Source organism: Mesorhizobium sp. M0048, from assembly GCF_040323405.1.
Classification (GTDB): Bacteria; Pseudomonadota; Alphaproteobacteria; order Rhizobiales; family Rhizobiaceae; genus Mesorhizobium.
This window is the reverse complement of sequence record NZ_JAMYUV010000003.1, coordinates 167,187-224,150: the sequence shown is the minus strand read 5'-3', so window position 1 is coordinate 224,150 and position 56,964 is coordinate 167,187. Positions and strand designations below refer to the sequence as shown.

Here is a 56,964-nt window from a genome sequence, read left to right as displayed (position 1 = left end):
TGTAGAGGTCGATAATGTCCTGATTCATGAAGCGCACACAGCCGGAGGAAGCGTTCTTCCCGATGGAATCCCACTCCGGCGTGCCGTGCAGCCGGTACATCGTGTCCTTGCCGTCGCGGAAGAGATATAGCGCGCGTGCGCCCAGCGGGCTGTGCGGGCCGGGCGGCATGCCGTCCTTGTATTTCGCAAGTTCCGGCCGGCGCTGGATCATCTCCGGCGGCGGCGTCCAGACCGGCCACTTCTTCCTCGCCTGAACCACGGCGCTGCCGGTCCGAAACCGGCCTTGCCGAGGCTGACGCCATAGCGAATTGCCTTGCCGCCGTCGCGCACCAGATAGAGGAAGTGCTCGGAGGTATCGACGACGATCGTGCCGGGTTTTTCTCCGGTCGGATCGGACACGATTTGGCGCACGAATTTCGGATCGACCTTGGCTACCGGGATTGCCGGCAGTTGATAGCCCTCGTCGACGCGCGCCGCATACATACTTGCGGCATCGCCGAAAGCCGGATCGCTTGGCGCCGCGGTCACTGGCGGCGCCGCTACGTCCGTCGTGGTGCACGCCGAAAGAGCCACGGAGGCCGCGCCCAAAGCGGATGCACCAAGAAACGCACGCCGGTTCAGGCGCTCAAAAAACAGCGGAATATCGGACATGAACCCCCGGCTTGCCCATGAGATCTAGGAAAGATGCGGCCCCACGCGTGCAGGATCAATATACGATTCCGGAAGCTTTGAGAACATGATTGGATCAAGGCACGCCAGGCGGAATTCGCAACGCTGCGTCGACCTGTCTCGTTAAATCGGCAATCATTGCGGACCGGACTCAAGATAGCCTTCGCCGAGTTGCCTGCCATGGACGACAAGATGCCCGCACGCCGGCGGACCAGCGACCTCACCAGTGGACCTATCCCGCGTACATTGCTGCTGTTCGCCCTGCCGGTGCTCGGCTCCAATGTTCTGCAGTCGCTCAACGGCTCAATCAATGCCGTCTGGGTCGGTCGTTTCCTCGGCGAAGCGGCGCTGACCGCCACGTCCAATGCCAACCTCGTGCTGTTTCTCATCCTCGGCACCGTCTTCGGCATCGGCATGGCGGCGACCATCCTGGTCGCGCAATCGGTCGGCGCCCGCGATCTGCCCGAAGCCCGCCGCATCGTCGGCACCAGTGCCACCTTCTTCTTCCTTGTCTCGGTGGTGTTCGCGGTCTGCGGCTGGATCTGGGTCGATACAATCCTCAATGCGCTCGGCACGCCGGCCGATGCGTTGCCGCTGGCGCGTTCCTATCTGCGTATCATTTTTCTCGCCGTACCGATGATGAACCTGCTGTCCTTCGTCATGATGGTGCTGCGCGGCGCCGGCGATTCGCGCACGCCTTTCCTATTCATGGCGCTGGCCGTCGTGCTCGACGTCATTTTGAACCCGTTGCTTATTCTCGGCATCGGCCCGTTCCCCGAACTCGGCATCGCCGGCTCGGCCACCTCGACGCTGATCGGCCAGACGGTAAGCGTGCTTGCCATCCTGATCGTGCTTTATGCGCGCAAGCACCCGCTGCGGCTGGCCGGCGTCAATCTTGCTCTGCTGCGGCCGGACCCGGCGCTGCTGCGCATTGTCGTCTTCAAGGGCGTGCCGATGGGCCTGCAGATGATCGTCGTCTCGTCCGCGGCGCTGACTGTGATGGGCATGGTCAATGCCTACGGCTCGCAGGTCGCGGCTGCCTACGGCATAGCCGCCCAGCTCTGGACCTATATCCAGATGCCGGCGCTCGCCATCGGCGCCGCGGTCTCGTCCATGGCGGCGCAAAATGTCGGCGCCGGGCGCTGGGACCGGATCGGCCGCATCGCCGCGTCCGGCGTCGGCTTCAACCTTGTGCTTACCGGCGTGCTTGTCGCGCTGCTGTTCGTATTCGATCGCGCGGTGCTCAGCCTCTTCCTCAGCAGCGACAGTGCAGCGATCGACATCGCCACTCACATCAACAAGGTCGCATCCTGGTCCTTCATCCTGTTCGGCATCACCATCGTGCTCTTCGCCACTGTGCGTGCCACGGGCGCGGTGATGCCGCCGCTGATCATCCTGGTGATCTCGGTACTTCTGGTGCGCACCAGCTTCGCCTATTTCTTTCGAAGTGCGATCGGTGAGGAAGCGTTGTGGTGGAGCTTTCCGGCCGGCTCTATAACCTCGCTCGTGCTGGCCGCGGCCTATTATCGCTTCGGCCGCTGGCGCAGCCTGCACATGATCGAAAGCCGGCCGGCTGCCGGCGAACCGCCGGATACCGGCCTCGGCGTACCGCGCCAGCGCGCGCATCTTTCGCCCGAGACACCGAACGGCTGAAAGGTCGGCTCAGCGCGCGTATTTCGCGCCAAACCCGAGAGCGACCAGGGAAAAGACGACAATCATGCCGGCAAAGGCCAGGCTTGCCACGGTCGCACCTGCCACCGTCGACAGAACGCCGATGCCGATGACCGGCAGCGCGTTGCCGCAAAAACAGCAGATGAAGAAGGCCGAGACGACTTCGGCGCGCCGGGCCGCCGGCGCGATCTCGTTCACCACTTGCAAGCCGCCGCGATAGCCGAGCGCTGCCGCCACGCCGCACAAGGCGGTCCCGGCAATCATTATGGCCATCGAGGCGAAGACCTGCGCCGCAACAATCAGCGCGACGGTTGGGATCATCAGCGCAAGCGCCGCGAACATCGCGGCTCGGCTCGAAAGACGTGCCGTCACTACAATGGTGGCGGCCGTCACGATTGCCAATTCAAAGAACAGAGCGCCGGCTTCGGCATGGTTGGTTACCTGCAGCTGCTGCGCCAAAATGCTCGGTGCGAGTGCTGCATAAAAGCCGACCAGCGCCATTGCGCCAAAGCCGGTCACCGCCGGCGCAACGAAACTTGCGCGGATGTCATCGGGCACGGAAAGCCGCGGCCGCATCGAAACGTCAGCCAGTTTCCCCGGCCGCGAAACGGTTTCCCGCGTGCGCCAGACCAGCAGGGTTACAGTCGCGAGCATCGCCAGGTAGACGACGAATGTCAGCCTGAGCGGCCAGGTAGCGTATTCGGCGAGCAACCCGGCCCCCAGCGCACCGAGGCCGAGGCCGAGAAAATTGGTGCTGGTGGCAATCGTCGCCGCCTGTGACTTGTCGTCGGTCGGGAGCAATTCGGCGAGCCAGGCGGTGCCGGTGCCCGCGCCGACGCCGATTCCCAGTCCGCTCAGAATTCGGGCGATGTCGAGCCAGGCGACATTTTCGGCGAACAGGAAAACCACCGCGCTGACGACGGCCACCGCCATCCCGGCCAATGCCATTGGACGGCGCCCGATGACATCGGACACACGCCCTAACATCAGAAGCGCTGCCAGATTGCCGATGACATAGACGGCGTAGACCAGCGTCAAAGTGATCTGCGAGAAGCCGAAGACCTGCTTGTAGATGATGTAAAGTGGCGTCAGCGCCGTGCTGCCGGCGAAAAGGGCCGCAATCATGGCGGCCACGGCGGCCGCTGCAGCGCGGCCGCCGAGTTCGTGATCGCGCGTCATGACTTGAGCGTGAGCTGTCATTTTTTCGACCTTTTGCTGTTCGGGATCTGACATCCTAACGCCTTTTTCGCGTCAGCCGTTCCCCCTCCCCGGCTTGCTCCTGACAAGTTTGGCATCTTTGCCGATGGCGCTGAGCGAGATCCTCTTTTAACTTCAGCGGATTGTCAGGGGAGATTCATGGGCAAGGGACGAGTCGAGGCATTCACCGATGGCGTGGTCGCCATCATCATCACCATCATGGTGCTGGAATTGAAGGTGCCGCATGGCGAGGATTTTTCCGCGCTGGCACCAGTCTGGCCGATATTCCTCAGCTATGTGCTGTCCTTCATCAATGTCGGCATCTACTGGAATAATTTGCACAACATGTTCCATACCGTGCAGCGGGTCGACGGCCGCGTGCTGTGGGCGAACCTCAACCTGCTGTTCTGGCTATCGCTGATGCCGGCGACGACAGCCTTCATGGGTGAGAACCATTTCGCGCCGGTGCCGGTTGCCGTCTATGGCGTCGACCTGGCGCTCTGCGCCATCGGCTTCAACATCCTCACCCTGGCCCTGCATCGACTGCACGGCAACGAGACTCTCTTCGCCAGGGCGTTGGGCAATGACCTCAAGGGAAAGATCTCGCTGGTCCTCTATCTTTCCGCCATCGCGCTGACCTTCGTCAATCACTGGATCGGTGTCTCGATCTATGTCCTGGTGGCGATGATCTGGTTCGTGCCGGACAGGCGCTTCGAGCGGCTGATCGAGAAATAGGCCCCCTCTAGCCTCGCATTGCTTTCAGCTTTTCCGCTACCGAAGCGGCAAGGTCGGCGTAGCGCTCCTCCAGCCGCTCGGCCGCCTTGATCACTGAAGAATCATGGCCGAATTTTTCCAGCGCCATGCGCAGCTTTTCGACAAATTCGGCCTGTTTTTCGAGCGCCGAAAACAGCGTTTTCACTTGCGCTTCGCTGATGTCGGGATTGGCGAGCATCTGCGGCACCTCGCGGCTCATCTGGTCGCCGGTTGCGGTCTGTTCTTTCAGGATCTCGATCCAGTCGGTCAATCGTCAGGTCTCCTTTTTCGATATCAGCATGCGCAGCGCCCGCCGACGCGGTCAACCCGAAGATGCCGGCACCGGCTTGCGCGAGTCTCGTTCCGCGCTAAGTTCGCCGCGGCCAGAACAGGAGAAAATCATGACCACCGACGCCGAGATCCAGACCGCCCTGCCCGCACTTGCCTCAGGCAATGTCGCCGTCGTTACCGGCGCGGCCAGCGGCATCGGCCTTGCCGCCGCCAAAAGGCTGGCGGCGATGGGCATGAAGATCGTGCTGGCCGATATCGGCGGCGCACGCCTCGATGCGGCCGGGGGCGCGGTCCCCGCCATCCCGGGCGACAGCGCGGTTATTGACATTCCCACAGCCGTTTCTAACGCCGCCGAGCCCCCCCGCCTCGCCGAAAGGACGTCCGGCACTTTCGGCGACGTCTCGCTGCTGATGAACAATGCCGGCGTCGGCAACAATCCCGGCAAGCCGTGGGAAAGCCGCGACGCTTGGAAACGGCTGCTGGACATCAATTTCTGGGGCGTCGTCCATGGCGTCGAGGCGTTCGCGCCGCGCATGCTGGCGGCGGGAAAGCCCGGCCTGATCGTCAACACCGGCTCCAAGCAAGGCATTACCACGCCGCCCGGCAACCTCGCCTACAACGTTTCCAAGGCGGGCGTGAAGACCTATACCGAAGGCCTGGCGCACGCGCTGCGCAACGAGCCGGGCGCCAGTGTCGCGGCGCATCTGCTTATCCCCGGGTTCACTTTTACCGGCCTGACCGAAGGCGCCGCCGAAAAGCCGGCCGGAGCCTGGACCGGCGAGCAGGTCATCGACTTCATGCTGGCCTCGCTGTTGCGTGGCGATTTCTACATCCTGTGTCCCGATAACGAGGCGACCCGGTCCATGGACGAAAAGCGCATGGCCTGGGCGATTGGCGACATCATTGAGAACCGTCCTGCTCTGTCGCGCTGGCATCCGGACTACAAGGATGCTTTCGCGGCATTCATGACACGCAGCGCATGATCCCGAACCGAAGATCACCGTAGCAAAGAATCGGATCCGATGTTCGCAGGTATGCGCCGGACCTTTATATCACGCCGCCGCATGCTTCTTCGTGTTCCGCTTCTTCGCCATGGCTTTCTCGGCTGCCAACTCGGCAAGCTTCTGATCATGCCGCTTCGCTGCCTGTTCGCATTTCTTGCGGATCTCTTCGACTTCGGTCTCAGTCAGGTGTTCGATACCGATGAAGGTGTTCTGGGCTGTGCTGACCCGGATCAATTCGTCGAGCTTCGCCTGGATCGCGGCGCCATCGCGGTTCTGGGTGTTCTGAATGAGAAACACCATCAGGAAGGTGACGACCGTCGTGCCGGTGTTGATGACGAGCTGCCACGTGTCCGAAAAGCCGAACATCGGCCCGCTTGCAGCCCAGACGACGATGATCAGGAAACAGACGGCAAACGTCGGCGGCAGGCCGGCAAAATGGGCGACGTTGTTGGCGATCCTGGTGAAAAGCTTCTCAATCATTCAAACTCCCTCAGCAGCCGGGCGACGAACCCGGACGGAAGCCGAGTTCATTGTGTCTGCAGAAACAGTTGGCAGCCGCTCCTGGTTCCCTCGCGGCGGAAGGTCGCGGGTACATTGTTGGAGGAGCAGATCGCGCAGGCCGTCGGACCGCTTGCAGATAGCCCGAACTCAGGCGGCGTCGTTTTCCCAGCGGTCGAGGAAAGCCTCGATGGGCAAGGCCTGCATGTCGGGGACTGCCCTGGCCAGTTTCTCGACCGGCCAGTCCCACCAGGCAAGACGTTCGATCCGGGCCGCAGTTCCCGCGCTGAAGCGCTGCCGCAATGGCCTGGCCGGAACGCCGGCGACGATTGCATAGGCCGGCAGGTCTCGCGTCACCACCGCGTTGGCACCGACGATCGCGCCGTTGCCGATCACTATGCCAGGCATGATCACGGCGCTATGGCCGATCCAGACATCATGGCCGATGCTGACGGCTCTCGCCCGCCGCCGGTCGCGGAATGCCTGATCGACACCCAGCCAGCGGAAGTACTCGTTGGGCCGATAGCTGATTTTGTGCTGCGTCAGCCGCTCGACCGGATGCTCCAGCGCATTGATGCGGCTGTTGGCGGCGATCGAGCAGAATTTGCCGATCGTCGTATAGATCGCCTCGGCGTGGCGCTCGAAGTAGGAAAAGTCGCCGACCGTCACCTCGCGCAGGATGACCCGCTCGCCGATCGACGCGTAGCGTCCAAGCTTGCACGCCTTCAGCTCCGCCGTCGGATGGATGCGCGGCTCGGGATCTTTCAGGACAAGGTGTTCGGGACGGTCCATGCGCGCGCTTTACGCCCGCGCGCATAGTCTCGCAAGCCGAGTGCAGCGCCGCGCATCCGTTTGGACGCGCCAAGGACCCTGTAGCACCTTCAGTCTCTATTTCGGCTTGCCGCTGGTCCACACCACGTTCTGGCCGTAGAGCGGCACGGTGGTGACCGACATTTTTGCCGAGCCATCCTGCACCTGGCGTGAATGCGACAGGTAAATCAGCGTCTCGTTGGCCTTGTCGTAGATGCGGTTCACCACCTGCTTTTTCCAGATCAGGCTGATGCCTTGCTTGAACACCTCCTCGCCGGCCTCGCTCATGTCGATGTCGCCAATGGTGATCGGCCCGGTCTGGCGGCAGGAGATCGAGGAATCGGACGGGTCCTCGAACCAGTTGCCTTTCTGCAGGCGGTCGATCATGCCACGGTCGAAATAGGAGACGTGGCAGGTCACGCCCTCGACCTTCGGATCCTTGATCGCCTCGACGATGATATCGTTGCCGAGCCAATCGACGCCGACCTTGCCGACTTCCTCGGCGGCGGCCGCGCCGGCGCCAATGACAAGGCATGCGGCTAACGCGCCGCCAATCAGTTTTCGCAAAGAGGCCTCCTGCGGTTCAAATTTTGCCGACCTCAGGTGGGACGAACGGCAGCGCTTTGCAAGCAGATCGCCTCCCACAGGATTGCCGGTTGCGGCAACGCGACATCTTTGCGTCGGCGCGACCGAACCGCTAAGAGTGTTCGCCAAGCCAGGGCCTTCACGGCGCCAACCCGGCGCCCGATGGAATAACGACGGACTTTCACTGATGATGCGTTCAATTCTGGTCGGTATTCTCGTCCTGATGGCCGCCGGAATCGGCTGGCTCACCTTCGACTGGTACCGCGGACATTATGGCGGCGAGCCGTTCGGAGCACCGTTCACGCTGGTCGACCAGAAGGGCGCGCCGGTCACCGAAGCCGCGTTTCGCGGCCACCCCAGCGTCGTCTTCTTCGGCTTCACGCACTGTCCGGAAGTCTGCCCAACCACGCTTTTCGAGTTGGCCGGCTGGCTGAAGACGATGGGCGACGACGGCAAGAACCTGCGTGCCTATTTCGTTACGGTCGACCCGGAGCGCGATACGCCCGAAATCATGAACACCTATGTCAGCAATTTCTCCGATCGCATCCTCGGCATATCAGGCGATCCGGACAAGGTCCACGCCATGGCCAAGTCCTTCGGCATCTACTGGAAGAAAGTCGACACGAACGACGGCGACTACACGATGGACCACACCGCTTCGGTGCTGCTGCTCAACGGCAAGGGCGATTTCGCCGGCACCATTGCCTATGGCGAAAGCCCGGACGCCGCCATCGCCAAGCTCAAGCGGCTGGCGGCGGAAGGTTGACGTATCCGGGAATGACGCAGACGCGTTTGTATTTCACCGCGGGCAAGATCGAGGCTGATCGCATCTTCGCGGCGCTCGGTGCGGCGTTCGACGAAGAGGGCCTGCCGGTTGCGGTGCTCGAGGTCGACGAGGACCGCGATATCCACGAAGTATCGCTCTATGCCGACGACGACGTCGATGCGGTCGAGGCACGGCTTAGGGACATCCTGGCCGGACTGTCGCTGTCGAAACTGATAGAGCGAGAAGCGCTGCCCGACATCGACTGGGTGGCGCGCTCGCTGGAGGGATTGAAGCCGGTACGGGCCGGGCGCTTCTTCGTCCACGGCGCGCATGACCGCAGGAAGCGCCACAGCGGCGAACTCGCCATCGAGATCGAGGCCGGCCTTGCCTTCGGCACCGGCCATCACGGCACCACCGCCGGCTGCCTCGAAATGCTGGAGCAGGTCATACAGCGCGAGCATCCGCGCAACGCGCTCGACCTTGGCACTGGCAGCGCGGTGCTCGCCATCGCGGTGGCCAAGCTCGCGCATGTTCCGGTGCTGGCAACGGACATCGACCCGGTCGCCGTCAAGGTGGCCGCTGCCAATGCGCGGCTGAACCACGTCAAGGGGCTCATTGAAACGGTAGCGGCGCCCGGTTTTCATCATCCGATCTTTGCCGCGCGTGCGCCCTTCGACCTGATCGTCGCCAACATATTGGCGCGGCCGCTGATGCGTCTGGCGCCGCAAATGGCCGGGCATATCGCGCTCGGTGGCTCGATTGTTTTGTCGGGCATCCTCGAGCGCCAGCGCGATGCGGTAATCGCGGCCTATGTCCGCCAGAAATTCCGGCACGTCCGCACCTTGCACCGCGAGGGCTGGGTGACGATTCACCTCAAGCGCTGAGGCGCGACGCTTTCAACGCAAGCCGGAACCTGCTCGGACCTAGCGCGAGTTCGCCGCTTTCTTCAGCTGTTCGCGATCGTAGCCGTGAGCTTTCAGCGTTTCGTCATCAAAGCCAAGCAGAACGCCGCTCACATACCGGCTCGCTTCGCGCTGGCGAGCTTCGATCAGCGCTTTCACAGCGTTTCTGAAAAATCCGCGTCTGGCTGAAATCGAGGACATGACGGTCTCCTTTGCAGGGCAACAGGACTTTTCCTCCACGTTAAGAAGGTAAGCTCTGCTGACGCTTTTTGAAATCGCCGATTCTGCATGGCCTCCATGCACAAAAAGACACTGCGGCGACCAGGGATGATCGTTCCGAAAATCGATTCCGATTTTCGAAGTCATGCGCTACGGTCGCGCCATCATTCGAGGAGAGCCGACATGTTCCAGTCCTTCGATTCCGCCGGCGATCCGGCCGTTGGCAAGCCGCGCGTGGCAATGCTGCGCCAATGGTTGGCGTCGAACGGGCTGGATGGCTTCATCGTGCCCCGTGCCGACGAGCACCAGGGCGAATATGTCGCCGACCGCTCGGCACGGCTGAAATGGCTGACCGGCTTCAGCGGCTCGGCCGGTGTCGTCATTGTACTTGGCGAGCGCGCCGTCATGTTTGTCGACGGGCGCTACACGCTGCAGGTGCGCCAGGAGGTCGATCTCGACATCTTTTCGATCGAGAGCCTTGTCGACAACCCGCCGGCCAACTGGATCAAGGACAATCTCGGCAAGGGCGTGCGATTGGGCTTCGATCCGTGGCTGCATACGATCAGCGACGTCAAGGCGCTGAAAGCCTCGGCCGAGAAATCCGGCGCGACACTGGTGCCGCTCGAAGAGAATCCGATCGACGCGATCTGGCAGGACCAGCCTGGACCGCCACTGGCGCCGGTCGAGATCCACCCGATCGGCTTTGCCGGCGAACTGGCTAAGGACAAGCTGGTGCGGCTGGCAGCGGCCATCGAGAAGGATGGCGCCACCCATGCCGTGCTGACCGACCCCTCCTCGATTGCCTGGGCCTTCGACATCCGTGGCGGTGACGTACCGCACACACCGCTGGCGCTCGGCTTTGCCGTGCTGGCCGCCGACGGCTCGCATCTGCTTTTCATGGACCAGCGCAAGTTTTCGCGCACCGTTGCGGCCTACCTGACGCAGCTCGCCGAATTGCACGAACCAGGTGAATTCGGATCGGCAATCGTCACCCGGGCCAAGGGCGGCGCAAAAATCGCGCTGGACCCGGTTCTCGCGGCGGACAAGCTCAGAATGCTGGTCGAGGATAATGGCGGCACCGTCATTGCCACGGCCGATCCGGCCCGCATTCCACGCGCAACAAAGAACAAAGCTGAGATCGCCGGCGCCCGCGCCGCACATCGCCGCGACGGCGCCGCGGTCGCCAAGCTGCTGTGCTGGCTCGACCGCCAGAAGCCCGGCACGCTCGACGAAATCGCCGTTGTCACCAGGCTTGAGGAGACGCGCCGTCAGACCGGCGAAGAAACGCAGATGCCGCTGCGCGACGTATCGTTCGACACCATCTCCGGCGCCGGCCCTAACGGCGCCATCATGCACTACCGCGTCTCCCGCGCCACCAATCGCAAGCTGGGGGATGGCGAGCTGTTCCTGCTCGATTCCGGCGGGCAGTACCAGGACGGCACCACCGACATCACCCGCACCGTGCCGATCGGCGCGCCGACCGAAGAGATGCGCGAACGCTTCACGCTGGTGCTGAAAGGCATGATCGGCATCTCCATGCTGCGCTTTCCCCAGGGCACGCGCGGCTCCGAAATCGATGCGGTGGCGCGCCTGGCGCTATGGAGACACGGCTGCGATTTCGCCCATGGTACCGGGCACGGTGTCGGGTCCTATCTTGCCGTGCATGAGGGCCCGCAACGTATCGCCAAGACCGGCACCGAAAAGCTGCTAGCCGGCATGATCCTCTCCAACGAGCCCGGCTATTACAAGGAAGGTTCCTACGGCATCCGCATCGAGAACTTGATTCTGGTGACACCGGCCGAGGCAATCGAGGGCGGCGACATCGCCATGCACGGCTTCGAGACACTGACGCTGGCGCCGATCGACAAGCGGCTGGTCCGATCGGACCTTTTAACCCGCGACGAGTTGCATTGGCTTGACGAATACCATGCGCGCGTACTGGCCGAGATTGGACCGATGCTCGACGGCGAAACGCTGGCCTGGCTGGAAAAAGCAACCGCCCCTCTGCCGCACGACTTCAAGCAATAGCCGCGGCCGCAACGCCGAGTGACAGACTTTGCTCCGCAAGCAGTCCCTGCAAAGCCGTGACGTTGGGAGAATCGGCTCCCTTGCGCCAAAACAACACCGTGACGGCGTTGTCTTCGTCAGCGGGCAGTTCGTGCAGATTTAGCCAGTGGCTCTCTGGGAAACCCGAAAGCACACTTTTCGGCATCAGCGCTATGCCCATGCCAGCCACCACGCAACCAAGGATGGCATGGTATGAACCAAGCTCGATGGTTTTCTCGGCCATGAACCCTCTTCGCGCATACCATTGTTCCAGCCGCCGGCGGTGCGGGCAGCCGTGCTCGAAGGCTATCATTGTTTTGGGCATGTCCAGGCGGTCGTCGATCGAAACGCGCGATGCCGCCGAGACAATGACCAGCTGCTCGTGAAATGCGGGCAGCTTTTCGAACGGAGCGTCGGCGATCGGCTCGGCGGCGAACGCTGCATCGAGGTCGCCGGCAAGCATGGCCGTCGCGAGAACCTGCGGATTGCCGGTGCGCAACTGGATTTCCACGTCGGGATGACGTGCGTGATATTCGGCGAGCAGACTTGGAAGCCGTGCCGCGGCGGTGCTCTCCATGGCACCTAGGCGAAGCGTGCCGCGCGGGCGTGGATCAAGCATCGCCGTTCGCGCCTCCTCTGCAAGCGCCAGCAACCGATCCGCATACCCGACCAATTTGTGACCGGCGGGCGATACGTGCAGGCGCTTGCCCTCCCGGATAAACAGCTGCACGCCGAGATCCTCTTCGAGCTGCCGGATGCGTGTGGTCACGTTCGATTGCACGCGAAACAGTTTTTCCGCCGCCCTGGTGATTCCGCCCTCGCGCACCACCGTGCGGAAGATGCGCAGATCGGCCAAGTCCATACATCTCTCCTGGAGAACATAACGATCTTAATTATTCATTTTAGCTGATTATGCCTTTCCCGTAAATCGCCGGTGTAGCTGCCGATGAACACGGCAAACCTGGCGAGATGGAAATGTCGCGTGAGCCCTTCGGCATCCAGCCGACCGATCTAAGCGCATTGACGCCGAAGCAGCGCGAAGCGCTCTATAGCGACGCCGTCCGTCGCGCCCACCAGAAGAGATCGGAGGCGATCCGGCTGAGCCTGTCGCGGGTCAGCGCCGCAATAGTCGCTGCGGTAAAGCGCATGTGTGCTCTCGCCGCCAAGGCAAAAGTCGATCAGCCGACGACCTGCCGCGCGAGGATCAGCACGGCAGCACCCGCCAGGAACATCGCCATAAGGCCGCCGCGCAGCGAGACCAGGCCGGCGACGACCAAGGCCCCCCATTCCGCCGGTCCGGCGCTCAGCGCTGCCGGCGCCACAAGCGTGGTCAGCACCGCCGCCGGCACGGCGTTCAGCCCGGCCTCAACACGCGGATGGATATGGTCGAAGCGTGAGATCACCAGATGACCGCCAATGCGTGTCAAATAGGTCGCGATCGAAGCGGCGACGATGATCCACAACGTCGTGCTCATGGTCGTACCTCCACGCCGCTGTGGCGGGGCGGCAGGATGACGGCGAGCAGCACGCCGGCCAGCGCGCCGATGGAGACATGCCAGGGCGAGCCGACCGTCTTGGAGGCAATGATGGAGGCGGCAGCGCTTGCGACGACCACCGGCAGCCACAGCGGCCGCTTGCGGAAGCTCATGACCAGGCCGAGAAAATAGATCGGCAGCAGGAAGTCGATGCCCAGCGCGTGGGTGTCGGGAATAAGTTTGCCGAACACCGCCCCGAGCGCGCTTTCGATGACCCAGAACACGTAGACCGGCAGCCCGAGCCCCATATACCAGGCAAAGCCGACGGTCTCGCCGGCCTCCGCCTTGCGCTCGGCCACCGCGAACTGCGGATCGGTCAGCACGAAGTAGCCTATCGCCTGCTGCACCAGCGGCCAATGCGCGATTCGCCGGCCGATACCGGCCGAATAGAGCACATGCCGAAAATTCACGGCGAAGATCGACAGCACGATCAGCCACGGCGCGACATGCTGCCCGAACAGCTCGATGCCGACCATCTGGCTGGCGCCGCCGAACACCGTCGCGCTCATCAAGAACGCCTCGATCACGGAAAAGCCGTTGTCGACGGCGAGCGCCCCGAACAGCAATGCAAACGGTGCCGACGCCACCACGACGGGCATGCTCAGCCGCACGCCGTCCCAGAAATCGCTTCTCGCACCGTTTTCGGAGATTGCTTCCGCCGACATCGACCGCTCCTTGGGAAGGGCCGTATGTAGAGAGGGCGGTCCGGCTTGTCACACCAATTCGCTTGAGGCAAACGATCAGCGGAAATGATAGCTGAAGCATCGCGGCAAGTTCGCTTCCAGACTTGTGGACAAAATCAGAGGCTTGGTACCTGAGCGCATATTCGTTGGCGACGATCGGTCCTTGCCGAAGCGACGGCCATAGACCAACCTGCTGGGCCGGACAGGTGGTTCCAATGAGCGAATTTTTCATCGATCCAAAATTCGGCCGCCTGGCCTTCGGCGCCGATCCCGGCAGCTATCACGCGACGCGACCTGGGTATCCTGATTGGGTATTCGAAATTCTATGTGAGCGGTGCCGTCTCGCGCATGGCACGGCGACGTTCGAGATTGGCGCAGGTACAGGAACTGCAACGCGCCGCTTACTCGAACTGGGCGCGAGCCCGTTGCTCGCCATTGAGCCGGATTCCCGCCTCGCGACTTTCCTTTGCGAGACTATTCAGGACAAGGCGCTCTCGGTGAGCGTCTCTGCGTTTGAGGATGCCGTCCTTGAGAAGGCCGGTTTTGATCTCGGTGTCAGCGCCACTGCCTTTCATTGGCTGGATGAGGACACGGCGCTGATCAAGGTCGCAGAGCTGCTTCGGCCGGGCGGCTGGTGGGCAATGGTCTGGAATGTATTCGGCGACGACAGTCGCCCCGATCCCTTTCATGATGCGACCAAGGCGCTGCTTGACGGGCCTTCGAGCCCGTCGGCGGGCTCAAATGGTATTCCGTTCGCCCTTGATGCCGAGGCCCGCGTGGCGGCACTGGAGCGAACCGGCGCGTTCGATGCCATCGAACATCGGACAAGTGTCTGGTCGCTCGTCCTCGATCCTGACCAGACGGTCGCCCTCTATGCCACTTTTTCCAATATCAACATCCGCAGTGACCGCGAAGCAATCCTGGCGGAGCTGGGTCGCATCGTCCGCGACGAGTTCCAAGGCTCCATAACCCGCAACATGACCACCAGCCTCTACACTGCGCGGCGCAGCTGACCGTCTGACTTTTCCGCTAGCGCTGCGAAGCCTTGCCTTCGATCGCCCTGCCCCAGTCGAGCAGCGGTTTTGCCCGCATGACGAAGTCGACGAGTTCGTCGACCAATCCAGCTCCGTAGATATCCGCCGGCTCGATTGCGTGCCGGACGGCGAAATGCCGGTTGCGGATGGCGGCCACGAGATCGGGCTCGATAACGTGCTCGAAGCCGCGCGGCGTGCGCTTCATACAGCCGTCCGGGTCGAGCTCGAGATCATTCTTCTTCAGCGCCGCGACGAGCGTGCGGAACTCAGCGGGCCGCTTTGCGATGGCGTTGCGCAGCGCCAGCAATAGCTCCGGTCCGGGCTGCCACCAGGCAACAGCGGCAAAGCAGCGCTCGAGCCCGATGTGGATGTAAAACACGCCCTGTTCCATCTTGGTGCCGTCGGGCGAAAGGATCGCCGACAGATGCCGGTTGTAAGGCCGTTTGTCCTTGGCGAAACGCACGTCGCGATTAATCCGGAACAGCGACTTCTTGCGGTCGCCGCGCAGGCCGAGCCCCAATGCCGTGAAGCGCTCGGAGAGCGCCTCGACCAGATCGCCGAAGGGATTGCGCAGGTCCCGCTCGAAGAGCTCGCGGTTTTCCAAAAACCACTCCCGGCTCTGATGAAAATCCAGTGCCTTGAGGAAGGGAATGGCCTTGCCACCGAAACCATTGAATTCAGCCGGCATCACGAGCCCTTGCCGATCCGCTCGAGCCAGGCATCCTCATCGATGACTTCGATACCGTGTTCGGCAGCCAGCTTGAGCTTGGAGCCAGCACCGGGCCCGGCGACGACGAGGTCGGTCTTCGCGGAAACCGAGCCGGCGACCTTCGCGCCGAGACGTTCAGCCATCGCCTTGGCCTCGGGGCGCGTCATCTTTTCGAGCGTGCCTGTAAACACGATCGTCTTGCCGGCGACCGCACTATCGGCTGAGACGTTCACGATGTACGGCTTCGGGTGGACCTGTGTGAGCAGCGCTTCAAGCACGGCGTCGTTGCGTTCATTGCCGAAGAAATCGCGAAGAGCGCCTATCACGCTATCGCCGATGCCGTTGATCGAAGGAAAAACGCTGTGTGGATCGGCTGCCGCTGCTGTCTCCTTGCCAATGCGGATCAACTCCTCGACCGTCGAGAAGGTTCGGGCGAGCACAGCGGCCGTCGTTTCGCCGATATGGCGGATGCCCAGCGCAAAGATGAAGCGATCGAGTTCCGGTTCGCGGCGAGCGTCGATGGCAGCGAAGAGCTTGTCGAGACCTTCATAGTTGCGTTCTTCGACACCGCGTACATTCTTCCGCGTTTTGCCCGATGCGGCCTCACGCTGTCTGGCCTGCTCCTCCCGCCGCTCCGCCAATGCCTTGATGACGGCGGGACGGCGATCCCGGAGAGTGAAGATATCGGCTGCTGTCTTGACCAACCCGGCATTGAAGAACAGGTCAATGTTTTCAGCGCCCAGGCCTTCGATATCCATGGCGCCGCGTGACACGAAGTGACGCAATCCTTCCACGGCCTGGGCGGGGCAGATCAGCTCGCCGGTGCAACGTCGGCGGGAATCTTCCTTGCCGGTCTTCTCGTTGATCTCGCGCGTTGCCGGCGAGCCGCAGATCGGGCATTTGTGCGGGAATTCGTAGGGCACGGCGTCTGGCGGACGCTTGTCGACGACGACGCTGACGATCTGCGGAATGACGTCCCCCGCCCGCTGGATGACCACCGTGTCGCCGATACGTATGTCGTTGCCGTCGCGGATCGGCTGGCCGTTGCTGTCCAGACCCTTGATGTAGTCTTCGTTGTGAAGCGTGACATTTTCGACCACGACGCCGCCGACCGTGATGGGGGCAAGCCGGGCAACCGGCGCCAGCGTACCGGTACGGCCGACCTGAATGTCGATCCTGCGCACGGTCGTCATCGCCTGTTCGGCCGGAAATTTGTGAGCGATGGCCCAGCGTGGTTCGCCGGTGACGAAGCCCCATCTGCGCTGCAGCTCCAATTGATCGACCTTGTAGACCACGCCGTCGATGTCATAGCCAAGCGAGGAGCGCTGGGCCTCGATGAGGTGATAATGCGCGATCAGTTCGTCGACCGACTTTGCCCGGACCATCAGTGGACTGACCTTGAACCCCCATTCCGCGAATTTTTGCACGGAATCGTATTGGGTCGGAGCTGGATCCTTCGAAGTATAGCCCCAGGCGTAGGCAAAGAATTTGAGGTTGCGGCTGGCGGTAACGGACGGGTCCTTCTGACGGAGCGACCCGGCCGCCGTATTTCGCGGATTGACGTAATCCTGGCCGCCGATCGCCGCCGAGCGTTGCTTCAGCGCCTCGAATTCCGCGTAGGTCATATAGACCTCACCGCGTATTTCGATGACCTCGGGCCAGCCCGATCCCTTCAAGGTCTTGGGAATGTCGGCGATGGTCTTGAGATTGGCGGTGATGTCCTCGCCGACGACGCCGTCGCCGCGCGTTGCCCCCTGCACGAACACACCGCCTTCATACCGCAGGGAAGCCGATAGCCCGTCGATCTTCGGCTCTGCCGTGAAGGCGATGTTCAGATCCTTGTCGCGATCAAAGAATCGCCGGCCCCGTTCTATGAAGTCCGCGACGTCCTGGTCGGTATAGGCCTTGGCCAGGCTGAGCATCGGTACCGCGTGCCGCACCTTGGCAAAACCTTCCGCCGGCGGCGCGCCGACCCTGCGCGAGGGCGAATCCTCGCGCACAAGATGCGGGAACCGCTGTTCGATGGCGAGATTGCGCCGGGTCAGCGCGTCATATTCCGCATCCGTGATTATCGGCGCGTCCTCGCCATGGTAGCGCCGGTCGTGCTCGGCGATCTCCTGCGCCAACCGCATCAACTCGCTTGCCGCCTCGCTTTCGCTGAGCGAACCGACTGGTTTTTCGTCCATGCACTGCTCCCTCCACGGTGGCGCGACACAATAGAACAGGATTCTCTCGTCAGGGAGAGACCAGACGCCGAAAATCATTCCTGAACAGCAGGATGGCGCCATACCCTGACTCAGGTCGCGAGCGCCGGAAACGAACTCGTCTGGAGCAATTCCAGGAAAACTGTGAAACGGTTTTCCGTCCGGAATTGCGCAAAACAAAGAGGTAGAGCGGTTCGGCGTTTCCGGAAGGATGAACCGCTCTAGGCTGCCGCGGTGTTCTCCCGCAGCAGCCGCTCGGCCGCCGCGCGCGCCTCGTCTGTAATGGTGGCGCCGGCGAGCATGCGTGCGATCTCTTCCTGCCGTGCCGCCCGGTCCATCTCGGCGATGCCGGTCGAGACCCGGTCGGCACCGCCTGATTTGGAGATGAGGAAATGCGTCGCCGCGCGCGCGGCCACTTGCGGTGCATGCGTGACCGAAAGGACCTGCACGCGTTTTGCCAGCCGCGCCAGCCGCTGGCCGATGGCGTCGGCAACCGCGCCGCCGACGCCGGTGTCAATCTCATCAAAGACCAAAGTCGGCGCCGACCCGCGATCGGCCAGCGCGACTTTCAACGCCAGCAGGAAGCGCGAAAGCTCGCCGCCGGAAGCGACCTTCATCATTGGGCCGGGCCTGGTGCCGGGATTGGTGCGCACCCAGAACTCGACCTGGTCGATGCCTTCTTCCATGCGGCTCTCGGCATCGCTTGCGATCTCGACGATGAACTCGGCCCGTTCGAGCTTCAGCGCCGGCAGTTCGGCCATTACCGCCTTGGTCAGCCCGACGGCCGCCGCATGGCGAAACGACGACAGCTGGGCCGCCGTAATGTCGTAGGCCTGGCGCGCCGCTGCAGCCTGTTTCTCCAGCGCATGCAGGCGCTCCTCGCCGGCGTCGAGATCGGCAAGGTCGGCAGCCATGGTGTCACGCAATTGCGCCAGGTCATCCACGGCGACGCTGTGCTTGCGCGAGGCGGCACGCAGCGAAAACAGCCGCTCCTCAGCCTTCTCCAGCCGCTGCGGATCATATTCGGTCGCGCGAAGTGCTGCTTCGACGCCCGACTGCGCCGCGTCGAGCGACAGCATCGCTTCGTCGAGCGATTTGACGACGTCCTCGAGCAGCCCCGGCGCTTCGGTCGCCTTTCGCTGCAGCCGCCTGAGCAGGCTGGCCAGTTGCGGCAAGGGCGAGGACGGGCCCGAGAGCACATCCTGCGCATCGTGGATTTCCGAGGCGATCTTTTCGGCACGCATCATCGAGGCGCGCAGTTCGGCCAGTTCGGTCTCTTCGCCCGGTTGCGGATCGAGCCTGGTCAATTCGGCGACCGCAGCACGCAGATAATCGGCCTCACGGGCAGCTGCCTCGACTTTGGCCCGGTGCCGTGAAAATTCCTGCTCGCAGGTACGCCAATGCCGCCACGCCTCGCCGGTTGCCCGAGCAGCGCCGAGATGGCCGCCGAAACTGTCGAGCAACTCGCGATGGGCGCCGGGATCGACCAAAGCGCGCTCGTCATGCTGGCCGTGGATCTCGACCAGCGCACGGCCGATGTCGCGCATCAGCGTCACGCTGGACGGCTGGTCATTGACGAACACGCGCGTGCGGCCGTCAGCCGTCTGGACGCGGCGCAGGATGATGTCGCCGTCGTCCTCGATGGCATTCTCGGCAAGCAGCATGCGAGCCGCGTGGTTGCGCGGTACGTCGAACACGGCGATGATCTGGCCTTGTGCCGCGCCATGCCGCACCAGCGAAGCGTCGCCGCGGGCGCCAAGCGCCAGCGACAAAGCGTCGAGCAGGATAGATTTTCCGGCGCCGGTTTCGCCGGTAAGGACCGAAAGGCCGGACGAGAAGTCGATGTCCAGCTTTTCGATCAGAACGATATCGCGGATCGACAGTCTGGAGAGCATGGTGACGCGCCGCTCAGGCGCCGGTGATCAGCTTCCCGGCCTTGGAGATCCACGATCCGGCATTCTCGCGCGGCTCGAGCCCACCACTCTGCAGGAGCTTGTAGGAGTCCTTGTACCACTGGCTGTCGGGATAGTTGGTGCCGAGCACGGCCGCAGCGGTCTGTGCTTCCGACGTCAGCCCCATCGCATAGTAGCTCTCGGTAAGACGCGCCAGCGCTTCCTCGACATGGCGTGTGTTGGAATAGTTCTCCACGACGTTGCGGAACCGTTTGACGGCCGCGATGTATTCGCGGCGCTCGAGATAGTAGCGGCCGATCTGCATCTCCTTGCCTGCGAGCTGATCGTTGGCGAAGCGGATCTTCTCCTTGGCATCATCGACATATTCGGAAGTCGGCCAGCGCGTCACCAGGTCCTGCATCGTCTGCGCGGTAAGACGCGCTTCCTTCTGGTCCTGGGTGACGTCCTTGATCTGGCGGTAGTAGCTCAGCCCGATAATATATTGGGCATAGGCTGCATCGTCGGTCGACGGGTAGAGGGTCAGGTAGCGCTTGGCCGAACCGATCGCCTCATCGTAATTGCCCTGACGGTAGTCGGCAAAGGCACCCATCACCATCGATTTGCGGGCGAATTCGGAATATGGATGCTGGCGGTCGACGGCATCGAACTTGCGGCTTGCCTCCTGCAGTCGCCCGGCATTCAGATTGGCGAGACCCTGATTGTAGAGCACGTCGGCCGGCTCGGTCTGATCGACATAGGTCGACAGGTCGACGTCCTTCTCGGACGACATGCAGGCCGACAGAAACAGCGATGGAACGACCACCGAAAGCGCCAGGAAAACAGCCCGCCGCAGCGCCTTCGATTGACCAACTCGCTTGAAAAACATGTTTGGATTCCGCCCTTTCGGCGTCATTTCAGTCGACGGCAGCAGCCATAAACCATAATTGCCTTGCCCGGCAACGCTATCCCCGGCCAATCGCACATTTTTGTGGCGGTTTGGCGCCACCTGGAAAGCCGTGTAATTTGGCCGGCCAGTGATGCATCCATGCAACACAGCTTGACCGCAACGTGGGCCGTAAGACCTTAAGAATCAGATCATCCAGGGCGCATAGAGGGGTGCGTTGACGGCGCTCATCTCCGCGGTACGCCCGCGCTCGCGGCGCGTCGTCTCGACGATCTCGAAAGCCGAACGGTCCGACAATAGACGGCGCAGCGCAGCGGCGTTCAGCCTGTGGCCACCACGATAGGAGCGGAAGCAGCCGATGAACCGGGCGCCGGCGAGCGCCAGATCGCCCATCGCATCCATGGTCTTGTGGCGCGCGAACTCGTTCGGATAGCGCAGGCCTCCGATGTTGATCACGCGGTTGTCGTCGCCGATCACCAGGGAGTTTTCCAACGAGGAGCCGAGCGCATAGCCGGCCGCCCACAGCCGCTCGACGTCCTTCATGAAACCGAAAGTGCGGGCCCGCGCGACGTCACGCCGGAAAATGTCGGCGTTCATGTCGGATGCAAAAAGCTGGCGCCCGATCGCCGGGCTTTCGAAATCGATCTCGATCTCGAAGCGCGTGCCGTCATAGGGCCGGAACTCCGCCCAGCAGGCGCCGTTCTCGATACGAACCGGCTTGACCACCCTGATGTAGCGACGCTTGACCGGCAGCGTTTCGATGCCTGCCTGGTCAATGGCCTCGACGAACATCACTGCGCTGCCGTCGAGGATAGGCACCTCATGGCCATCGATTTCGATGACGAGATTGTCGATCCCAAGCCCGAAAAGCGTCGCCATCAGGTGCTCGACGGTGGCGATGTGCTCGCCTTGCGGATCGCCGAGCATGGTGCAGAGGTCGGTGGCACCGACCTCGGAAACGAGCGCGCGAAATTCGTGGCTTCCGTTTGCATTCGAAAGCTGGAAGACGACACCCGTATCGGCGTCTGCCGGCAGGAAATGGACAGTGACCGGATTGCCACTGTGAACGCCGATGCCGGTCAGCGTCGCACGCGATTTAAGTGTCGTCTGATAGTCGTGCAAAACAATCCCCATAGCCCGTACTGCCTAGGTCCGCTTCATCTGCCCTGAGGGCGCGGCTCTTAATTGATCGGCAGGCAGGGCCACTTCCCCGAGACTCCCAGCAAACCGACTTTGGTCGGTGGCGAAGATAATGGTCCCGCGGGGAGACTCCAAATCACGGTTTCTTACTCGTTGTAACCGCGGCCCAGCGCGGGATTGCCGCATAAGTCTTTGTTTTAAAAGTATTTTTAATATTAACAGGCGAACAGTTTCCTGCTCGCCTGTTAACAACTGTTACGAACCGTTAACAGATCAATTGGCCTGTCGGCGCAGGAAGGCGGGAATCTCCAACTGATCGTCTTCCTGGACAGCCCGGCTCTGCGGCGTCAGGCGGCCCTGCTCATCCAGCTGGCCGCGACGCGGTGCGTAAAGCTGCGGATCCTGGCTGGCTAGGCGGCGCACTTCCGCCGGCGCCTGGCGCAGTTTCGGTTCGCGAGGCTGCGCCGGCTGCAGTCTTGCAGGTTCCTCTTCGCGGCGGGTCAAGCCGTTGGTCAGGCGCTTGAGCAAGCCCATCGGGCCGCTGTTCTCGTGGTCGGCCGGGCGGGCCTTGGCTTCCACTTCGGCCTTCACCTGCGGCGGGAAATCCTCGACCCGCGGCATGCGCTGGGGTGCCGCGGCAACCGGCTGCGGCATTTCACGATGCGGAGCGGGCTGCATCGCTTGCTGAACTGCCGGCTGCATCATTGGCTGCGGCTGAGCGGGAGGCGCCTGGAAGATCTTGCTCTGCGGACGGAAGTCTTCCGCATGGGCGACCGGTGCCGGGCGGGCCTGCGCCATCGCTGCCGCATTCGCCTCGGCGAGCTGAATGGCCTCGGCGACCGGATCGGCAGCACGTGGTTCATAGATCGGTTGCTGGACAGGCGCCGGGCGCATTTCCGTGACCTGGGCCGCCGGGCGGCTGACCGGCTTCGGCGGAGCCGCGCGGATGGCGATCGGCGCGGCAGCGATTTCGGCCGCCGATTTGTCGATGCCGGTGGCGACCACCGACACGCGGATAACGCCTTCGAGTTCCTCGTCGAAGGTGGCACCCAGAATGATGTTGGCGTCCTGGTCGACCTCTTCGCGAATGCGGGTTGCGGCCTCATCGACTTCGAACAGGGTCAGGTCGCGGCCGCCGGTGATCGAGATCAGCAGGCCCTTGGCGCCCTTCATCGAGGTCTCGTCGAGCAGCGGGTTGGCGATGGCGGCTTCAGCCGCGGCCATTGCGCGGCCCTCGCCCGAAGCCTCGCCGGTTCCCATCATCGCCTTGCCCATTTCGCGCATGACCGAGCGGACGTCGGCGAAGTCGAGATTGATCAGGCCTTCCTTGACCATCAGGTCGGTAATGCAGGCAACGCCCGAATAGAGCACCTGGTCGGCCATGGCGAAGGCATCGGCGAAGGTGGTCTTGTCATTGGCCAGCCGGAACAGGTTCTGGTTGGGAATGACGATCAGGGTGTCGACGCATTTCTGTAGTTCCTCGATACCCATGTCGGCCGTCTTCATGCGGCGCTGGCCTTCGAAGTGGAACGGCTTGGTGACGACGCCGACGGTAAGGATACCCTTTTCGCGGGCAGCGCGGGCAACGACGGGAGCCGCCCCGGTGCCGGTGCCGCCGCCCATGCCGGCAGTGACGAAGCACATATGCGTGTTGGAGAGATGATCGATGATCTCATCGATGCACTCTTCCGCCGCCGCGCGCCCGACTTCAGGCTGCGATCCGGCGCCGAGACCCTCGGTGACATGCGCGCCGAGCTGGATCAGCCGCTCGGCCTTCGACATCGTCAGTGCCTGTGCGTCGGTGTTGGCCACCACGAATTCGACGCCGCGCAAGCCGGCGGTGATCATGTTGTTGACGGCATTGCCGCCGCCGCCGCCGACACCGAACACGGTGATGCGCGGCTTGAGCTCGGTGATGTCCGGCTTCTGCAGATTGATGGTCATTGTCTTCGTCCTTTGCCTTTCCCGCCGCTTCGCCGCCGCGGCCGCCTATGGGGCTGTCCCCGTCAAATTAAAAACTGTCTCTCAACCACTGACTCATTCGATGCAGTTTTCCGCCTGTTCCGGTCATCCGAAGACCGGAAATTCCCTTCGCCGGGCGGCTCTCGAAGCTCGCCATCTGCGGGTAGATCAGAAGCCCGACGGGCGTCGAAAAAGCCGGCCCCTTGGCCGCCTCGGGCAGGCCTGCCACGCCAAGCGGGCGTCCGATGCGCACATTGCGGCCGAGAATGCGGCGTGCTGCTTCGGGCAGGCCGGCAAGCTGGCTGGCGCCGCCGGTCAGCACCACACGCTTGCCGACGGCATTGCCGTAGCCGGACTTGTTCAGGCGGTCGCGCAGCAATTCCAGCGTCTCGTCGATGCGGGCGCGGATGATGCGTGTCATCACCGAGCGCGGGATCTGCAACGGCACCTCGCCGTCCTCGCCGATCGGATGGATGGAAACCAGGTCGCGGTCGTCGGCACTGCCAGGCAGCGCCGAGCCATGCATCACTTTCAGCCTTTCGGCGGCATCGAGCGAGGTCGACAGGCCCTTGGCCATATCCAGCGTGACGTGGTTGCCGCCGATCGCGATGGCGTCGCCGTGGACGAACTTGCCTTCCGAAAATACCGAGATCGTCGTCGTGCCGCCGCCCATGTCGATGCAGGCCGCGCCCATTTCGAGCTCGTCGTCGACCAGCGCGGCAAGCCCGCTGGCATAAGGCGTCGCCACCATGCGCTCGACCGACAGATGCGAGCGGTTGATGCAGAGCTCAAGATTGCGCAAAGGCGCCGCGTCGCCCGTCAGCACGTGCATGTCGACGCCAAGCTGGTCGCCAACCATGCCGCGCGGATCGCGCACACCGCGCTCGGCATCCAGAGAAAAGGCTACGGGAAGCGAATGGATCACCTCGCGCTCGGCCCGCAGAGCCTGCTTGGCGCCGGCGGCAAGCACGCGCTTGATGTCGGCCTCGTCGGCCTCATGGCCGCCGAGATTGATGGTGGCCGAAAAAGCCTCGCTCTTCAACCGGCCGGCAGTCATGTTGACGATCAGCGAATCGACCGTCAGTCCCGCCATGCGTTCGGCGGCGTCGACGGCAAGACGGATGGCGTGCTCGGCGCGGTCGAGATCGATGACGACGCCCGATTTCACGCCTTGCGATTTCTGGTGGCCGATGCCGATCACCTGGACGCGATGCGAGCGTCCGCGCAGCAGCTTGCCATCCTCGCGCGGCTTGAGCTTGGCCACCACGCAGCAGACCTTGCTGGAGCCGACATCCAGCACCGTCAAGATGCCGGACCGGCGCGCCGAAGCATCGCTATTGCCGCCAAGCCAGCTCATATTTTCGTCTCCGGCTTGCGCTTCAGCATCTTGGGCTTTTCGTTGAGCGCGGCCTCGCGCTGTGTCGCCGCCTCCGGCGTCAGCTGGACGACCAGACGATCGGAAAGGCGCATGTCGACGGCAGCGATGTCGCGCGTCAAAAGCCCGTTCTCGTGGTCCATCCTGACCAGGTCGGCAATCGCCTGATCCTCGCCGTCTTCGGGAAGTTTGATCGTGATGCCGTTTTCAAGCTTGAGATCCCAGCGCCGTTCGCCGATGCGGATATAGCCCTTGATCCGCGCGGCGAGCTCCGGATAATTCTTGATCTTCGCTAGGAAATCCGGCGCTTTGGCCGGTGCGCCGGTGCCGATGATCAGCGGCAGCAATATCTGCTTGCCGCCGGAGAACGGCGCAATGACGGCGCCGGATTTCTCGATGACCGAAAGCGCGCTGCCTTGCTGCCACAGCGCGAACGGCTCGCGCTCCTCGACGCGCACTTCCAGCGTATGCGGGTAGACCTTGCGCACTGCCGCGGCTTCGACCCAGGGTAGCGTGGTGATGCGTTCGCGCGCGGTTTCGGCGTCGAAGCCGATCAGCGAGGTCCAGCCGTCGAGTTCCAGCCTGTCGAGAATATCGATCTCGGATGTTTCGCGGTTGCCGACGACCTTGACCTGATCGACGGCAAAGCCGGTTCGGGCGGTGACACTCTGGACGATGGCGTCGGCATGTCCGCCGAGATAGGCGCCATAGGCACTGCTCGAAATAAGCAACGCCGCCGACAGCATGGCAGCGCAATAGGGCGGCGCTTCGAAGTCGCCCTCGCCGAGGCGCGCCAGCACGCGCACCGGCCGGCGGAGCAGGCGCGGCAGCACGAAATGGTCGAACGACAACGGCATGCCGAACAGCGCCGGCCCGGCCGCGCCCTTCCCCCTGCCCTGTCCCCACTTCAACGCAGACACGAAGCGTCCTCCACCATCCAACTCAACAAATCGCCGAACGAGTGTCCCGCTTGCGCGGCGATTTCCGGCACCAAAGACGTCGGCGTCATGCCCGGCTGGGTGTTGACCTCGAGCCAGACAATTTCGCCGTTTTCGGAGTGACGATCGTCATAACGGAAGTCCGATCGGGAAACGCCCCGACAGCCGATAGCTTGATGAGCCTTGAGTGCCAGTGTCTGTATTTTTTGGTAAATATTCGGTGAAAGTTTTGCCGGGCATTCGTGTTTTGATCCTCCCGCGACGTATTTTGAATCATAGTCGTAGAAGGAATGGCCGGTCGGGATGATCTCGCAGACACCGAGCGCCACATCGCCCATCACCGCGCAGGTCAATTCCCGCCCGTGCACATAACGCTCGACCATGACCGTATCGCCGTATCTCCACTCGGACGAGCCGATGATCTGCGGCGGATGCGACTGGCCTTCATGCACGATGACGACACCGAAGCTCGACCCTTCGTTGACCGGCTTGACCACATAGGGCGGCTTCATCGGGTGCTTGTTCTGGATGGCGAAGCGATTGGCCACCTTCGATTCCGCCACCGGAATGCCGGCCGCCTTGGCGACCTTCTTGGCCTGTTCCTTGTTCATCGCGAGCGCCGAGGCAAGCACGCCCGAATGCGTGTACGGAATGGCGAGGTACTCGAGGATGCCCTGGATGGTGCCGTCCTCGCCGAAAGGGCCGTGCAGTGCGTTGAAGACGACGTCAGGCTTGAGCGCGCTGAGCACCGAGCCGATGTCGCGCGAGACGTCGACGCGGGTGACCTGGTAGCCCTCTCCCTCGAGCGCATCGGCGCAGGCTTTGCCCGACGACAGGGACACGGGCCGCTCGGACGAGAATCCTCCCAGAAGGACGGCCACGTGCTTGCTTGTCATTCCCCGTCATTTCCTCTCGCAGCAGGCCTGCACTATCGTGCATGACCCGAAAAGCATCGCGCACACTCATACGCGCCGAGCAACTTCGCTCCGTGTTTCCGCAACATTGAGTCCGAGTCTCCCGGCAGGTTGCCCCCCAGACGGAAACGCGAGCAACGCGTCGAAACGACTCAAATCAGGAAACGCTTCAGGGCAGAGAATCAGAGAGTTGATTCGCTGGCAAGTGCTTACGATTCCGATGGATTCACTTTCCGCAAAAACGGCAGCAAAATGTGAATTCATGAGTCCGAAAAGCAACGGCGGTCGACTTGCCTAAAGCAACTGCCCGAGAAATTCCTGGACCGCATGGCCCGGCCGAAAATTACCGATGCGCTTGATCTCCCACTGCAGCCGGATGCCCGATTTTTCGAGCACGCGCGCACGCACCGTCTCACCGAGATATTCAAGCTCGTAGCCGGTGGCGGTTCCGGTGTTGATCATGAAGTTGCAATGCATCGGCGACATCTGCGCCCCGCCGACCATCAGGCCGCGGCAGCCGGCCTTGTCGATTTCCTTCCAGGCCGAGGTGCCCTCGGGATTCTTGAAGGTCGAGCCCCCGGTTTTTTCGCGGATCGGCTGCACGGTCTCGCGATGGTTCTGGACAGCATCCATCGCGGCCTTGATCGCCGCCTTGTCCTCGGGAACGCCTTCGAGCAGCGCCGATGTGAAGATCAGCCCCGACGGCGCCGCTGAATGGCGATAGGCATAGCCCATGTCGGCATTGCTCAGCGTATGAACATTGCCCTTGCGGTCGAGTGCCCGCACCTCGACCACACGCTCGCGTGTCTCGACGCCATTGGCGCCGGCGTTCATCCTCAGCGCTCCGCCAATGGCGCCGGGAATGCCGTGGTAGAAGTGAAAGCCACCAATGCCGGCCTCGTAGGCAACGGCCGCAAGACGCTTGTCGGGCGTTGCGGCGCCCGCCTTGATCATGGTCGGCGCAATTACTTCGGTCTCGCCAAAGCCTTTGGCCGAAAGCCGGATGACGAAGCCCGCAATGCCGCCGTCACGGACAAGCAGGTTCGAGCCGACGCCGACGATGGTCAGTGGTATTTCCTCGGGCACCGCCTTCAGGAACGCGGCAAGATCGTCCTCGTCGGCCGGCTGGAACAATGCGTCCGCGAGCCCGCCGGCTCGAAACCAGGTGATCTTGTCCATCTCGGCATTGGGCGTGATGCGGCCGCGCAGTCCGGCAAGCCGGTCGCCAAGCTTCTCGATCAACGCCTGGCCGCGCATCATGAGATGGTCCCGCCGAGTTCCTTGGGCAGCGCATAGGCCCATTGAGTGATGTTGCCGGCGCCGAGGAAAACGACGAAATCGCCCGGCTTCGCCACCTCGCGAACGATCGGCCCGATCGCCGCCGGACCTTCGATGTAGCGTGCGTCGCGATGGCCGCCGGAGCGGATGCGCGACACCAGTGCGTCGGACGTAACGCCGTCGATCGGTTCCTCGCCGGCCGCATAGACGGGCGCCACCATTACCGTATCGGCGTCGTTGAAGCAGACGGAAAACTCGTCAAACAGATCGCGCAGCCGGGTGAAGCGGTGCGGTTGGGTAACGGCGATGATGCGGCCCTTGGTGGCGCTGCGCGCAGCCTTCAGTACCGCCGTGATCTCGACCGGATGATGACCGTAATCGTCGAACACATCGACACCGTTCCACGAACCGGTATGGGTGAAGCGCCGCTTGACGCCGGCGAAGGACGACAGGCCCTTCTTAATTGCCTCAGCCGGAAGGCCGAGCTCATGCGCGACGGCAATCGCCGCCGTCGCATTGGAGACATTGTGACGTCCGGGCATGGGTAGCCGCAGACCTGATATCGTTATCTGGCCGTGCGTCTTGCGATCGCGGATCACCACGTCGAATTCCGAGGTCGGGCCGTCCATGCGGTGATTGGTGAAGCGCACGTCGGCCTGCGCATTTTCGCCATAGGTGATGACGCGCCGGTCCTCGATGCGGGCGACCAGCGCCTGCACCTCGGGATGGTCGGTGCACATCACGCCGAAGCCGTAGAACGGCACATTCTCGACGAACTGACGAAACGCCTCGCGCACTTTGTCGAAGGAGCCGTAATGATCGAGATGCTCGGGGTCGATATTGGTGACGACGGCAATCTCGGCCGGCAGCCTGAGGAAGGTGCCGTCGCTCTCGTCGGCCTCGACCACCATCCATTCGCCGTCGCCCATGCGGGCATTGGTGCCATAGGCATTGATGATGCCGCCATTGATCACCGTCGGGTCGAGCCCGCCGGCTTCGAGTAGCGTCGCCACCATCGAAGTCGTCGTCGTCTTGCCATGCGTGCCGCCGATCGCGACCGCTTGGCGGAACCGCATCAACTCGGCTAGCATTTCGGCGCGCCGCACGATCGGCAGCAACTTCTCTCTCGCCGCCTTCAGTTCCGGATTGGATTTCTTGATTGCGGTGGAGACGACGACCACCTCGGCCTCGCCGAGGTTTTCGGCCTGGTGGCCGACGAAGCATTCGATGCCCTTGTCGCGCAGCCGCTGCACATTGGCGCTGTCGGCCTGGTCGGACCCTTGCACCTTGTAGCCGAGATTGTGCAGCACCTCGGCGATGCCGCTCATGCCGATGCCGCCAATGCCGATGAAATGCACGAGGCCGATCGTCTGTGGCATCTTCATTCGTGCGTCTCCTTCCTGAATTCCGAAACGGATTTCCTGGACGCAATAGCCTCTGTCAGATCGGCGAGCAACCGCGCGGCATCCGGTTTTCCGGATGATTTCGCCGCCGCGGCCATTGTCGCCGCCCTGCCCGGATCATCCATCAAGGCCCCGATCAACGCAGCAATGTGCTCGGGCGAAAGCGTGGATTGCGGATGCACCTCGGCGCCGCCCGCTGCCGCAAGGGCCGCCGCATTCGCCGCCTGGTCGTGGTCGAGCGCGTGCGGATAGGGCACCAGCAGCGCCGGCCGGCCGATCACCGCGATTTCCGATACGGTCGATGCGCCGGAGCGCGACATCACCAGATGCGCCGCCGCCAGCCGCTTTGCCATGTCGGTGAAGAACGGCGACACCTCGGCCCCAATGCCAAGTGCGGCATAGGCGGCTTTCACCCGCGTCACATCGTCGGCGCGCGCCTGCTGTGTGATCGCCAGCCGCCTGCGCTGTGCGTCGGAAAGCCGGGCGATTGCCGCCGGCACCGCGTCGGAAAAGAACTGCGCGCCTTGGCTGCCGCCAAACACCAGCAATCGGAACGGCTCTTCGCCGGCCGATGCGGCATAAGGTGTCTTCGCCGCCTCCAGCACTTGCGGTCTGACCGGATTGCCGGTGGTCACCGTCTTGGCGCCTGCGGCACTGCTGTCTTCAGGCAGGAACCCACCGGCAATGGCGTCGACGCGGCCGGCAAGCGCGCGGTTGGCGCGGCCCATCACCGCATTCTGCTCGTGGATCAGCGTCGGCACCTTGCGCCGGGTCGCCGCGTAAAGCGGCGGCAGTGTCGGATAACCGCCGAAGCCGACCACGATGGCGGGCTTGATGCTGGCGATGACGGCCGATGCCTGCCGCACGCCGCGCCAGATTTTCCAAAACGCGGCGAGCACGGCAAAAGGATTTTTCGACCCCATCGTCGCCGACTGGATCGGATGGATGGCGGCTGCCGGGAACTGTCCGGTAAAGCGCTCGGCGCGCTCGTCCGTCGCCAGATGCACCGTCCAGCCGCGCCTGGTCAGTTCGTGCGCCAACGCCTCGGCCGGGAACAGGTGTCCGCCCGTGCCGCCTGCCGCCAGCAGGATGACCCCCTTCGCCATCTCACTCCGCCGGCATCGCACGCGGCGACGGCATGAAGCCCAGCTGCTTGCGCTTTTCCGGGCGCTTGCGCGTCAGCGCCAGCACCATGCCCATCGAGATGGCGATCGCGATCTGCGAAGAGCCGCCGTAGGAGATGAACGGCAGTGTCATGCCCTTGGCCGGCATCAGCTGCAGATTGACGGCCATGTTGATGACCGACTGCAGGCCGAAGACCGTGACCAGGCCGCCAACCGCATAGCGGGTGAAATCGTCCTGCTCCTTGAGCGCCGTGTTGAGACCGCGCAGCACGATGAAGCCGAAGATGGACATGATGAAGAAACACATGATCAACCCGAATTCCTCGCCGGCGACGGAGAAGACGAAGTCGGCGTGGCTGTCGGGGATGACCCGCTTGACGGTACCCTCGCCCGGCCCGACGCCGAACCAGCCGCCATTGATCAGCGCCTCGCGGCCCATGTCGACCTGGAACGTGTCGCCCTCGCCGGTCATGAAGCGGTCGATGCGGCCGGCAACGTGCGGGAACACCGCATAGGCGGCGAACACGCCGCCGACGCCGGCAGCACCCAGCGCGACGATCCACAGCCACGGCAACCCGGCCATGAAGAACATCACCCCCCAGGTGCCGAGCACCAGCATGGTCTGCCCCAGGTCAGGCTGCGCCACCAGCAGCGAGATAACCAGTGCAAGCAGCAACATGGCGAACAGATTGCCGGGAATGTCGGGCTGCCGCTTGTGCTCGGCGAACAGCCAGGCGCAGATGATGACGAAGGCCGGTTTCAGGAACTCGGATGGCTGGATCGACAGACCGGCAAGCGACACCCAGCGCCGCGCGCCCTTCACCTCGACGCCGATGTAGAGCACTGCCACCATCAGAAACAGCATGATGCACAGCATGACCAGCGCCATGCGCCGGATCTGCCTGGATTCAAGGAACGAGACAGCCAGCATCACCCCAAGTGCCGGAATGGTGAAGATAATCTGGCGCGTCGCGAAGTGGAAACTGTCGAGCCCGATGCGCTCGGCCACCGCCGGGCTTGCGGCGAAGGACAAAACGATGCCGAGCCCCATCAGCGACAGGAACGCCGCCAGGAACCAGCGATCGATCGTCCACCACCAGGTCGCAACCGGGCTTTTGTCGAGACGGCTTTGCATTATCGTGTCCCTCCGATGGGCATCACGCCATCAATGGCGGTTACGGCCTGCCTGAACGCCTCGCCGCGCACTTCGAAATTCTTGAACTGGTCGAAACTGGCGCAGGCCGGCGACAGCAGCACCACCGCCTCGCCGCTACTATCCCTGGCCGCATCACGGGCGGCGTGTTCGACTGCCGCGGCCAACGTGCCTGAGATCTCGTAAGGCACCGCCTCGCCCAGCGTCGCCGAAAAGGCCGGTGCAGCTTCGCCGATCAGATAGGCCTTGGCGATGCGCGGGAAGAAGCCGCGCAACTGCTCGATGCCGCCCTCCTTCGGCAGGCCGCCGGCAATCCAATGGATACGCGCAAAGCTCGACAGCGCCGGTGCAGCGGCATCGGCATTGGTCGCCTTGGAATCGTTGACGAACAGCACATGCCCTTTGCGGCCGACCTGCTCCATGCGGTGCGCCAGCCCGGGGAAACTCTCCAGTCCGGATTGGATCTCGCCGAGTTCGAGCCCGACCTTGAGGCAGGCGGCGGCGGCGGCCAGTGCATTCTGCGCATTGTGCTGGCCGCGCAAGGAGCCGATGCCTTCGAGGAAGGCGACCCGGCTGTAGCGGCCGTGCACGGCTTCCATTAAATTCGTGCCGTCGGCGAAATAACCGTCGGTCAGGGGCAGGCGCTTGGAAATCCGAATGACCTGCCGGCCTGCCCGCTCCAGCCGGTCGGCGATCTGGGCGCACCAGGAATCGTCGACGCCGATGATTGCCGTCTCGCTGCCGGCCACCAGCCGCTCCTTGATCGAGGCGTAGTGTTGCATCGTGCCATGGCGGTCGAGATGGTCCGGCGTCAGATTGAGCAGGACGCCGGCCGTCGGATTGATCGAGGGGGCAAGGTCGATCTGGTAGGAAGAGCACTCAACCACATAGTGCCGCTCGGGCTGCGGCGGATCGAGCGTCATCACCGCACGGCCGATATTGCCGCCCATCTGCGTGTCGCGCCCGGCCGACTTGAGTATGTGCGCCGTCAATGCCGTGGTCGTCGACTTGCCGTTGGTGCCGGTGATCGCAATGAAAGGTGCTTCCGGCGCCCGCGCCGTCCGCTCGCGGCAGAAAAGCTCGATATCGCCTATGATCTCGACGCCGGAGCCCCGCGCGAGCTCGACAGTCCAGTGCGGCTTCGGGTGCGTCAGCGGCACGCCGGGCGACAGCACGAAGGCGGAAAACCTCGCCCAGTCCGCGCCGCGCAGGTCCGCGGTTGCAATACCGACCGCGCCAGCCTTGGCGACGCTGTCGGGATTGTCGTCCCAGGCCAGCACATCTGCGCCGCCTTCGATCAGCGCGCGCGCCGTGGCGATCCCCGAGCCGCCGAGCCCGAAGAGCGAAACGCGCTTGCCTGAAAAGGATGCGGCGGGGATCAAGCGGCCTCCTATCTGAGCTTCAGGGTCGACAGGCCGACCAGCGCCAGGATGACGGCGATGATCCAGAAGCGGATCACCACCTGGCTTTCGGTCCAGCCGAGCTTTTCGAAATGATGGTGGATCGGCGCCATCAGGAAGACGCGCTTGCCGGTCATCTTGAAATAGCCGACCTGGATGATGACCGAGAATATCTCGACAACGAACAGGCCTCCGACGATGACCAGCACGATCTCGTGCTTGGTCGCCACCGCGACCGTGCCGATCAGCCCGCCCAGCGCCAGCGAGCCGGTATCGCCCATGAAGATGGCCGCCGGCGGCGCATTGAACCACAGGAAGCCGAGCCCGGCGCCGATCACCGCTCCAAGGACCACCGCCAGTTCGCCGGTACCGGGCACGAAATGGATCTGAAGATATTCGGCGAATACCGCGTTGCCGGAGAGATAGGCGATGACGCCGAAGGACGCCGCCGCGATCATGATCGGCACAATCGCCAGTCCGTCGAGGCCGTCGGTCAGGTTCACCGCATTGCCGGCGCCGACGATGACGAAGCACGAGAACGGGATGAAGAACCAGCCGAGATTGACGAGAAACTCCTTGGCGAAAGGGAATGTCAACGATGACGAGAACGGCGCCTGGCCGTTATGCATGATCACCCAGGCGGCGATGCCTGCGATGGCAAATTCGAGCCCCAGCCGCGCTTTGCCGGAAAAGCCGAGATGCGATTGCTTCGTCACCTTGAGGTAGTCGTCGTAAAAGCCGATTGAGCCGAACCCCAGCGTCACCAGCATCACCACCCAGACGTAGATGCTCGACAGGTTCGCCCACAGCAGTGACGAACCGATGATGCCGGACAGGATCATCAGCCCGCCCATGGTCGGCGTTCCCGCCTTCTTGAAATGCGTCTGCGGCCCATCGGCGCGGATCGGCTGTCCCTTGCCTTGCCGCAGCCTCAGCGAATTGATGATGGTCGGTCCGAAGATGAACACGATCAGCGCCGCTGTGATCAGCGCCCCGCCGGTGCGGAAAGTTATGTAGCGGAAGACATTGAAGACCGAGATCTTGTCCGCAAATTCGACGAGCAGTGTTAACATGCGCTTGCGTCCCCCGGACCGATCCTAGGTCTGTCTACTGGTTGTGGCTTCCGCCGGAAACTTGCCGAGCAATGCCTCGACCAGCTTTGAAAAGCCTATGCCTTTCGACGATTTGATCATAACCACGTCACCCGGCCTCAACTCCGACAGAAGCACCGGTTTCAGATCTTCCGCGCCGGCGCGGTACTCCGTCCTGATCTCGCCGGGCAAAACGTCGGCCAGCGCCCGCATTTCCGGGCCGCCGAGAAAAACCGTGCGCGTGTCGGTGCCGACGATCAGGTCGGCAAGGGCGGCATGCAATTTCGCCGAATGGCTGCCGAGCTCGAGCATATCGCCGAGCACGGCAATGCGCCTGCCCTCGCCCGACACCGGCGTCGTGTTGAGCAGCGCCATTGCAGCGCTCATCGACGCCGGATTGGCGTTGTAGCTCTCGTCGATCAGCGTGATCGGCCCCTTGGGGTGGCGCAACATATAGCGTTTGCCGCGTCCGCGTTCGGGCGACAGATCGGCCAGCGCCTGCGCAACCCTGGTGACGTCGGCTCCGACCAGATGCGCTGCACCCAGCACCGCCAGCACATTCTGCACCATATGGCGGCCCGGCGCGCCGATCCTGGCGACGATCTCGTGCCCGCCAATCTTGGCGGTTATCACGGAATGGTCGGCATCGAGTTCGCATTTGATCAGTTTGAAGGTCGCCCGGGCATTCTCGCCGAATCCGTAAACATGCTCGACGCCGGCCTCTTTCGCCATCTTCTCCAGCAGCTTCCAGCGCGCATCGTCGCGGTTGAGAAGGGCGGCGCCGCCGGGTTCCAGTCCCTCGAAAATCTCTGCCTTGGCCTTGGCGATCTCATCCAGGTTGCGGAAGAAGCCGAGGTGAGCGGCCGCGATCAGCGTAATGATGGCGACATGCGGCCGGACCATCTTGACCAGAGGCCGGATCTCGTCCGGATGGTTCATGCCGATCTCGAAGACGGCAAAATCGCAATCCTGCGGCATGCGCGCCAGCGTCAGCGGCACACCCCAGTGATTGTTAAACGACTGGACCGATGCATGCACGGTACCGACCGCGGAGAGAGCGTGGCGCAGTGCTTCCTTGGTGGTGGTCTTGCCCACCGATCCGGTCACGGCAATCACCCTCGCCTTTGAGCGTGCGCGCGCCGCAACGCCGAGCTTTTCCAGCGCGACGAGCACATCCTCCACGACGATCATCGGTGCCGTCAGCCGCCCCAGCGACGGCAGCTTGCCCTCTGCGACGACCAGCACGCCGGCGCCCGCCTTGATGGCGGCGGTGACGAAATCATGGCCGTCCATGGCCTCGCCCTTGATGGCGAAGAAGGCGTCTCCAGGCTGCAGGCTGCGGCTGTCGATGGAAATGCCGGCGATGCCTTCCGGCATCGGACCGAGCGGCCGGCCATCCATGGCGGCAACCAGCGCCTCGGAGGTCCACAGATGGCTCACGCCGTTTGCTCCCGCAGCGCCGAGCGAACTTCCTCATGATCGGAAAAATGCAGCGTCTCGGCGCCGATGGTCTGGCCTTCCTCATGGCCCTTGCCGGCCACGATCAGCGTATCGCCGGCGTGAAGCATCCCGACTGCCTGGTGGATGGCCTTGCGCCGGTCGCCGATCTCGATCGCCCCCGGTGCAGCCGCCAGGATCGCGGCGCGGATCGTCTCGGGGACTTCCGAGCGGGGATTGTCGTCGGTGACGATGACGACATCGGCCAGCCTTGTGGCGATCTCGCCCATGATCGGCCGCTTGCCCCGGTCGCGGTCGCCGCCGCAACCGAATACGACGATGACGCGGCCAGTGGTAAAGGGGCGCACCGAAGCTAGCACGTTTTCCAGTGCATCTGGCTTGTGAGCGTAGTCGACATAGACGGGCGCCCCGTTGGCGGCCGTCCCGACAAGGTCGAGCCGTCCCGGCGCGCCCTTCAATTTCTCCAGCGCCATCAACGCTTTGGCAACAGATGTTCCAGTCGAAATGGCGAGGCCGGCCGACACCAGCGCATTTGCAATCTGGAAGTCGCCAGCCAGCGGCAAGTCGACTTCATGGAGAACGCCGTCCGCTTCAACCTCGGCGCGCTGGCGGTGGCGCTCGTGCTCGACCCGCTTCAGCCGCAGGAAATCGCCGTGGCGTCCGACCGTCAGCACATTCAGTCCCGCTGCATGCGCCGCCTTGATTGTCGGCTCCGACCACGGGTCGTCGGCAAAGATAACGGCCGGCGCGCCCTTCGGCAGCAGCGCGTCGAACAGACGCAATTTGGCGCGATGATAGTCCTCGACCGTCGGATGATAGTCCATATGGTCGCGGCCGAGATTGGTGAAGCCGCCGGCCGTAAGCTTGACGCCGTCGACCCGGCGCTGGTCGAGGCCATGGCTGGACGCTTCCATCGAGGCGTGGGTGACGCCGGCCTCCGCCAGCTCCTTGAGCAGCCTGTGCAATGCCACCGGATCCGGCGTGGTCAGCGAGCCATATTCGTTGCGGCCCGGCGCCACCACGCCGGTCGTGCCGATCGAGGCGGCGGCGAAACCCGCCTGCTCCCATATCTGCCGGGTGAATGCGGCGACCGAGGTCTTGCCGCTGGTTCCGGTCACCGCGACCATGGTTTGTGGTTGCTTGCCGAAATAACGGGCCGCACTCTGCGCCAGCGCAAGGCGCGGATCGTCTACGACAAGAACCGGCACTGGCAGCCCGGCGACCGCACTGCCCTTGCCGACCACGATCGCTGCGGCGCCGCGGCTCGCGGCGTCGGCTGCATAGGCTGCGCCATCCGCCTTGGAGCCGGTGAGCGCGAAAAAGACGACGCCCTCTGTTACCTGGCGGGAATCCGACGAAATCCCTGTAACCTCCATGTCGAAGGGAGCTGTCCCATCGACAGGCAGGATACCGGCTAGATTTTTCAGCTTCATCGAACCCCGTTCATCGCAACAAAATAACGCGCAGTTGCCGGCGCGCCCGAAGAATCACTGATAGGAAACCAGCGTTGCACCATTTTCATGGCTGAAATCTGGCTTCACGCCAAGCATGGAAGCCGCACGTCGGATGATGTTTGCAGCCATGATGCCCGCGTTCGAGGCGGCCGTAGCACCCATGCCGGGCTTTTCCGGCTTCGGTTCGTCGGCGATCGTAAGCACTATGTATTGCGGATCGTCCATCGGGAAAGCTGCAACGAAGGCGTTGAAATTCTTTTCCTTCGAGTAGCGGCCGTTGACGACCTTCTCCGCCGTTCCCGTCTTGCCGCCCACCCGGTATCCTGGCACCCGTGCATTGCGACCGGATCCCTTTTCGGCATTGAGTGCATAGAGATAGCGCATACCCTCGACCGTTTTGTCGCTGACCACTTTCTTGGCGACCGCCATCGCCTGCTCCTGCGTGCGAGGCAGGAAGGTTGGGTCCATCAGATAGCCACCATTCATCAGCGCGGCGCAGCCGACCGCTGTCTGTAGCGGAGTCGTCGACACGCCGTGGCCGAAGGCGATGGTGATCGAATTGACCTGCTTCCAGACCTTGGGCTCGGTCGGACGAGCGACTTCCGGCAGTTCGGTCTGCATCTTCTCGAGGATTCCCAGGCGATGCAGGAATTCGCGGTGTCCGTCGATGCCAACCGCTTCGGCTTCCTTGGCAGAACCGATATTGGACGAATAGATGAACACTTCCGGAACTGACAGTATCCGGCCCTTGGCATGGAAATCATGGATGGTTTGATGGCCGATCCTGATCGGGCGCGACGCGTCGAAGCGGCTTTGCAGCGTTATCTTGCCGGAATCGAGCGCCATGGCGGTGGTGAAGCTCTTGAAGGTCGACCCCATTTCGTAGAGGCCTGCGGACATTCGGTTGAGCCGGTCCTTGTCCTGCGCATTATAGGGGTTGTTCGGATCGAAATCCGGAACGGAGGCCATCGCCAGCACCTCGCCCGTCTTGACGTTGAGCACGACGGCACCCGCCGCGATCGCGTGGTACTTTTCCATGCCGGTGGCGACCTCGTCGCGCACGATATGCTGGACGCGCAGGTCGATCGAGAGCTGCACCGGTTTCAAATCCTTGGCCACCGCCAGGCCCGACGCCTGAAGGTCGCTCAAGCCTTGTTCGTCTATGTATTTCTCCATGCCGGAGATGCCCTGATTGTCGATGTTGGTGAGGCCGACAATGTAGGACGAGGTTTCGCCGGCCGGATAGAACCGGCGCTTTTCGGTGCGGAAGCCGAAGCCGGGGATGCCGAGCTGCATGATGTCGGCCTGCTGCTTCGGCGTCAGTTGCCGCTGCAGCCAGACGAAGCCGGCGCCGCTCTTCAGCTTGTTGTATGTCTGCTCGTAGTCGATCTCGGGAAGCACCGTCGACAGTTTTTCGATCGCCTCGTCGGCATCGACGATGCGGCGCGGCTCAGCAAACAGCGACGCCGTCTTGATGTCGGTCGCCAGCACTTCGCCGTTACGGTCGACGATGTCGGGTCGCGATGCCGTCACCCGGCTCTGCGGGCCGCCCGACAGGTCGGGATTCTGGAAACCCAGATAGACCAACCGCCCGGCAATGGTCGAATAGATGCCGAAGAACACCGCCATCGTCATGACGATGCGGGTCCTGCCCTTGCCACCGGTCGCCTTGCGGGCTCCTTCGACGACGATCGATCCGCCCCCACCGGGCTTCGAACCGCGCTTCAGCAGCTTCCCAACCTTTGGAAATCTGGCGGCGATTGGAAATCCGCTGGTCATTGGATGATGCCTCCGGTCACCACGGGATCCTTTCCGCCGACATCGGCCATGCCGCCCAGCCGCTGCGATGAAAGGTCCTCGATGTTGACGGGTTTCGCCGGCAGATCGTCCAGCCCGACGATCTGCCGCGCATTGACCGGCTCGAGTCCGAGTTGCGATTTGTAGATTTCGGTGAGCTTTTGCAGGCGCGACGGCTGGGTAAGCAGGCTCCAGTCCGCCTTGAGCAGGTCGATCGTGTCCTCTTCATAACGGATCTGCGCCTGGATCTTGTGCACTGCCGCCAGTTGCTCCTCGGCCTCGCGCTTGGTCTTGTAGGTCAGGGCAGCCGCCGAAACCATGACGGCGATCAGGACTATGTCGCTGGTACGAAACACGTGCTCACCTCTCTCCCGGTCGATCGGCGCCGGGAAGCTTTGGGCCAGGCAGTTTTGGCAGGCCGAAAATCGAAAAATCGCCGGCACGCGCCGGCGCCTCTGTACGGATCGCAGCGCGCAGCCTTGCCGAACGCGCCCGCGGATTTGCCGATATCTCGGCATCGCCAGGCGTCACGCCGCCGCCCTTCTTGCTGAAGGTGGCGGTGCGCGCCTGGGCCTCGGGCAGATGCCGCGATCCGGTCGCTGAATCGGCTCTGTCGGCGATGAAGCGCTTGACAATGCGGTCCTCCAGGGAATGGAAGGTCACCACGGCAAGCCGCCCGCCCGGTTTCAGCGCGCGCTCGGCGGCAAACAGTGCCTTGGCCAGTTCGCCGAGCTCGTCATTGACGAAGATGCGCAGCGCCTGGAAAACGCGGGTGGCCGGATGGATCTTGTCTTTTGGCGCGCGACCGATATGCGTCTCGATGGCATCGGCAAGGTCGAGCGTGCGCTCGAAGGGGCGTTTTTCACGACGGCTTTCAATCATGCGGGCGATGCGCCCGGCATGGCGTTCCTCGCCAAGAAAACCGAAGATGCGGGCAAGATCGCCCACCTTGAAGGTGTTGACGACGTCGGCGGCGCTCAGGCCCGCCTGCGCCATGCGCATGTCGAGCGGTCCATCGGCCTGGAACGAAAAGCCGCGCTCCGGCTGGTCGATCTGCATGGAGGAGATGCCGATGTCGAGCACGACGCCATCGGCACTTTCAACCTGTTCGTCGAGCGTCGAGAACGGTGCCTGGACAAGCCTGAGCTTGCCGCCGGACTGCTGTTCAAGGGCCCGCCCCGCCGCGATCGCATCCGGATCGCGGTCGATTGCGACGACCGAGGCTCCGCTTGCCAGAATGGCCTTGGTGTAGCCGCCGGCACCGAACGTGCCGTCGACGATCACCTCGCCTTTTGTCGGGGCCAGCGCCTCCAGAACTTCGGCAAGGAGGACCGGAATGTGGCGGGCTGGTCCGCCAGCGGCATGAACTTCATCGCCGTCGCCCGCCATCATTCCGGCCGCTCCCCGGGCTTCGTCCCCTGCCGAAGCTGCAAAAGCCGGGCGCGTGCTTCCGTCCCATAGGCGCTGAGCCGTCCGGGCTCCCAGATCTGAAAGAAATTGCCGCGGCCAACGAAGGCCACTTCCGCTGAAATGCCGGTATGCTCGCGAATGAAATCGCTCATCGTGATACGGCCGTCCTGGTCGAGCTTCAGAAACGTTCCATCGCCGTGGCAGAAGAACGACATGTCGTCCGCCGTCTGCAGGAACGGGTCTTCCTGGGCGATGCGCTGCTCGTAGCGATCGAGCAGGTCGAGCCCACCGACATCCATCGCCGGGCGATCCAGGCAGCGTAGCGCATAAAGTTCCGAATAGCCGCGTTTCTGCACAACGGCACGGAAATGCGCCGGCACGGACACCCGTCCCTTCGCATCGATCCTGTTCACCGCGTTCGACAGAAACCGGTCCATTGCGCGTTACGGCCGCTTGCGCCGCCGCACCCCTCTGCATCTTCCTGTCCGCGCCGCCCCAGCCCGGTCGGCGTCCAAAACCCACTTCGTTATGACGGGCGAACGCAGGCAAACGCGCAGCCGCCGCGGCTGCCCGATTGGCGTACGCTTCACCCTGACACGGAACGAAGGCTTGAGTATCGGAATGGGATATCATGGGGTGCTATGGGCGTCAACGGGAACAGTCTTCAAAACGCGCCTGCCACAACTGGGGAGAGCAGCTTTGACGGCACTCCCGTCTTTATCCTCTATTAAGCCTAACGAAGCGTTTAGAGCCGTGTGGCCCAACCGGAGCCGACTTGCTGCGGATCGCTGCCGCGCATAGCCTCGGCATCTCCTTTTCCGGTCAGTAACGAGGTTTGAAATCATGTCCGAAACAGCCAAGTCACGCGCCGCAGCACTTCCTCATCTGCGCCGCGGCGGGCTGGCCAAGGGCGACCCGATCCCCTTGCCCCTGACCATGGCCGCCATCTTTCATGCGCCCGGCGACGCCACCGGCTTCGATCAATATGGCCGCTTCAGCAATCCGACGTGGGATGCGGTCGAGCACATGCTGGCGCATTTGGAAGACGCCCCATGCGTTGCCTTTCCCTCGGGAATGGCTGCCATCTCGGCGATATTTTTCGGCCTGCTCAAAGCCGGCGACCGTATCCTGCTGCCGTCCGACGGTTATCATACGACGCGAGCGCTGGCAGACCGTTTTCTGAAATCCTTCGGCGTTGCCTACGATGTCCGGCCGACGTCGAGCTTCCTCGACGGCGGCTTCGACGGTTATCGGCTTGCCTTCGTCGAAACACCCGCCAACCCAGGACTGGAAATATGTGACATCGCAGCCGTCGCCGAAGCCGTGCATAGAGCGGGTGCGGTGCTTGTGGTCGACAACACGACGATGACACCTTTCGGCCAGCGCCCGCTCGATCTCGGCGCCGATATCGTCATTGCTGCCGACACCAAGGCGCCAAACGGCCATTCCGATGTGCTGTTCGGCCATGTTGCCAGCCGCGACGCGGACATTATCTCGAGGGTGACCGACTGGCGCGAGACGTCGGGCGCCATCCCCGGGCCGTTCGAGGCATGGCTGGTGCATCGCGGTCTCGAAACGCTGGACGTGCGCTTCGACCGCATGTGCACTTCCGCCGAAATGATAGCGCGACGGCTGAAGACCCATCGCGCGATCAGCGGCTTGCGCTTTCCGGGACTGGAGAGCGACCCATCGCACAATCTTGCCCGCGCGCAGATGGAGCGCTTCGGCTTTCTCATCTCGTTCGTGCTCGCCTCGGAGGACAAGGCCGAGGATTTCATCAACAACTGCGCGTTGATGCAGGCAGCGACATCGTTCGGCGGCGTACACACCTCGGCCGAACGGCGATCAAGAAGGGGAGATGCCGTACCGCCCGGCTTCGTTCGCCTGTCGGTCGGCTGCGAGCCGGTGGAAGAGCTTTGGCAGGCGATCGAGGCGTCGCTGGACGCAATCGGTGGCTGAGCCGGCGTCGATCTTGCGCCGGCCGTGCAGCACGCGAATGATTTTCGATCGCCTCTTCGCGGACATGATACAAGGTGAGGTATTCGCCGACGATCAGGTGACGGATTCCGGTTGCGATGTCTTCGCGCGGCTCACCTGAGAAGGGATAAGTGGCCACTTGCTGCCAGCGGGCTTCGATTTGATCGAGCAACCGATCGGCCGCAGCCTCGCTGTCTTGCGCGACATGGGTAGAAAACTGCCAGCTGGCCTGTAAGCCGGGTTCTGTATGGCCCTCGCCCCTTGCGGTGCGAGAACGCGGCGGCCATTCATCTTGGGCGCATGTTGCCATGCGCCTCACGCAACCTACCCGGACGGTGAGCCGGAAACAGCCCCCGAGGGTTTCCCCTCGCACCGTCCCTATTCGGTCTTGCTCCCGGTGGGGTTTACCGTGCCGCTCCTGTTGCCAGTCGCGCGGTGGGCTCTTACCCCACCCTTTCACCCTTGCCACGATTGGATCGTGGCGGTTTGCTTTCTGTGGCACTTTCCCTGGGGTCGCCCCCGCCGGCCATTAACCGGCACCGTGTCTCCATGGAGCCCGGACTTTCCTCACCCGCAGCCTTTCGGCTTCGCGGGTGCGGCCGCCCGGCCAGCTGGCAAGGCGTATAAAGGGGTTCGGGCCCGAAAACGCAAACGAAAAAGCAAGTTATCCCTTGTCAGGCGGGCGCTCCAAGCGCTGCCAGCTGCACCTTGACCTTGCCGCAATAGGCTGCGGACACCGGGTTCATCCGTGTGGCGGCGTGGCCGGCATTGTATTTCAGGATCGTGCCGCAGGTCGTGCCGCCGCCGAGATCCCGCGCCATGGCTAGGTACTTCATGCCGTATTTGATGTTGGTATCGGGATCGTAGAGACCCTGAACCGGACCGCTATAGCCCATCATTCTTGCCGTCGCCGGCTTGATCTGCATCAGGCCGATCTCGCCGGCGCTGCCGACCTGGTTCGGCTGGTAGTTGCTTTCGATCTTGATGACGGCATTGGCGAGCGACACCGGCACGCCATAGCTGGCGGCATAACGCGCAATGATCGCCGAATACTGTCCGCCGCCGTCGACAACCGCCGCCTGGGGCGCTGGCCTGCTCTTCGGAGCGACTGACGCCGTTGCCATGCGGTCGATGCGTTTGCGGTTACGCTTCAAATGCTGTTTGGCGATTGTCTTTCTCGCAGCGGTTGGCCCTTTCGCGGAGACTGGCTTTTTCGTCCTTACCGCGGCCGCTTTTTCCACTTTCGCGGTGGCGGTCTTCTCTACTTTTGCACCACCCTTCGGCATGGCGGTTTTGCCGGCTGCGGCACTGAAGCCCTGATCGGCCCGCTGGCTCAGCGGTGCGCTGTTTGCCGCACTGAAGGCAAAAGTCATTACGCCGGCAGCAATGGCTGCCGTTAAAACGGTCAATTTCTGCATGTGATCCTGTTCTGTTTGATCCGCACAAAGAACTTCGCGCAGATACCCTCAATCAACATCGGAACATCTGGGGGGATAGACGTCCGACAATCTGTACGGATCGCCTTTGACAATGGAATTGGCGCCAAACAAGGCGACGCAAGTCACTTTGAGTAACAGATTGTAACTTTTAATCTGGCAAAAGGTTATTTGAGAGAGGCTATCCTTACGGAAGCGAGCAGCCTTTCCAGCGTGCGGATCGTCGATCCGTCAGCCACGCCGTCGACCAGGCGCTGCCGGAAATGCCGTTGAAATGCCTCGACCACGATTTCGGTCTGCCGGTCGAAAGCGCCGGTGATCTCGACGCCATAACCATAAAGCGCCAGCATCGACTGCAGTGCCTCAATATCGGCGCCGGTATCGCCTGGCCTCAGCACGGCGCCGCGCCGGATCGGTGCTGCCGGCACAACATGGCCGATGCCGGCGGCAAACAAGGTCTTCCATGGAAATTTCTCGCCCGGATCGACCTTGCGCCCGGGTGCCACGTCGGAATGGGCGAGCACCCGCTGGGCCGGAATGGAATGGCGCTCGACGATGCCGGCACACAGGCCGATCACCGCGTCGATCTGCGGTTTTGGAAAGTTGCGATAGCCGAGCGTATGCCCCGGATTGACGATCTCGATGCCGATCGAGCAGGAGTTGATGTCGCTCTGTCCGAACCACGAGCTCTTGCCGGCATGCCAGGCGCGGTCGCTTTCCCTCACCATCTGAACAATGCGGCCGTCCTCATGGACCAGATAGTGCGACGACACCTCGCTGGCCGGATCGCACAGCCATGCCTCGGCAGCGGCCCCGGTTGCCATGCCGGTGTAGTGCAGCACGATCATATCGGGTCCGGGCATCCCGCGTCTTGGTCCGAAATTCGGCGATACCCTGACCTCGGCGCTCGGCTCGTCGGGCGGAAAGCCGCTCATGCGTGCCGCAGGCCTCGCTCGATCATTTCATAGGCCGCGTTGATCGCCGCCAGCCTGGTCGTCGCGATCTTGATGAATTCCTGCGGCAGGCCGCGTGCGATCAGCCGGTCCGGATGATTGTCGGAAACCAGCTTGCGGTAGCGCCTGCGGACCTCCTCGAACGGCTTCCCACGCTCGATGCCGAGCACGACATAGGGGTCGGCGGCACCCAGATTGACATGCCGCGCCAGGATGCTCTGGTAATGCGCCTCATCGATGCGGAAGATCTCGGCGATCCGGTGCAGGAATTGGCCCTCGCGCTCATGCACCAGCCCGTCGGCCTTGGCGATGTGGAACAGCCCGTCGAGTATATCCTCCAGCATCAGGCAGTTGGTATGGCCCGAACCGCAAAGCTGCGCCATCCGCTCGGCATAGGTTTCGAAACCGGCAATGTCGCGTTTGGCCAAATCGTAGAGCCGCGCCACATTGCGCCTCTGTTCCTTCGGCACCTCGAATATTTCCTGGAAGGCGCGCACCTCGTCTTGCGTGACGATGCCGTCGGCCTTGGCCATCTTGGCCGAAAGCGCGATCATCGCCACCGAGAAGGCGACACGCCGGCGCAAATCGGCATCGCCGGAGAAAACCGTACGCACGGCTTCGACCACTTCGGCGACGCCTGACGACGCTGAAGATGAAACGCGTGTGACGAAGTCGCCGAGGCGGTCCCAAATCGACATGGGGGCTTCATAGGACCAACCACCCATCGCTATCAAGCCAAGACAGTGCCGCAGGGCTGGCCCAATCGATTTGGCGGAATGCCTGAGACGGCTAGCGCTAGTGCTTGCCCATGGAAATCGGCAGACGGAAACCGCTGCACGCAAACCCGCGTCGTCGCACTCGGCCACAATGCGCGGGTATCGTAAGCAGCAGAAAGGCCGGCGTGTGAGGCCGGCCTTTCTTGGTTGTCACGTTGACTACTGCGCCGGGGCAGCCGGCGCAGGTGCCGGAGCCGGAGCCGGCTCGGCAGGCTTGTTGGCGTCAGGAGCAGCCGGCTTCATCGTCTGGTCGGATGCCGGCGGGTTGGTGCTCTGCGTCGTGGTGTTGTCGGTGCCGCTGTCGCTGCAGGCCGCAACGCCAAGCAAGGCAAGCGCCGAGACCGACGCAAGAATGAGTTTCTTCATGATTATCTCTCCTCTAATCACGCCACCGTTGCCGGCGACGATCGAGGGCACAATGCATCAGCGCATGATGAGTTTCGTAACGTTGCGTTTCCGCGTGTAACATCAAGCGCTTGGCAGTACAAAGCGTTGAGCACTAACAGGATGCCTAAATGAAAATGCCCGGAGGCGCTGCCATGACCGCAAAATGGGATTTCTGGATCGACCGCGGCGGTACCTTCACCGACGTCATCGGCCGGGACCCGCAAGGCGGGCTGCATCCAAGGAAACTCCTTTCGGAAAATCCCGAAGCCTATGCCGATGCAGCCATCCAGGGCATTCGCGAACTGCTCGGCGTCCAGCCCGGCGCCCCGATCCCCTCCGCGCTGATCGGCGATGTCAAGATGGGCACCACGGTCGCCACCAATGCGCTTCTCGAGCGCAAAGGCGACCGCGTGCTGCTGCTCATCACCAAAGGCTTCCGCGATGCGCTGAGGATCGCCTATCAGGCCAGGCCCGATATCTTTGCCAAGCAGATCATCCTTCCCGAACAGCTCTATGAGCGTGTCGTCGAAATCGACGAACGGGTTCGCGCCGACGGCAGTATCGAGCGCCTGCTCGACATTGCTTCCGTACGCCCGGCTATTGAGCAAGCCAAGGCGGACGGCATCGATGCGGTCGCGATCGTCTTCATGCATGCCTGGAAACACCCCGAGCACGAAAAGGCCGTCGCCAAAGTCTGTCGAAAGCTCGGATTCTCCCAGGTCTCGGTCAGCCACGAGGTCTCGCCGCTGATCAAGCTGGTCGGCCGCGGCGACACCACGGTGGTCGACGCCTACCTGTCGCCCATTCTGTCAAGATATGTGCAGAAGGTGGCGAAGGAGCTCGGCGTCCTCTCCCCCCTCGAGGGGGAGATGGCCGCGCAGCGGCCAGAGGGGGTCATCTCAGAAGGCACCGCCAGAACGTTGAGCACTGCCGCAACGACCCCACCCGGCGGCTTCGCCGCCACCCTCCCCTCGGGGGGGAGGGAAAGCCCTCGCCTCATGTTCATGATGTCGTCGGGCGGCCTCACCGCCGCCGACATGTTCCAAGGCAAGGACGCGCTGTTATCCGGCCCGGCCGGCGGCGTCGTCGGCATGGTCGAGACGGCAAAACTCGCCGGTTTCGGCAAGGTCATCGGCTTCGACATGGGCGGCACCTCCACCGATGTCGCCCACTATGATGGCGACTACGAGCGCGCCTTCGACACCGAGGTCGCCGGCGTGCGCATCCGTGCGCCGATGATGCGCATCCACACCGTCGCCGCCGGCGGCGGCTCGATCCTGCATTACGAGGCCGGCCGCTTTCGCGCCGGGCCGGATTCGGCCGGCGCCAACCCCGGCCCGGCCGCCTATAGGCGCGGGGGCCCGTTGGCCGTCACTGACGCCAATGTCATGCTGGGCAAGCTGCAGCCCGAGTTCTTCCCGGCTATTTTTGGACCAGGGCAGGACGAACCGCTCGACGTGCAGACGGTTCGCGAAAAATTCACCGCGCTTGCCGCCGAGATCGGCGACGGCCGCTCGCCGGAAGCCGTCGCGGAGGGGTTCGTCACCGTCGCCGTCGAAAACATGGCCAACGCCATCAAGAAGATTTCCGTGCAGCGCGGCTACGACGTCACCGAATACCTCCTGAACTGTTTCGGCGGCGCCGGCGGCCAGCACGCTTGCCTGGTTGCCGATGCGCTGGGCATGGAGGCGGTGCTGATCCATCCGTTCTCCGGCCTGCTATCGGCATACGGCATCGGCCTGTCCTCTGTATTTGCGTCACGCCAGCAGGCGCTGCTGAAGCCGCTGGTGGAGGACTCCGGGGCGGCGATCGATGAACTCATCGCAACGCTGCGCAAAGCCGTCATCGACGAACTCGCCGCACAAGGCATCGCCGAAGACGCGGTCGCCTCGAAGCCGGTGCTGCAGGTCCGCTATGACGGCACCGATACCGCGCTGCCTGTGAACTTTGGTCACGGCTCGATCGCGCAAGCCAAGACGGACTTCGAATCGGCGCACAAGGCGCAGTTCGGCTTTGTCTACGACGACAAGCCGATGATCGTCGAATCGATCGGCGTCGAAGGTACCGATACCGGCGGCACCGGCCGCGATGAAAGCGATTCAGTTGTTGCAGATATGGCCGCAAGTCCTTCCGGGAACCGGAAAATCTTTGTCGACGGCGTCTGGCGCGACGCTGGCATCTTCCCTCGCGAAACGCTGAAGCCTGGTAACAAGATCGCCGGCCCTGCTTTGATCATCGAGCCGAACCAGACCATTGTCGTCGAGCCGGGCTGGCAGGCCGAGATCACCGCCAAGGACCACGTATTGATGCGGCGCGTCGAGAAGAAGCGCCGGCACGCCGCACTCGGCACCGAAGCCGATCCAGTGATGCTGGAGGTCTTCAACAACCTGTTCATGTCGATCGCCGAACAGATGGGCGTAACGCTGCAAAACACTGCCTATTCCGTCAACATCAAGGAGCGGCTTGATTTCTCCTGCGCCGTCTTCGACCGGAACGGCGCGCTGGTCGCCAATGCACCGCACATGCCGGTGCATCTCGGTTCCATGGATCGCTCGGTGGAGACCATCATCCGGCTCAATGCCGGCGACATTCACCCCGGCGACGTCTTTGCGCTGAACGCGCCTTACAATGGCGGCACGCATCTGCCTGATATCACCGTGGTGACGCCTGTTTTTTCCCTCCCGCTTGAGGGGAGGATGGCCGCGGAGCGGCCCGGTGGGGTCATCTCAGGAGGCACCACAAGAGTGTCGAGCACTGCCGCGGCGACCTCCTCCGCCGCCTTCGGCGGCACCTCCCCCTCAAAGGGGGAGGAACCCCTCATCCTCTTCTACGTCGCCTCGCGTGGCCACCACGCCGACATCGGGGGCACCGCGCCCGGGTCGATGACGCCGCTTGCCACCACCGCCGACGAGGAAGGCGTGCTGTTTGACAATTTCCGCATCGTCGATCGCGGCCGGTTCCGCGAGAAGGACCTGGAGACGCTGCTCACCGACCACCCCTACCCGGCGCGCAATCCGCACCAGAACATCGCCGACCTCAAGGCGCAGATCGCCGCGAACGAAAAGGGCGTCGCCGAGCTGCGCAAGATGGTCGCGCATTTCGGCCTCGATGTGGTCGAAGCCTACATGGGCCATGTTCAGGACAATGCCGCCGAAAGCGTGCGCCGCGTGCTGGAGCGGCTGCCCGACAGTTCCGAATACGAATATCCGACCGACACCGGGCAAAAGATCACAGTGAAGATCACTATCGACCGGCGGAAGCGCGAAGCCACCGTCGACTTCACCGGCACGTCGCCGGTCATGAAGAACAATTTCAATGCGCCAGAGCCGGTCGCCCGAGCCGCGGTGCTTTATGCCTTCCGCGTCATGGTCGAAGACAACATCCCGATGAATGCCGGATGTCTGCGGCCGATCAACATCATCATTCCCGACGGCTCGATGCTTAGGCCCACCTATCCCGCGGCAGTCGTGGCCGGTAATGTCGAGACCTCGCAACATGTCACCAACGCGCTGTTCGGCGCCATGAAGGCGATGGCCAATGCGCAAGGCACGATGAACAATCTCACCTTCGGCAACAAGCAGTACCAGTATTACGAGACGATCTGCTCGGGCTCGCCGGCCGGCCGGATGAACGACGGACGCGGCTTTGCCGGCACCTCCGGCGTCCACACCCATATGACCAATTCGCGCCTGACCGATCCGGAAGTGCTGGAACTGCGTTTCCCGGTATTGCTCGAGGATTTCCATATCCGCGAAGGCTCCGGCGGCAAAGGCAAATGGAATGCCGGCGACGGCACCAAGCGCATCATCCGCTTCCTCGAAAAGATGGAATGCGCGATCCTGTCCTCGCATCGCAGCCACCCGCCGCGGGGGCTGGACGGCGGCGGTGATGGCGAGACCGGTTCGACCAAGGTCCGCCGCAAGACCGGCGCGATCGAGACGCTGAAAGCCTGCGATCAAACAGTGCTCGACGCCGGCGAGGCAGTCATTGTGACGACACCCACCGCAGGCGGATTTGGCGAGGCCTGAACTCGCTTCAACAGGTTGTCACCGGCCTGTCATCCACCTGCGTTACCCGCTTGCGGCAAAGCAAACGGGGAATCGCGTTGCCATGACGGACATTTCTGGGGAACTGGTTTTTCGCCGCGGCAAGGAGGTCGGCAAGGCCGTCTACCAGAACCGCCCGCTGTCGAAAGCTGGCATCTCCGAGCGCTTGTTCGCCTTCCTGTTCTCCGGCCTTGTCTACCCGCAGATCTGGGAAGACCCCGAAATCGACATGGACGCGATGCAACTCGGCAAGGGCCACCGCATCGTCACCATTGCCTCCGGCGGCTGTAACATCCTCTCCTATCTCACCCGGTCGCCAGAAAGGATCGATGCCGTCGACCTCAACGCCGCGCATATTGCGCTGAACCGCATGAAGCTCGCAGCGGTGCGTCACCTGCCGTCGCAGGGCGACCTGTTCCGTTTCTTCGGTGCGGCTGGGACCGGGCACAATTCGCAGGCCTATGATCGCTTCATCGCACCGCATCTCGACCCCGTCAGCCGCCATTATTGGGAGCGCCGCAACTGGCGCGGTCGTCGCCGCATCGCTGTCTTCGACCGCAATTTCTACCAGACCGGCCTGCTTGGCCTGTTCATCGCCATGGGCCACCGCACCGCAAAATTCTTCGGCGTCGACCCGGCCGGCATCATGGACGCCAAGAGCATCGCCGATCAGCGCCGCTTCTTCGACGAAGAGCTGGCGCCGGTCTTCGAAAAACCGCTGCTGAAATGGGCGACCTCGCGAAAAGCCTCGCTGTTCGGCCTCGGCATTCCGCCGGCCCAGTACGATTCGCTGATCACCTCGGGTGACGGCACCATGGCCAGCGTGCTGAAGGCACGACTGGAAAAGCTCGCCTGCGATTTTCCGCTGAAGACCAATTATTTCGCCTGGCAGGCTTTCGCCCGCCGCTACCCTAATCCGGGCGAAGCCGCCCTGCCCACCTACCTCGAAAAGCGCAACTACAAGACGATCCGCAACAATGTCGATCGCGTTGCCATCCACCACGCCAATCTGATCGAGTTCCTTGCCGGCAAGGATGCCGGCTCGGTCGACCGCTTCGTGCTGCTCGATGCACAGGACTGGATGACCGACGGCCAGCTCAACGGGTTGTGGGCCGAGATCACCCGAACCGCCTCGACAGGCGCCCGCGTCATCTTCCGCACCGCAGCGGAACCCAGCCTGCTGCCCGGCCGCGTCTCGAATTCGCTGCTCGACCAGTGGCGCTACGAGAACGACGCCTCGCGCGAGTTTTCGGCCTGCGATCGCTCGGCCATCTATGGCGGCTTCCATCTCTATGTGAAGCGGTCCGCATGAGCACGACCGAATTGCCGGCCAGCCATGCCGAACTGATGGACGGTGTCTACCGCTGGCAGCGTCATATCTACGACCTGACCCGCAAATATTATCTGCTTGGCCGCGACCGGCTTATCGCCGGACTGGATGTGCCGGCCGGCAGCACGGTGCTCGAGCTTGGCTGCGGCACCGGCCGCAACATTGTCCTCGCTGCCCGCCGCTATCCCGGCGCGCGCTTCTTCGGCCTCGATATTTCGGCCGAGATGCTGGAGACGGCCACCGCCGCCCTCGCGCGCGAAGGCCTCTCCGGCCGCGTCACCCTGGCGCGCGGCGACGCCACTGATTTCGACGCAAAGGCGCTGTTCGGCGTCAAAAGTTTCGACCGCGTCTTTATCTCGTATTCGCTGTCGATGATTCCCGGCTGGGAGAAGACGGTGTCTGCGGCACTTGCTGCCCTGTCACCGGGTGGCTCGCTGCACGTCGTCGATTTTGGCCAGCAGGAAACCTTGCCCAGCTGGTTCCGCACGCTGTTGCGCGGCTGGCTGAAAAAATTCCACGTCGAGCCGCGTGAATCGTTGCGCGCGGTTCTGGATTCGGAATCTGGAAGAACCGGCGCAAGCTTCCGTTTCCAAACGCTTTGTCGCGGCTATGCGTGGCTCGCCGTGATCGGCCCAGGTCGATAGCCAGGATGTGTTGAGATTCAGGTCAGGCCAAGTCGAAAACGGGGGTTCCGAGAACCGGAGCGGAGCGTCCTTTTGGGTACGTGAGCACCGGCCTACGCCGGCCGTAGCCTTAACTGCCACGACCGCTCATGAGTGCTTTGGCCGGCGAAGGCCGCAAGCGCAGGAAACCGCCGTTTTCGACTTGGCCTGACCTGAATATCGATACAGCCTAATGCAGCGCCTTGACCAGCGCCGCCACCATTGCCTGCGGCCGGTAGCCGAGCCTGGCCGGCGTCAGGCCGAGCCGCACCACAACCAACTGCTCCGAGGGGACGATGGCGACCGTTTGCCCGTCATGCCCCTCCATCCAATAGGTGTCCTTGGGCAGGCCGGCGGCAATGCCGGCGCCGGGGTTTTCTTCGTCGCCCGGTCCTTCGATCCATAATTGCCCCTTGCCGTAGACCTTCGAGGCAGTTGCCGGTTCCCGCATCCAGTCGACGAAGCCGGCGGGCAGTATCTCTTTGCCGTTCCAGACGCCGCCCTGCAGCAGGAACTGGCCGAAGCGCGCCCAATCGCGTGCCGTGGCATAGAGATAGGACGAGCCGACGAAGGTGCCGTGCTCGTCGGCTTCAAGCACCGCGCTGTGCATGCCGAGCGGATCGAACAGCGCGGCCCTCGGCCAGGCCAGCGCCTTGTCCTTGTCGCCGATCGCGTCCTGCCACAATCGGGACAGCATCACCGCCGTGCCGCTCGAATAGGAAAACACCCTGCCGACCTCGCCGGTCAGCGGCTTGGATCCGGCAAAGCCCGCCATGTCCGGTTCGAGATAGAGCATACGCGTCACATCGGCGACGTCGCCATAATCCTCGTTGAATTCCAGCCCGCTCGACATCGCCATCATGTCGGCGAGGCTGATCATGGCGCGGCCATCTCCCTTCCAGGGACCGAACAGGCCCTGGTTGGTCATCGCCAGCTTGCCGCCCTTCACCAGCGTGCCGACGATCGCCGCATTCACCGTCTTGGTCATCGACCAGCCCAATAGTGGCGTCTTCTCGGAAAAGCCGTCGCCATAGCGCTCAGCGACGATGCGGCCGCTCTTGACCACCACCACCGCCCGCATCCCGGCGCCGGTCATTGCTGGATCGTCGAGGACCTTCACGACCTCGAGATCCTGGGAGGCACCGACATCGTCGCCTTCCGGCCACATCGCATCGGGCAGCGGCGCCGGCGTCGGTGGAGCGCCGGCGATAGCCTTGGCGGCGGCAATATCCCCGTCGGGAACCGAGGCGCAGCCGAGCCCCTCGCGAGCGACCGCGACACTTTTGCCGAGCGCGCCGAACAGGCCCGCCGAAACCGTTCCCTTCTCCTTGTCCACCGACACCCTCATCAGCTTCAGCAGCGGATGACCCGGCGCCTGCACATCGACGGCGAGCACGTCGTTGGCGTCGCGCCCGGCGATGAAGACGTTCGAGCAGACGATCTTGGCCGCATAGCCGGAACCGACGCGGATCAGTTCCGGCGGCGCGAAATACAGCCAGCCGGCGAGTATCGCGGCGGCCAGCATAGCCAGGCCGAGCAGCCATTTGATGAACTTCAAAAGGATCTGCATTTTGAGTTCCCCCGGCGCGCTCGATCTATGTCATCGATTTGCCGCCATTGTTTCGGCAAAATCGCGGCTCCTGTCGAGCGCCGTCAACCGAATATCAACCATGATCGGCGATCACAGGTGCATGTCGCCCAAAAGCGCGCAGCGGTTTTGGGACCACGACATGCACAGACAAAAGAGCCAAGCGCGTCGAAGCGACGCGCTTGGACAGACCGGGCGATCCTGTGGGGTGACCGTCCGGCGGGGCTTGAATGCATGCGTCCCAAAACTGCGCAAGGGTTTGGGAAATGCATGAAACGAAGATCCAGGCGCGTCGCGTAAGTCGGTTTCAGACACGCTGCGCCCGGTCGAGGGGCCACCCGCGGAAAGACCCATCAGCGGCCGGCTGAAACCGGCTCGGGAAGTAGCGATGCGCCGTTTCGCGGTCCTCATCACGCTGATGCTGCTTGGTGCCTGCTCGACGGTCGAGGATCTGACGCCATCGTCGTCCAGTGCCCCGACGGTTGCGGTACGCGCGCCGCGTTTTGCCGATTCCGACCCGCATGAATGGGACAGCGGCGCACCGTGGAGCTATGCCGTCCACGGCACCGACGTCTCCAAATACCAGACCTCGATCGACTGGCCGGCGGCCAGGGCCGGCGGCATCTCCTTCGCCTTCATCAAGGCAACCGAGGGCGGAGACCGGTTCGATGAAGCTTTCAACGAGCATTGGAGCCGCACCAAGGCCTCGGGCATCCCCCGCTCCGCCTATCACTTCTTCTACTTTTGCACGCCGGCCGCGACCCAGGCGCGCTGGTTTATCCAGAACGTGCCCAAAGACAGCTCGGCGATGCCGCCAGTTCTCGACATGGAATGGAACCCGAAATCGCCGACCTGCAAGCTGCGGCCCGATCCTGCCACGGTACGCAGCGAGATGAGCACGTTCCTCGAAATCGTCGAAAAACACTACGGCAAGAAGCCGATCATCTACACGTCGGTCGACTTCTTCGAAGATAATGGTTTGTCGGGTTTCCGCGGCTACCCCTATTGGCTGCGCTCCGTCGCCGGGCATCCGCGCCAGAAATACGGCAGCCATCCCTTCACCTTCTGGCAGTATACCGGAACGGGCGTCGTGCCGGGCATGGCCGGAAACGCCGACATCAACGTCTTCAACGGCTCCGAAGCCGCGTGGAAGAAGTGGTTGCGGCAGAACACCCGTTGACACCGGGCCTGCCGCCTGCTTTTCGACACAGCCAATAACAAATGCCTGCAACCGCTGGTAATCTTTTCGGAAGGATGGCGATGCGATTGCGCTTTGGACTTCTCGCGGCGCTGCTCCTGAGCGCCGTGCCGGCCGCGGCACAGCAATGCGGCGGCGATTTCGAGGCATGGAAGCAGGGCGTGGCGGCGGAGGCCAGGGCAGCCGGCGTCGGCGCTGCCGGCCTTGACGCGCTGGAAAACGCCACCCTCGATGAGAAGGCGTTGGCACGCGACCGCGCCCAGGGCGTCTTCACCCAGACCTTCATCGAATTCTCGAACCGCATGATCTCGTCGCATCGGCTGAAGCAGGGTGCGGCCAATCTGCAAAAACATGCCGAGGTCTTTGCCCGCGCGGATCGCGAATACGGCGTCCAGGCGCCGGTCATTGCCGCCTTCTGGGCCCTGGAAACCGATTTTGGCGCCGTGCAAGGCGCTTTTCACACACTGAATGCGCTGGTGAGCCTCTCGTATGACTGCCGCCGCCCGCAGTTGTTCCGGCCGCAGATCGTGCCGCTGCTGATCTTGATCGATCGCGGTGTGGTGCCGGCCGACGTGACCGGTGCCTGGGCCGGCGAGATCGGCCAGACGCAGATGTTGCCTTCCGACTATCTCGGCCACGGCGTCGACGGCGACGGGGATGGCCTGGTCGACCTGCGCGGCAGCGCGCCGGACGTGATCATGAGCACGGCCAGCAAGATCCGGTCGCGCGGCTGGAAGCGCGACCAGCCCTGGATCGAGGAAGTCCGTGTGCCCGACAACTTGCCGTGGGAGCAGACGGGACGCACCAACAAGCTGCCGTTGACGCAATGGAGCCAGTGGGGCGTTACCAGGCCAGACGGCACGCCGCTTCTCGACAACGGCCTGAAGGCCGGCCTGGCGCTGCCCATGGGTCGCAAGGGGCCAGCCTTCCTGACCTACGACAATTTCGACGTCTATCTCGAGTGGAACCAGTCCTTTACCTATGCCCTGACAGCGGCAAATCTTGCCGCCCGGCTGGGGGGCGCTCCGCGATTCGATCCGCGCAACCCCGACCCGGGCCTCGACGGCGACCAGATGAAGGCGCTACAGACCAAGCTCGAGGCGAGAGGCTATGACGTCGGCACCGTCGACGGCATCCTCGGCACCAACACCCGCGAAGCGATCCGCAAGGAGCAGATGCGGCTGGGCTTGCCGGTCGACGGCTGGCCGACGCCGGAGCTGCTGGCCAGGCTGTGAGGATGGTGATTGGTAAAAAGAATGGCGCCGGAGCCGCATTGAGCACCAGAGCTACCACTATTCACCATTCACTATTCACATCACCGCCTCGCAAGCAGGAAATCGATGAAGGCTCGCAGCGGCGCGGGAACCTGCCGGGAACTCGCGTGGTATAAATAAAAGCCCGGAAATCTCGGCGACCAGGCTTCGAGAAAGCGGATGAGCTTTCCCGCTTCGATCCACGGCCGGACCTGATATTCCAGCATGTACGCCACCCCGACCCCATCCAGAACCGCCCCCATCATCAGGTCCGTATCGTTTACCGTCAGGCCGCCGCTGACGGCCACTTCCAAGGCACGCTGGCCTCGGGCGAACTCCCAGCGGTAGAGATTGCCGCCGCTCGGCCACTGGAAATTGATGCACTGGTGCTGATGCAGGTCCGCGGGATGGCGGGGTATCGGGCGATGCTCCAGATAGCTCGGCGCCGCCACTGCGGCCATCTCGAGTTCCTCGCTGAGCTTCACCGCCACCATGTCCTTGTGCAGCCGCTCACCCAGTCTGATTCCGGCATCGAAGCGACCTTCGACGATGTCGGTGAGCATGTCGTCAACGATGATGGTGAGGGCGATATCGGGATAGGCGCGGCGGAAGTCGCCGAGGATCGGCGCGATGAAACGCGTGGCGGCGATGCGCGGAACATTGATGCGCAGCGAGCCTGCCGGCCGGCCGCGTGATGCATGCGCGTCGGCGACGGCCCCTTCCAGTTCGCTCAACGCCGGCGCGATGCGGGCAAACAGCTTCTCACCCTCAGCGGTCGGCGACATGCTGCGCGTGGTACGGTTGAGCAGGCGGACACCGAGACGCTCTTCCAGCCCGCGTATCGTCTGGCTGAGTGCTGGAGGCGAAATTCTGAGCTTGGCCGCGGCGCGGACAAAGCTGCCCTCTTCGATGATTGTTGCAAATGCCGTGAGTTCGGAAAACTCGGTTCCGCGCATTATGTACCCCAGGCTTAATAAGTCAGTTAGATAATAGGCTATTCTCTGAGCAATAGCATGCCCCTAGCTATCGCTGGAACGCCGCTCGATCGGGGCGGCCGTATCCAGACGGAAGGAACAGCCATGCATCGTC

General features: G+C 63.1%; 50 protein-coding genes, 1 other RNA gene and 2 pseudogenes (2 of these 53 running past the window's edge). 14 read left to right on the top strand and 39 right to left on the bottom strand.

Translation table 11 applies throughout. The annotated features are described in order from the left end of the window. Positions 1-651, bottom strand: a pseudogene (locus NKJ84_RS05220) (L,D-transpeptidase); it reaches 134 nt to the left of the window's first position. Positions 652-849: 198 nt separating this feature from the next. On the opposite strand from NKJ84_RS05220, the gene NKJ84_RS05215 reads away from it, so the two are divergent. Further along, complete coding sequence (locus NKJ84_RS05215) at positions 850-2,322, top strand: MATE family efflux transporter (protein ID WP_352505619.1); 1,473 nt, start codon at positions 850-852, stop codon at positions 2,320-2,322. A 9-nt stretch (positions 2,323-2,331) separates the two neighbouring features. Here NKJ84_RS05215 and NKJ84_RS05210 read toward each other — a convergent pair whose 3' ends face one another. Then, positions 2,332-3,540: an MFS transporter gene (locus tag NKJ84_RS05210; protein WP_352505618.1), complete on the bottom strand. Its 1,209-nt coding sequence runs from the start codon at positions 3,538-3,540 to the stop codon at positions 2,332-2,334. Positions 3,541-3,696: 156 nt separating this feature from the next. On the opposite strand from NKJ84_RS05210, the gene NKJ84_RS05205 reads away from it, so the two are divergent. Beyond that, positions 3,697-4,272, top strand: a complete 576-nt coding sequence (locus tag NKJ84_RS05205; protein ID WP_352505617.1) for a TMEM175 family protein — start codon at positions 3,697-3,699, stop codon at positions 4,270-4,272. A gap of 7 nt (positions 4,273-4,279) precedes the next feature. Here NKJ84_RS05205 and NKJ84_RS05200 read toward each other — a convergent pair whose 3' ends face one another. Beyond that, positions 4,280-4,561, bottom strand: coding sequence for a hypothetical protein (locus NKJ84_RS05200; protein WP_352505616.1), 282 nt, complete (start codon positions 4,559-4,561; stop codon positions 4,280-4,282). A gap of 130 nt (positions 4,562-4,691) precedes the next feature. Here NKJ84_RS05200 and NKJ84_RS05195 point away from each other — a divergent pair, with 130 nt between their 5' ends. Further along, positions 4,692-5,564, top strand: coding sequence for an SDR family NAD(P)-dependent oxidoreductase (locus tag NKJ84_RS05195; protein ID WP_352505615.1), 873 nt, complete (start codon positions 4,692-4,694; stop codon positions 5,562-5,564). 69 nt (positions 5,565-5,633) lie between these two features. Here NKJ84_RS05195 and NKJ84_RS05190 read toward each other — a convergent pair whose 3' ends face one another. The 3 genes from NKJ84_RS05190 to NKJ84_RS05180 form a co-directional block, all read right to left on the bottom strand. Further along, positions 5,634-6,065 (bottom strand): low affinity iron permease family protein, encoded by a 432-nt coding sequence (locus tag NKJ84_RS05190; RefSeq protein WP_031211766.1) that lies wholly within the window; start codon positions 6,063-6,065, stop codon positions 5,634-5,636. Between the two features lie 168 nt (positions 6,066-6,233). Further along, the gene (locus NKJ84_RS05185; RefSeq protein ID WP_352505614.1) at positions 6,234-6,875 is read right to left on the bottom strand and encodes a DapH/DapD/GlmU-related protein; all 642 of its coding nucleotides are present in this window, start codon (positions 6,873-6,875) and stop codon (positions 6,234-6,236) included. 96 nt (positions 6,876-6,971) lie between these two features. Beyond that, positions 6,972-7,460 carry a CreA family protein gene (locus tag NKJ84_RS05180; protein WP_254818969.1) on the bottom strand — a complete coding sequence of 163 codons (489 nt, stop codon included), beginning with the start codon at positions 7,458-7,460 and terminating at the stop codon, positions 6,972-6,974. Between the two features lie 205 nt (positions 7,461-7,665). On the opposite strand from NKJ84_RS05180, the gene NKJ84_RS05175 reads away from it, so the two are divergent. Further along, positions 7,666-8,244, top strand: a complete 579-nt coding sequence (locus NKJ84_RS05175; protein ID WP_352505613.1) for an SCO family protein — start codon at positions 7,666-7,668, stop codon at positions 8,242-8,244. Positions 8,245-8,255: 11 nt separating this feature from the next. Then, complete coding sequence (locus NKJ84_RS05170; protein ID WP_352505612.1) at positions 8,256-9,128, top strand: 50S ribosomal protein L11 methyltransferase; 873 nt, start codon at positions 8,256-8,258, stop codon at positions 9,126-9,128. 39 nt (positions 9,129-9,167) lie between these two features. Here the strand turns inward: NKJ84_RS05170 and NKJ84_RS05165 are convergent, their stop codons facing one another. Continuing rightward, positions 9,168-9,512, bottom strand: a complete 345-nt coding sequence (locus tag NKJ84_RS05165; protein ID WP_254818972.1) for a hypothetical protein — start codon at positions 9,510-9,512, stop codon at positions 9,168-9,170. Between the two features lie 36 nt (positions 9,513-9,548). Here NKJ84_RS05165 and NKJ84_RS05160 point away from each other — a divergent pair, with 36 nt between their 5' ends. Then, positions 9,549-11,393, top strand: a complete 1,845-nt coding sequence (locus NKJ84_RS05160) for an aminopeptidase P family protein (protein ID WP_352505611.1) — start codon at positions 9,549-9,551, stop codon at positions 11,391-11,393. Here NKJ84_RS05160 and NKJ84_RS05155 read toward each other — a convergent pair. The 3 genes from NKJ84_RS05155 to NKJ84_RS05145 form a co-directional block, all read right to left on the bottom strand. After that, on the bottom strand, positions 11,383-12,267 hold the full coding sequence (locus NKJ84_RS05155; RefSeq protein ID WP_352505610.1) for a LysR family transcriptional regulator: 885 nt from the start codon (positions 12,265-12,267) through the stop codon (positions 11,383-11,385). The two genes, NKJ84_RS05160 and NKJ84_RS05155, sit on opposite strands and share 11 nt — an antisense overlap. Before the next feature lie 322 nt (positions 12,268-12,589). Further along, positions 12,590-12,886, bottom strand: a complete 297-nt coding sequence (locus NKJ84_RS05150; RefSeq protein WP_254818975.1) for an AzlD family protein — start codon at positions 12,884-12,886, stop codon at positions 12,590-12,592. Next, entirely contained in the window at positions 12,883-13,611 is a 729-nt protein-coding gene (locus tag NKJ84_RS05145; RefSeq protein ID WP_352505609.1) for an AzlC family ABC transporter permease, read from the bottom strand. The genes NKJ84_RS05150 and NKJ84_RS05145 overlap by 4 nt, the downstream gene beginning before the upstream one ends. A gap of 233 nt (positions 13,612-13,844) precedes the next feature. Between NKJ84_RS05145 and NKJ84_RS05140 the strand changes: the two genes are divergently transcribed. Then, the gene (locus tag NKJ84_RS05140; RefSeq protein WP_352505607.1) at positions 13,845-14,642 is read left to right on the top strand and encodes a class I SAM-dependent methyltransferase; all 798 of its coding nucleotides are present in this window, start codon (positions 13,845-13,847) and stop codon (positions 14,640-14,642) included. A 16-nt stretch (positions 14,643-14,658) separates the two neighbouring features. On the opposite strand, the gene NKJ84_RS05135 is transcribed toward NKJ84_RS05140, so the two are convergent. From NKJ84_RS05135 to mraZ, 21 genes are all read right to left on the bottom strand, one after another. Next, positions 14,659-15,351, bottom strand: coding sequence for a DUF2461 domain-containing protein (locus tag NKJ84_RS05135; protein WP_352505606.1), 693 nt, complete (start codon positions 15,349-15,351; stop codon positions 14,659-14,661). After that, entirely contained in the window at positions 15,351-17,558 is a 2,208-nt protein-coding gene (gene ligA / locus NKJ84_RS05130) for an NAD-dependent DNA ligase LigA (protein WP_352505605.1), read from the bottom strand. Before ligA ends, NKJ84_RS05135 begins: the two co-directional genes overlap by 1 nt. Before the next feature lie 239 nt (positions 17,559-17,797). Continuing rightward, on the bottom strand, positions 17,798-19,471 hold the full coding sequence (recN, locus tag NKJ84_RS05125; RefSeq protein ID WP_352505604.1) for a DNA repair protein RecN: 1,674 nt from the start codon (positions 19,469-19,471) through the stop codon (positions 17,798-17,800). Positions 19,472-19,484: 13 nt separating this feature from the next. Next, complete coding sequence (locus tag NKJ84_RS05120; protein ID WP_254818981.1) at positions 19,485-20,354, bottom strand: outer membrane protein assembly factor BamD; 870 nt, start codon at positions 20,352-20,354, stop codon at positions 19,485-19,487. A 204-nt stretch (positions 20,355-20,558) separates the two neighbouring features. Beyond that, positions 20,559-21,506 carry a UDP-3-O-acyl-N-acetylglucosamine deacetylase gene (gene lpxC, locus NKJ84_RS05115; RefSeq protein ID WP_352505603.1) on the bottom strand — a complete coding sequence of 316 codons (948 nt, stop codon included), beginning with the start codon at positions 21,504-21,506 and terminating at the stop codon, positions 20,559-20,561. Between the two features lie 279 nt (positions 21,507-21,785). Further along, a complete protein-coding gene (gene ftsZ, locus NKJ84_RS05110) occupies positions 21,786-23,456 on the bottom strand; it encodes a cell division protein FtsZ (protein WP_254818983.1) in 1,671 nt (556 codons plus the stop codon). Between the two features lie 67 nt (positions 23,457-23,523). After that, entirely contained in the window at positions 23,524-24,831 is a 1,308-nt protein-coding gene (ftsA, locus tag NKJ84_RS05105; RefSeq protein ID WP_254818984.1) for a cell division protein FtsA, read from the bottom strand. Next, positions 24,828-25,769 carry a cell division protein FtsQ/DivIB gene (locus tag NKJ84_RS05100; protein WP_352505602.1) on the bottom strand — a complete coding sequence of 314 codons (942 nt, stop codon included), beginning with the start codon at positions 25,767-25,769 and terminating at the stop codon, positions 24,828-24,830. Before NKJ84_RS05100 ends, ftsA begins: the two co-directional genes overlap by 4 nt. Beyond that, on the bottom strand, positions 25,757-26,683 hold the full coding sequence (locus tag NKJ84_RS05095) for a D-alanine--D-alanine ligase (RefSeq protein ID WP_254818986.1): 927 nt from the start codon (positions 26,681-26,683) through the stop codon (positions 25,757-25,759). Before NKJ84_RS05095 ends, NKJ84_RS05100 begins: the two co-directional genes overlap by 13 nt. A 312-nt stretch (positions 26,684-26,995) precedes the next feature. Next, complete coding sequence (gene murB, locus NKJ84_RS05090; RefSeq protein WP_352505601.1) at positions 26,996-27,961, bottom strand: UDP-N-acetylmuramate dehydrogenase; 966 nt, start codon at positions 27,959-27,961, stop codon at positions 26,996-26,998. Beyond that, on the bottom strand, positions 27,958-29,364 hold the full coding sequence (murC, locus tag NKJ84_RS05085; protein ID WP_352505600.1) for a UDP-N-acetylmuramate--L-alanine ligase: 1,407 nt from the start codon (positions 29,362-29,364) through the stop codon (positions 27,958-27,960). The genes murB and murC overlap by 4 nt, the downstream gene beginning before the upstream one ends. Beyond that, on the bottom strand, positions 29,361-30,488 hold the full coding sequence (murG, locus tag NKJ84_RS05080) for an undecaprenyldiphospho-muramoylpentapeptide beta-N-acetylglucosaminyltransferase (protein ID WP_352505599.1): 1,128 nt from the start codon (positions 30,486-30,488) through the stop codon (positions 29,361-29,363). The genes murC and murG overlap by 4 nt, the downstream gene beginning before the upstream one ends. Position 30,489: 1 nt before the next feature. Beyond that, a complete protein-coding gene (gene ftsW / locus NKJ84_RS05075) occupies positions 30,490-31,641 on the bottom strand; it encodes a putative lipid II flippase FtsW (RefSeq protein ID WP_023676765.1) in 1,152 nt (383 codons plus the stop codon). Next, complete coding sequence (gene murD / locus NKJ84_RS05070; RefSeq protein WP_352505598.1) at positions 31,641-33,041, bottom strand: UDP-N-acetylmuramoyl-L-alanine--D-glutamate ligase; 1,401 nt, start codon at positions 33,039-33,041, stop codon at positions 31,641-31,643. Before murD ends, ftsW begins: the two co-directional genes overlap by 1 nt. A gap of 8 nt (positions 33,042-33,049) precedes the next feature. Then, positions 33,050-34,132: a phospho-N-acetylmuramoyl-pentapeptide-transferase gene (gene mraY / locus NKJ84_RS05065; RefSeq protein WP_254818991.1), complete on the bottom strand. Its 1,083-nt coding sequence runs from the start codon at positions 34,130-34,132 to the stop codon at positions 33,050-33,052. A gap of 24 nt (positions 34,133-34,156) precedes the next feature. Further along, on the bottom strand, positions 34,157-35,590 hold the full coding sequence (locus NKJ84_RS05060) for a UDP-N-acetylmuramoylalanyl-D-glutamyl-2,6-diaminopimelate--D-alanyl-D-alanine ligase (protein WP_352505597.1): 1,434 nt from the start codon (positions 35,588-35,590) through the stop codon (positions 34,157-34,159). Beyond that, on the bottom strand, positions 35,587-37,041 hold the full coding sequence (locus tag NKJ84_RS05055) for a UDP-N-acetylmuramoyl-L-alanyl-D-glutamate--2,6-diaminopimelate ligase (RefSeq protein WP_352505596.1): 1,455 nt from the start codon (positions 37,039-37,041) through the stop codon (positions 35,587-35,589). The genes NKJ84_RS05060 and NKJ84_RS05055 overlap by 4 nt, the downstream gene beginning before the upstream one ends. Positions 37,042-37,095: 54 nt before the next feature. Next, complete coding sequence (locus NKJ84_RS05050) at positions 37,096-38,841, bottom strand: peptidoglycan D,D-transpeptidase FtsI family protein (protein WP_352505595.1); 1,746 nt, start codon at positions 38,839-38,841, stop codon at positions 37,096-37,098. Beyond that, complete coding sequence (gene ftsL, locus NKJ84_RS05045; protein ID WP_254818995.1) at positions 38,838-39,215, bottom strand: cell division protein FtsL; 378 nt, start codon at positions 39,213-39,215, stop codon at positions 38,838-38,840. The genes NKJ84_RS05050 and ftsL overlap by 4 nt, the downstream gene beginning before the upstream one ends. Positions 39,216-39,219: 4 nt before the next feature. Next, positions 39,220-40,251: a 16S rRNA (cytosine(1402)-N(4))-methyltransferase RsmH gene (gene rsmH, locus NKJ84_RS05040; RefSeq protein ID WP_352505594.1), complete on the bottom strand. Its 1,032-nt coding sequence runs from the start codon at positions 40,249-40,251 to the stop codon at positions 39,220-39,222. Further along, on the bottom strand, positions 40,248-40,706 hold the full coding sequence (mraZ, locus tag NKJ84_RS05035) for a division/cell wall cluster transcriptional repressor MraZ (protein ID WP_254818997.1): 459 nt from the start codon (positions 40,704-40,706) through the stop codon (positions 40,248-40,250). The genes rsmH and mraZ overlap by 4 nt, the downstream gene beginning before the upstream one ends. 406 nt (positions 40,707-41,112) lie before the next feature. Here mraZ and NKJ84_RS05030 point away from each other — a divergent pair, with 406 nt between their 5' ends. Continuing rightward, positions 41,113-42,228 (top strand): cystathionine gamma-lyase, encoded by a 1,116-nt coding sequence (locus NKJ84_RS05030; protein ID WP_352505592.1) that lies wholly within the window; start codon positions 41,113-41,115, stop codon positions 42,226-42,228. Between the two features lie 109 nt (positions 42,229-42,337). Here NKJ84_RS05030 and NKJ84_RS05025 read toward each other — a convergent pair. From NKJ84_RS05025 to NKJ84_RS05000, 6 genes and pseudogenes are all read right to left on the bottom strand, one after another. Beyond that, a pseudogene (locus NKJ84_RS05025) lies at positions 42,338-42,418 on the bottom strand (type II toxin-antitoxin system RelE/ParE family toxin); the annotation flags it as partial. A gap of 44 nt (positions 42,419-42,462) precedes the next feature. Beyond that, positions 42,463-42,861: RNase P RNA component class A (gene rnpB / locus NKJ84_RS05020), an RNA gene on the bottom strand. Between the two features lie 59 nt (positions 42,862-42,920). Next, positions 42,921-43,664, bottom strand: a complete 744-nt coding sequence (locus NKJ84_RS05015; RefSeq protein WP_352505591.1) for a lytic transglycosylase domain-containing protein — start codon at positions 43,662-43,664, stop codon at positions 42,921-42,923. 185 nt (positions 43,665-43,849) lie between these two features. Continuing rightward, a complete protein-coding gene (locus NKJ84_RS05010; protein ID WP_352505590.1) occupies positions 43,850-44,617 on the bottom strand; it encodes an N-acetylmuramoyl-L-alanine amidase in 768 nt (255 codons plus the stop codon). Continuing rightward, on the bottom strand, positions 44,614-45,333 hold the full coding sequence (locus NKJ84_RS05005) for a TerB family tellurite resistance protein (protein WP_352505589.1): 720 nt from the start codon (positions 45,331-45,333) through the stop codon (positions 44,614-44,616). The genes NKJ84_RS05010 and NKJ84_RS05005 overlap by 4 nt, the downstream gene beginning before the upstream one ends. A 237-nt stretch (positions 45,334-45,570) precedes the next feature. Beyond that, the gene (locus NKJ84_RS05000; RefSeq protein WP_023721215.1) at positions 45,571-45,777 is read right to left on the bottom strand and encodes a hypothetical protein; all 207 of its coding nucleotides are present in this window, start codon (positions 45,775-45,777) and stop codon (positions 45,571-45,573) included. A gap of 173 nt (positions 45,778-45,950) precedes the next feature. On the opposite strand from NKJ84_RS05000, the gene NKJ84_RS04995 reads away from it, so the two are divergent. The 3 genes from NKJ84_RS04995 (at position 45,951) to NKJ84_RS04985 (ending at position 51,818) form a co-directional block, all read left to right on the top strand. Further along, a complete protein-coding gene (locus tag NKJ84_RS04995) occupies positions 45,951-49,826 on the top strand; it encodes a hydantoinase B/oxoprolinase family protein (protein ID WP_352505669.1) in 3,876 nt (1,291 codons plus the stop codon). A gap of 82 nt (positions 49,827-49,908) precedes the next feature. After that, positions 49,909-51,156, top strand: a complete 1,248-nt coding sequence (locus tag NKJ84_RS04990) for a BtaA family protein (protein ID WP_352505588.1) — start codon at positions 49,909-49,911, stop codon at positions 51,154-51,156. Then, on the top strand, positions 51,153-51,818 hold the full coding sequence (locus NKJ84_RS04985; protein ID WP_352505587.1) for a class I SAM-dependent methyltransferase: 666 nt from the start codon (positions 51,153-51,155) through the stop codon (positions 51,816-51,818). Before NKJ84_RS04990 ends, NKJ84_RS04985 begins: the two co-directional genes overlap by 4 nt. Before the next feature lie 208 nt (positions 51,819-52,026). On the opposite strand, the gene NKJ84_RS04980 is transcribed toward NKJ84_RS04985, so the two are convergent. Continuing rightward, complete coding sequence (locus NKJ84_RS04980; protein ID WP_352505586.1) at positions 52,027-53,406, bottom strand: serine hydrolase domain-containing protein; 1,380 nt, start codon at positions 53,404-53,406, stop codon at positions 52,027-52,029. 406 nt (positions 53,407-53,812) lie between these two features. On the opposite strand from NKJ84_RS04980, the gene NKJ84_RS04975 reads away from it, so the two are divergent. Beyond that, the gene (locus tag NKJ84_RS04975; RefSeq protein ID WP_352505585.1) at positions 53,813-54,604 is read left to right on the top strand and encodes a glycoside hydrolase family 25 protein; all 792 of its coding nucleotides are present in this window, start codon (positions 53,813-53,815) and stop codon (positions 54,602-54,604) included. An 80-nt stretch (positions 54,605-54,684) separates the two neighbouring features. Next, positions 54,685-55,857, top strand: coding sequence for a lytic murein transglycosylase (locus tag NKJ84_RS04970; protein ID WP_352505584.1), 1,173 nt, complete (start codon positions 54,685-54,687; stop codon positions 55,855-55,857). Between the two features lie 80 nt (positions 55,858-55,937). Here NKJ84_RS04970 and NKJ84_RS04965 read toward each other — a convergent pair whose 3' ends face one another. Continuing rightward, positions 55,938-56,831 (bottom strand): LysR family transcriptional regulator, encoded by an 894-nt coding sequence (locus NKJ84_RS04965; protein ID WP_352505582.1) that lies wholly within the window; start codon positions 56,829-56,831, stop codon positions 55,938-55,940. A gap of 123 nt (positions 56,832-56,954) precedes the next feature. Between NKJ84_RS04965 and NKJ84_RS04960 the strand changes: the two genes are divergently transcribed. Next, a protein-coding gene (locus NKJ84_RS04960; RefSeq protein WP_352505581.1) for an SDR family oxidoreductase crosses the window boundary here: on the top strand, positions 56,955-56,964 show its 5' portion. It continues 722 nt past the right edge of the window; the window shows 10 of its 732 coding nt (coding positions 1-10); the start codon lies at positions 56,955-56,957; the stop codon falls past the right edge of the window.

Bases quoted from the DNA above. Each gene is read 5' to 3' on its own strand.
- lpxC (WP_352505603.1), bottom strand. From the start codon at position 21,506: ATGGGGATTGTTTTGCACGACTATCAGACGACACTTAAATCGCGTGCG.
- NKJ84_RS05140 (WP_352505607.1), top strand. From the start codon at position 13,845: ATGAGCGAATTTTTCATCGATCCAAAATTCGGCCGCCTGGCCTTCGGC.
- murC (WP_352505600.1), bottom strand. From the start codon at position 29,364: ATGAAGATGCCACAGACGATCGGCCTCGTGCATTTCATCGGCATTGGC.
- NKJ84_RS05010 (WP_352505590.1), bottom strand. From the start codon at position 44,617: ATGAGCGGCTTTCCGCCCGACGAGCCGAGCGCCGAGGTCAGGGTATCG.
- NKJ84_RS05120 (WP_254818981.1), bottom strand. From the start codon at position 20,354: ATGTTTTTCAAGCGAGTTGGTCAATCGAAGGCGCTGCGGCGGGCTGTT.
- NKJ84_RS05000 (WP_023721215.1), bottom strand. From the start codon at position 45,777: ATGAAGAAACTCATTCTTGCGTCGGTCTCGGCGCTTGCCTTGCTTGGC.
- NKJ84_RS04980 (WP_352505586.1), bottom strand. From the start codon at position 53,406: ATGCAGATCCTTTTGAAGTTCATCAAATGGCTGCTCGGCCTGGCTATG.
- mraZ (WP_254818997.1), bottom strand. From the start codon at position 40,706: ATGGACCGGTTTCTGTCGAACGCGGTGAACAGGATCGATGCGAAGGGA.
- NKJ84_RS05185 (WP_352505614.1), bottom strand. From the start codon at position 6,875: ATGGACCGTCCCGAACACCTTGTCCTGAAAGATCCCGAGCCGCGCATC.
- recN (WP_352505604.1), bottom strand. From the start codon at position 19,471: ATGCTCTCCAGACTGTCGATCCGCGATATCGTTCTGATCGAAAAGCTG.
- NKJ84_RS05050 (WP_352505595.1), bottom strand. From the start codon at position 38,841: ATGACCAGCGGATTTCCAATCGCCGCCAGATTTCCAAAGGTTGGGAAG.
- NKJ84_RS05175 (WP_352505613.1), top strand. From the start codon at position 7,666: ATGATGCGTTCAATTCTGGTCGGTATTCTCGTCCTGATGGCCGCCGGA.
- NKJ84_RS05095 (WP_254818986.1), bottom strand. From the start codon at position 26,683: ATGACAAGCAAGCACGTGGCCGTCCTTCTGGGAGGATTCTCGTCCGAG.
- ftsA (WP_254818984.1), bottom strand. From the start codon at position 24,831: ATGAGCTGGCTTGGCGGCAATAGCGATGCTTCGGCGCGCCGGTCCGGC.
- murB (WP_352505601.1), bottom strand. From the start codon at position 27,961: ATGATGCGCGGCCAGGCGTTGATCGAGAAGCTTGGCGACCGGCTTGCC.
- NKJ84_RS05030 (WP_352505592.1), top strand. From the start codon at position 41,113: ATGTCCGAAACAGCCAAGTCACGCGCCGCAGCACTTCCTCATCTGCGC.
- NKJ84_RS05195 (WP_352505615.1), top strand. From the start codon at position 4,692: ATGACCACCGACGCCGAGATCCAGACCGCCCTGCCCGCACTTGCCTCA.
- ftsZ (WP_254818983.1), bottom strand. From the start codon at position 23,456: ATGACCATCAATCTGCAGAAGCCGGACATCACCGAGCTCAAGCCGCGC.
- rsmH (WP_352505594.1), bottom strand. From the start codon at position 40,251: ATGATGGCGGGCGACGGCGATGAAGTTCATGCCGCTGGCGGACCAGCC.
- NKJ84_RS04965 (WP_352505582.1), bottom strand. From the start codon at position 56,831: ATGCGCGGAACCGAGTTTTCCGAACTCACGGCATTTGCAACAATCATC.
- NKJ84_RS04985 (WP_352505587.1), top strand. From the start codon at position 51,153: ATGAGCACGACCGAATTGCCGGCCAGCCATGCCGAACTGATGGACGGT.
- NKJ84_RS05135 (WP_352505606.1), bottom strand. From the start codon at position 15,351: ATGCCGGCTGAATTCAATGGTTTCGGTGGCAAGGCCATTCCCTTCCTC.
- mraY (WP_254818991.1), bottom strand. From the start codon at position 34,132: ATGTTAACACTGCTCGTCGAATTTGCGGACAAGATCTCGGTCTTCAAT.
- NKJ84_RS04975 (WP_352505585.1), top strand. From the start codon at position 53,813: ATGCGCCGTTTCGCGGTCCTCATCACGCTGATGCTGCTTGGTGCCTGC.
- NKJ84_RS05210 (WP_352505618.1), bottom strand. From the start codon at position 3,540: ATGACAGCTCACGCTCAAGTCATGACGCGCGATCACGAACTCGGCGGC.
- ligA (WP_352505605.1), bottom strand. From the start codon at position 17,558: ATGGACGAAAAACCAGTCGGTTCGCTCAGCGAAAGCGAGGCGGCAAGC.
- NKJ84_RS05005 (WP_352505589.1), bottom strand. From the start codon at position 45,333: ATGTCGATTTGGGACCGCCTCGGCGACTTCGTCACACGCGTTTCATCT.
- NKJ84_RS05160 (WP_352505611.1), top strand. From the start codon at position 9,549: ATGTTCCAGTCCTTCGATTCCGCCGGCGATCCGGCCGTTGGCAAGCCG.
- NKJ84_RS05190 (WP_031211766.1), bottom strand. From the start codon at position 6,065: ATGATTGAGAAGCTTTTCACCAGGATCGCCAACAACGTCGCCCATTTT.
- NKJ84_RS05145 (WP_352505609.1), bottom strand. From the start codon at position 13,611: ATGTCGGCGGAAGCAATCTCCGAAAACGGTGCGAGAAGCGATTTCTGG.
- NKJ84_RS04970 (WP_352505584.1), top strand. From the start codon at position 54,685: ATGCGATTGCGCTTTGGACTTCTCGCGGCGCTGCTCCTGAGCGCCGTG.
- murG (WP_352505599.1), bottom strand. From the start codon at position 30,488: ATGGCGAAGGGGGTCATCCTGCTGGCGGCAGGCGGCACGGGCGGACAC.
- NKJ84_RS04995 (WP_352505669.1), top strand. From the start codon at position 45,951: ATGACCGCAAAATGGGATTTCTGGATCGACCGCGGCGGTACCTTCACC.
- NKJ84_RS05205 (WP_352505617.1), top strand. From the start codon at position 3,697: ATGGGCAAGGGACGAGTCGAGGCATTCACCGATGGCGTGGTCGCCATC.
- NKJ84_RS05165 (WP_254818972.1), bottom strand. From the start codon at position 9,512: ATGACTTCGAAAATCGGAATCGATTTTCGGAACGATCATCCCTGGTCG.
- NKJ84_RS05215 (WP_352505619.1), top strand. From the start codon at position 850: ATGGACGACAAGATGCCCGCACGCCGGCGGACCAGCGACCTCACCAGT.
- NKJ84_RS05150 (WP_254818975.1), bottom strand. From the start codon at position 12,886: ATGAGCACGACGTTGTGGATCATCGTCGCCGCTTCGATCGCGACCTAT.
- NKJ84_RS04990 (WP_352505588.1), top strand. From the start codon at position 49,909: ATGACGGACATTTCTGGGGAACTGGTTTTTCGCCGCGGCAAGGAGGTC.
- NKJ84_RS05055 (WP_352505596.1), bottom strand. From the start codon at position 37,041: ATGAAGCTGAAAAATCTAGCCGGTATCCTGCCTGTCGATGGGACAGCT.
- NKJ84_RS05015 (WP_352505591.1), bottom strand. From the start codon at position 43,664: ATGCAGAAATTGACCGTTTTAACGGCAGCCATTGCTGCCGGCGTAATG.
- NKJ84_RS05170 (WP_352505612.1), top strand. From the start codon at position 8,256: ATGACGCAGACGCGTTTGTATTTCACCGCGGGCAAGATCGAGGCTGAT.
- ftsW (WP_023676765.1), bottom strand. From the start codon at position 31,641: ATGCAAAGCCGTCTCGACAAAAGCCCGGTTGCGACCTGGTGGTGGACG.